Origin of the sequence: Lachnospira intestinalis (assembly GCF_040095895.1) — a bacterium.
Taxonomy (GTDB): Bacteria; Bacillota; Clostridia; order Lachnospirales; family Lachnospiraceae; genus Lachnospira; species Lachnospira intestinalis.
In genome coordinates this window covers 1-57,671 of record NZ_JBBMFS010000016.1, presented here as the reverse complement: position 1 = coordinate 57,671, position 57,671 = coordinate 1, and the positions used below count along the sequence as shown (strand labels likewise).

At 41.2% G+C, this 57,671-nt stretch carries 55 protein-coding genes; 7 read left to right on the top strand and 48 right to left on the bottom strand.

What is annotated here, in order from left to right; translation table 11 throughout:
• Window positions 1-150 precede the first annotated feature (150 nt).
• Window positions 151-1,527, top strand: coding sequence for a Na+/H+ antiporter NhaC (gene nhaC, locus WMO37_RS13805; protein ID WP_022432920.1), 1,377 nt, complete (start codon window positions 151-153; stop codon window positions 1,525-1,527).
• An 18-nt stretch (window positions 1,528-1,545) separates the two neighbouring features.
• Window positions 1,546-2,562, top strand: coding sequence for an asparaginase (locus tag WMO37_RS13800; protein WP_227089770.1), 1,017 nt, complete (start codon window positions 1,546-1,548; stop codon window positions 2,560-2,562).
• 64 nt (window positions 2,563-2,626) lie between these two features.
• On the opposite strand, the gene lexA is transcribed toward WMO37_RS13800, so the two are convergent.
• Window positions 2,627-3,247 (bottom strand): transcriptional repressor LexA, encoded by a 621-nt coding sequence (gene lexA, locus WMO37_RS13795; protein ID WP_227089769.1) that lies wholly within the window; start codon window positions 3,245-3,247, stop codon window positions 2,627-2,629.
• A 168-nt stretch (window positions 3,248-3,415) separates the two neighbouring features.
• Between lexA and WMO37_RS13790 the strand changes: the two genes are divergently transcribed.
• From WMO37_RS13790 to WMO37_RS13780, 3 genes are all read left to right on the top strand, one after another.
• Window positions 3,416-3,841, top strand: coding sequence for a LysM peptidoglycan-binding domain-containing protein (locus tag WMO37_RS13790; protein ID WP_227089768.1), 426 nt, complete (start codon window positions 3,416-3,418; stop codon window positions 3,839-3,841).
• 180 nt (window positions 3,842-4,021) lie between these two features.
• Complete coding sequence (locus tag WMO37_RS13785; protein WP_349155288.1) at window positions 4,022-5,164, top strand: DEAD/DEAH box helicase; 1,143 nt, start codon at window positions 4,022-4,024, stop codon at window positions 5,162-5,164.
• A gap of 152 nt (window positions 5,165-5,316) precedes the next feature.
• Window positions 5,317-6,369 carry a tyrosine-type recombinase/integrase gene (locus tag WMO37_RS13780; RefSeq protein ID WP_022432915.1) on the top strand — a complete coding sequence of 351 codons (1,053 nt, stop codon included), beginning with the start codon at window positions 5,317-5,319 and terminating at the stop codon, window positions 6,367-6,369.
• A gap of 144 nt (window positions 6,370-6,513) precedes the next feature.
• On the opposite strand, the gene WMO37_RS13775 is transcribed toward WMO37_RS13780, so the two are convergent.
• From WMO37_RS13775 to WMO37_RS13735, 9 genes are all read right to left on the bottom strand, one after another.
• Window positions 6,514-7,695: a L,D-transpeptidase family protein gene (locus tag WMO37_RS13775; protein ID WP_349155287.1), complete on the bottom strand. Its 1,182-nt coding sequence runs from the start codon at window positions 7,693-7,695 to the stop codon at window positions 6,514-6,516.
• Window positions 7,696-7,794: 99 nt separating this feature from the next.
• Window positions 7,795-8,427 carry a cytidylate kinase-like family protein gene (locus WMO37_RS13770; RefSeq protein ID WP_349155286.1) on the bottom strand — a complete coding sequence of 211 codons (633 nt, stop codon included), beginning with the start codon at window positions 8,425-8,427 and terminating at the stop codon, window positions 7,795-7,797.
• An 88-nt stretch (window positions 8,428-8,515) separates the two neighbouring features.
• A complete protein-coding gene (locus tag WMO37_RS13765) occupies window positions 8,516-9,061 on the bottom strand; it encodes a DUF8052 family protein (protein WP_349155285.1) in 546 nt (181 codons plus the stop codon).
• A gap of 32 nt (window positions 9,062-9,093) precedes the next feature.
• Complete coding sequence (locus tag WMO37_RS13760; RefSeq protein WP_349155290.1) at window positions 9,094-10,029, bottom strand: RluA family pseudouridine synthase; 936 nt, start codon at window positions 10,027-10,029, stop codon at window positions 9,094-9,096.
• A 200-nt stretch (window positions 10,030-10,229) separates the two neighbouring features.
• Window positions 10,230-10,748 (bottom strand): signal peptidase II, encoded by a 519-nt coding sequence (gene lspA / locus WMO37_RS13755; protein ID WP_349155284.1) that lies wholly within the window; start codon window positions 10,746-10,748, stop codon window positions 10,230-10,232.
• Window positions 10,749-10,779: 31 nt separating this feature from the next.
• Complete coding sequence (aroB, locus tag WMO37_RS13750) at window positions 10,780-11,868, bottom strand: 3-dehydroquinate synthase (protein ID WP_022432909.1); 1,089 nt, start codon at window positions 11,866-11,868, stop codon at window positions 10,780-10,782.
• Window positions 11,869-11,959: 91 nt separating this feature from the next.
• Window positions 11,960-12,502: a cell division protein SepF gene (locus WMO37_RS13745; RefSeq protein ID WP_227089761.1), complete on the bottom strand. Its 543-nt coding sequence runs from the start codon at window positions 12,500-12,502 to the stop codon at window positions 11,960-11,962.
• A 16-nt stretch (window positions 12,503-12,518) separates the two neighbouring features.
• A complete protein-coding gene (locus WMO37_RS13740) occupies window positions 12,519-13,211 on the bottom strand; it encodes a YggS family pyridoxal phosphate-dependent enzyme (RefSeq protein WP_349155283.1) in 693 nt (230 codons plus the stop codon).
• 27 nt (window positions 13,212-13,238) lie between these two features.
• Window positions 13,239-14,636, bottom strand: coding sequence for a biotin/lipoyl attachment domain-containing protein (locus WMO37_RS13735; RefSeq protein WP_349155282.1), 1,398 nt, complete (start codon window positions 14,634-14,636; stop codon window positions 13,239-13,241).
• A 95-nt stretch (window positions 14,637-14,731) separates the two neighbouring features.
• Here WMO37_RS13735 and WMO37_RS13730 point away from each other — a divergent pair, with 95 nt between their 5' ends.
• Window positions 14,732-14,950: a DUF378 domain-containing protein gene (locus WMO37_RS13730; protein WP_022432905.1), complete on the top strand. Its 219-nt coding sequence runs from the start codon at window positions 14,732-14,734 to the stop codon at window positions 14,948-14,950.
• Window positions 14,951-15,020: 70 nt separating this feature from the next.
• Here the strand turns inward: WMO37_RS13730 and WMO37_RS13725 are convergent, their stop codons facing one another.
• The 26 genes from WMO37_RS13725 to WMO37_RS13600 all read right to left on the bottom strand — a co-directional run bounded on the left by WMO37_RS13725 (window position 15,021) and on the right by WMO37_RS13600 (window position 44,016).
• Window positions 15,021-15,416, bottom strand: coding sequence for a methylglyoxal synthase (locus WMO37_RS13725; protein ID WP_022432904.1), 396 nt, complete (start codon window positions 15,414-15,416; stop codon window positions 15,021-15,023).
• Window positions 15,417-15,448: 32 nt separating this feature from the next.
• A complete protein-coding gene (locus tag WMO37_RS13720; RefSeq protein ID WP_022432903.1) occupies window positions 15,449-16,588 on the bottom strand; it encodes an FtsW/RodA/SpoVE family cell cycle protein in 1,140 nt (379 codons plus the stop codon).
• Window positions 16,589-16,602: 14 nt separating this feature from the next.
• Window positions 16,603-16,878: a cell division topological specificity factor MinE gene (minE, locus tag WMO37_RS13715; protein WP_022432902.1), complete on the bottom strand. Its 276-nt coding sequence runs from the start codon at window positions 16,876-16,878 to the stop codon at window positions 16,603-16,605.
• A 30-nt stretch (window positions 16,879-16,908) separates the two neighbouring features.
• The gene (minD, locus tag WMO37_RS13710) at window positions 16,909-17,718 is read right to left on the bottom strand and encodes a septum site-determining protein MinD (protein ID WP_022432901.1); all 810 of its coding nucleotides are present in this window, start codon (window positions 17,716-17,718) and stop codon (window positions 16,909-16,911) included.
• Between the two features lie 70 nt (window positions 17,719-17,788).
• Window positions 17,789-18,490, bottom strand: coding sequence for a septum site-determining protein MinC (gene minC / locus WMO37_RS13705; protein WP_022432900.1), 702 nt, complete (start codon window positions 18,488-18,490; stop codon window positions 17,789-17,791).
• Window positions 18,491-18,689: 199 nt separating this feature from the next.
• Window positions 18,690-21,476 (bottom strand): penicillin-binding transpeptidase domain-containing protein, encoded by a 2,787-nt coding sequence (locus WMO37_RS13700; protein ID WP_227089756.1) that lies wholly within the window; start codon window positions 21,474-21,476, stop codon window positions 18,690-18,692.
• Window positions 21,469-21,987, bottom strand: a complete 519-nt coding sequence (gene mreD, locus WMO37_RS13695; protein WP_227089755.1) for a rod shape-determining protein MreD — start codon at window positions 21,985-21,987, stop codon at window positions 21,469-21,471. The genes WMO37_RS13700 and mreD overlap by 8 nt, the downstream gene beginning before the upstream one ends.
• Before the next feature lie 16 nt (window positions 21,988-22,003).
• The gene (gene mreC / locus WMO37_RS13690; protein ID WP_022432897.1) at window positions 22,004-22,846 is read right to left on the bottom strand and encodes a rod shape-determining protein MreC; all 843 of its coding nucleotides are present in this window, start codon (window positions 22,844-22,846) and stop codon (window positions 22,004-22,006) included.
• A gap of 31 nt (window positions 22,847-22,877) precedes the next feature.
• A complete protein-coding gene (locus WMO37_RS13685) occupies window positions 22,878-23,900 on the bottom strand; it encodes a rod shape-determining protein (protein WP_227089754.1) in 1,023 nt (340 codons plus the stop codon).
• Between the two features lie 17 nt (window positions 23,901-23,917).
• Window positions 23,918-24,622, bottom strand: coding sequence for a RadC family protein (gene radC / locus WMO37_RS13680; protein WP_227089753.1), 705 nt, complete (start codon window positions 24,620-24,622; stop codon window positions 23,918-23,920).
• 44 nt (window positions 24,623-24,666) lie between these two features.
• Complete coding sequence (locus WMO37_RS13675; protein ID WP_022432894.1) at window positions 24,667-24,930, bottom strand: DUF4321 domain-containing protein; 264 nt, start codon at window positions 24,928-24,930, stop codon at window positions 24,667-24,669.
• A gap of 122 nt (window positions 24,931-25,052) precedes the next feature.
• On the bottom strand, window positions 25,053-26,306 hold the full coding sequence (locus WMO37_RS13670) for a methionine gamma-lyase family protein (RefSeq protein ID WP_436970295.1): 1,254 nt from the start codon (window positions 26,304-26,306) through the stop codon (window positions 25,053-25,055).
• A gap of 29 nt (window positions 26,307-26,335) precedes the next feature.
• A complete protein-coding gene (gene miaA, locus WMO37_RS13665; protein ID WP_349155280.1) occupies window positions 26,336-27,286 on the bottom strand; it encodes a tRNA (adenosine(37)-N6)-dimethylallyltransferase MiaA in 951 nt (316 codons plus the stop codon).
• A gap of 163 nt (window positions 27,287-27,449) precedes the next feature.
• Window positions 27,450-29,378, bottom strand: coding sequence for a DNA mismatch repair endonuclease MutL (gene mutL, locus WMO37_RS13660; protein ID WP_349155279.1), 1,929 nt, complete (start codon window positions 29,376-29,378; stop codon window positions 27,450-27,452).
• Between the two features lie 53 nt (window positions 29,379-29,431).
• Complete coding sequence (gene mutS, locus WMO37_RS13655; protein ID WP_227089750.1) at window positions 29,432-32,086, bottom strand: DNA mismatch repair protein MutS; 2,655 nt, start codon at window positions 32,084-32,086, stop codon at window positions 29,432-29,434.
• A complete protein-coding gene (gene miaB, locus WMO37_RS13650) occupies window positions 32,086-33,519 on the bottom strand; it encodes a tRNA (N6-isopentenyl adenosine(37)-C2)-methylthiotransferase MiaB (protein ID WP_227089749.1) in 1,434 nt (477 codons plus the stop codon). The genes mutS and miaB overlap by 1 nt, the downstream gene beginning before the upstream one ends.
• 124 nt (window positions 33,520-33,643) lie before the next feature.
• A complete protein-coding gene (locus tag WMO37_RS13645; protein ID WP_349155278.1) occupies window positions 33,644-35,314 on the bottom strand; it encodes an EAL domain-containing protein in 1,671 nt (556 codons plus the stop codon).
• A 57-nt stretch (window positions 35,315-35,371) separates the two neighbouring features.
• Window positions 35,372-36,619, bottom strand: coding sequence for a glutamate-5-semialdehyde dehydrogenase (locus WMO37_RS13640; RefSeq protein ID WP_349155277.1), 1,248 nt, complete (start codon window positions 36,617-36,619; stop codon window positions 35,372-35,374).
• Between the two features lie 70 nt (window positions 36,620-36,689).
• Window positions 36,690-37,232, bottom strand: coding sequence for a 5-formyltetrahydrofolate cyclo-ligase (locus WMO37_RS13635; protein WP_349155276.1), 543 nt, complete (start codon window positions 37,230-37,232; stop codon window positions 36,690-36,692).
• A gap of 17 nt (window positions 37,233-37,249) precedes the next feature.
• The gene (locus WMO37_RS13630; RefSeq protein ID WP_022432885.1) at window positions 37,250-37,516 is read right to left on the bottom strand and encodes a DUF896 domain-containing protein; all 267 of its coding nucleotides are present in this window, start codon (window positions 37,514-37,516) and stop codon (window positions 37,250-37,252) included.
• Between the two features lie 17 nt (window positions 37,517-37,533).
• The gene (locus tag WMO37_RS13625) at window positions 37,534-38,742 is read right to left on the bottom strand and encodes a hypothetical protein (protein ID WP_349155275.1); all 1,209 of its coding nucleotides are present in this window, start codon (window positions 38,740-38,742) and stop codon (window positions 37,534-37,536) included.
• A gap of 19 nt (window positions 38,743-38,761) precedes the next feature.
• A complete protein-coding gene (gene proB, locus WMO37_RS13620) occupies window positions 38,762-39,610 on the bottom strand; it encodes a glutamate 5-kinase (RefSeq protein ID WP_022432883.1) in 849 nt (282 codons plus the stop codon).
• Between the two features lie 85 nt (window positions 39,611-39,695).
• Window positions 39,696-41,315, bottom strand: coding sequence for an NAD(P)/FAD-dependent oxidoreductase (locus tag WMO37_RS13615; protein WP_349155274.1), 1,620 nt, complete (start codon window positions 41,313-41,315; stop codon window positions 39,696-39,698).
• Entirely contained in the window at window positions 41,302-42,579 is a 1,278-nt protein-coding gene (locus tag WMO37_RS13610) for a BaiN/RdsA family NAD(P)/FAD-dependent oxidoreductase (RefSeq protein WP_349155273.1), read from the bottom strand. Before WMO37_RS13610 ends, WMO37_RS13615 begins: the two co-directional genes overlap by 14 nt.
• Before the next feature lie 69 nt (window positions 42,580-42,648).
• On the bottom strand, window positions 42,649-43,047 hold the full coding sequence (locus WMO37_RS13605) for a hypothetical protein (protein WP_227089742.1): 399 nt from the start codon (window positions 43,045-43,047) through the stop codon (window positions 42,649-42,651).
• A gap of 81 nt (window positions 43,048-43,128) precedes the next feature.
• Window positions 43,129-44,016, bottom strand: coding sequence for a LysR family transcriptional regulator (locus WMO37_RS13600; RefSeq protein WP_349155272.1), 888 nt, complete (start codon window positions 44,014-44,016; stop codon window positions 43,129-43,131).
• Between the two features lie 248 nt (window positions 44,017-44,264).
• On the opposite strand from WMO37_RS13600, the gene WMO37_RS13595 reads away from it, so the two are divergent.
• A complete protein-coding gene (locus WMO37_RS13595; protein WP_349155271.1) occupies window positions 44,265-44,951 on the top strand; it encodes a DUF6198 family protein in 687 nt (228 codons plus the stop codon).
• On the opposite strand, the gene WMO37_RS13590 is transcribed toward WMO37_RS13595, so the two are convergent.
• The 12 genes from WMO37_RS13590 to WMO37_RS13535 all read right to left on the bottom strand — a co-directional run.
• Window positions 44,937-45,455: an HD domain-containing protein gene (locus WMO37_RS13590; protein WP_349155270.1), complete on the bottom strand. Its 519-nt coding sequence runs from the start codon at window positions 45,453-45,455 to the stop codon at window positions 44,937-44,939. The two genes, WMO37_RS13595 and WMO37_RS13590, sit on opposite strands and share 15 nt — an antisense overlap.
• A 110-nt stretch (window positions 45,456-45,565) precedes the next feature.
• Window positions 45,566-46,195, bottom strand: a complete 630-nt coding sequence (upp, locus tag WMO37_RS13585) for a uracil phosphoribosyltransferase (protein WP_227089798.1) — start codon at window positions 46,193-46,195, stop codon at window positions 45,566-45,568.
• A gap of 54 nt (window positions 46,196-46,249) precedes the next feature.
• Complete coding sequence (locus WMO37_RS13580) at window positions 46,250-47,662, bottom strand: uracil-xanthine permease family protein (protein ID WP_349155269.1); 1,413 nt, start codon at window positions 47,660-47,662, stop codon at window positions 46,250-46,252.
• A 112-nt stretch (window positions 47,663-47,774) separates the two neighbouring features.
• A complete protein-coding gene (locus WMO37_RS13575; protein ID WP_349155268.1) occupies window positions 47,775-49,826 on the bottom strand; it encodes an MATE family efflux transporter in 2,052 nt (683 codons plus the stop codon).
• 24 nt (window positions 49,827-49,850) lie between these two features.
• A complete protein-coding gene (locus WMO37_RS13570) occupies window positions 49,851-50,156 on the bottom strand; it encodes a hypothetical protein (RefSeq protein WP_227089738.1) in 306 nt (101 codons plus the stop codon).
• Between the two features lie 64 nt (window positions 50,157-50,220).
• The gene (locus tag WMO37_RS13565) at window positions 50,221-51,888 is read right to left on the bottom strand and encodes an endonuclease NucS domain-containing protein (RefSeq protein ID WP_349155267.1); all 1,668 of its coding nucleotides are present in this window, start codon (window positions 51,886-51,888) and stop codon (window positions 50,221-50,223) included.
• Window positions 51,889-51,949: 61 nt separating this feature from the next.
• Window positions 51,950-52,987 carry a virulence RhuM family protein gene (locus WMO37_RS13560; protein WP_349155266.1) on the bottom strand — a complete coding sequence of 346 codons (1,038 nt, stop codon included), beginning with the start codon at window positions 52,985-52,987 and terminating at the stop codon, window positions 51,950-51,952.
• Window positions 52,988-53,205: 218 nt separating this feature from the next.
• Window positions 53,206-53,904, bottom strand: a complete 699-nt coding sequence (locus tag WMO37_RS13555; protein WP_349155265.1) for a metallophosphoesterase — start codon at window positions 53,902-53,904, stop codon at window positions 53,206-53,208.
• Window positions 53,905-54,364: 460 nt separating this feature from the next.
• Entirely contained in the window at window positions 54,365-54,583 is a 219-nt protein-coding gene (locus WMO37_RS13550; RefSeq protein ID WP_349155264.1) for a hypothetical protein, read from the bottom strand.
• A gap of 92 nt (window positions 54,584-54,675) precedes the next feature.
• Window positions 54,676-54,873, bottom strand: coding sequence for a cysteine-rich KTR domain-containing protein (locus WMO37_RS13545; protein ID WP_349155263.1), 198 nt, complete (start codon window positions 54,871-54,873; stop codon window positions 54,676-54,678).
• 218 nt (window positions 54,874-55,091) lie between these two features.
• Window positions 55,092-55,853: an ABC transporter ATP-binding protein gene (locus WMO37_RS13540; RefSeq protein ID WP_349155262.1), complete on the bottom strand. Its 762-nt coding sequence runs from the start codon at window positions 55,851-55,853 to the stop codon at window positions 55,092-55,094.
• 14 nt (window positions 55,854-55,867) lie between these two features.
• Window positions 55,868-57,671: ABC transporter permease (locus WMO37_RS13535; RefSeq protein ID WP_349155261.1), on the bottom strand; the 1,804-nt coding region annotated here is incomplete at its 5' end.

Genomic DNA, 57,671 nt, shown 5'->3' with positions numbered 1-57,671 from the left:
CGAATATTGATAATATATTAAGCAAAAATTGGAAAATAAAAATAAAGTATTTTGATTGATTTTGACGGAATTCAATGATATGATACATCTACTCAAGTAAAAGCATACGTGTAAGATATATTACCCGTAGGAGAATGGAGAATCATAATCATGAAAAGACAAACCACTTTATTACAGGCAGTTATTGTATTAGGCGGCTTTCTTGCCTTGGCATTTTTATGCAATCAGTCTGGCATCGAGATACATCTTGCACTTTTTGCAGCCTGGTTTCTTGCAATGGCTGTTGGCAAAAGAAATGGATTTTCCTATCAGGAAATGGAACATGCGGTCACGAAAGGCATTTATGACGGCATGAGCGCTATTTTAATCCTGCTGGCGGTCGGCGCGCTGGTCGGAACGTGGATTTCCGGCGGAATTGTACCCAGTCTGATTTATTACGGTCTAAAAGTAATACATCCGTCTATCTTTTTACTGGCGACATTGATTCTTTGCAGTATTACATCGATTGCAACCGGTACTTCATGGGGAACAGTCGGAACATCCGGTATTGCCATGATGGGTATCGGTTCAGCACTTGGAATTCCGGCACCAATAACAGCCGGAGCCGTATTGTCCGGTGCTTATTTCGGTGACAAGCTTTCACCGCTTTCAGACAGCTGCGTATTGTCTGCGGCAATGGCGGATATTGATGTTATTGACCATGTACGCGGTATTTTGCCGGTATCATTAAGTGCATTTGGTATTACAGGCATTGCATTTACGGTTCTTGGTTTCCGCCTGGGCGGCGGCAGTGCGGATATGACACAGGTCAACAGCGTTATGGCGGCACTTCAGGAAAATTTTCATATCAGTTTATTCGCATTTGTGCCAATGCTGGTTGTTATTATTTTACTGATACTCAAAATGCCGTCCCTGCCGGTTATTTCATTTGGTGCGGGACTTGGAATTGTATGGGGCATTATATTTCAGGGACTGACTCCGGTAAAGGCGATTTCTACAGCATGGGTACAGCTTGAAATGAATACGGGAATCGAATTTATTGATTCACTGCTTTCACGTGGCGGCATGAACAGTATGCTGTGGTCGGTGGCAATTATTATTCTGGGGCTTGGATTTGGCGGATTACTCGACCGGATTGGTATTATTAAGGCAATCGCCGGAAAGGTTTATCAACATATCAACAATGGTGGAACACTGACCGTATTTACGATTATTGTTGGATTTTTAGGTTGTCTGCTTGGCAGTGCAATGTATGTTTCACTGGTCCTTACACCGAAAATCATGGCGGAAAAGTATGACGAAATGGGTTACAGCCGACGGGTTCTTTCAAGAAATGCTGAAATTGGCGGTACGCTGACAGCCGGAATGATTCCGTGGAGTGACAACGGTATTTATATGGCAACAATTCTTGGTGTTGCGACATTTGAGTATTTACCGTATATGTGGCTTTCATTTTCATGCATTGCATTGGCGATAATTTTCGGTTTTACAGGTCTGTTTATGTGGAAAAATAAAAATGCCGTTTAACGGCGGATTGGGGACTATATGAAGAAAATATTATTAATTGCGACAGGCGGAACAATCGCATCTTCTGAATCATCAGAGGGGCTGACACCGTCGATTGATGTAAAAACACTGCTTACCTATATTCCGGAAATTGAGTCTATCTGTCATCTGGAGGGCATTTCCGTGATGAGGGTGGACAGTACCAATATGAATCCGAAGCTGATGGCGCGGATTGCGGAAACGATAGCACAGAATTATGATGCATATGACGGTTTTGTTATTGCACACGGTACGGATACCATGGCATACAGTGCGGCAGGCATTACGTATATGTTAAAAAATCTTGCAAAGCCGGTGGTGTTTACCGGTTCACAGATTCCGATAGAGGCATTGTATACCGATGCCAAAAAGAATCTCTCCGATGCGATTCGTTTTGCGTGTGAGGGTATCCGCGGTGTGTATGTTGCATTTGACGGAATTGTAATCAACGGTACACATGCCATGAAGATTAAAACAAGAAGCTCCGATGCGTTTAAAAGTATTAATTTTCCGGTGATTGCTGAGATTAAACTGGGCAAAATTACGTATAATCAGCTGCTTACTTATTCCGGGCATCTGGATAAATTAAGTGAGGAAATAACCGGTGATTTTGCAATAGATACAAAGGTCTGCCGGGATATTTTTGTATTGAAAATCTTTCCGGGAATCGGAACAGAGCTATTTGATTTTATCCGCACACAGTATAAGGGTGTTATTATTGAAAGCTTTGGTATCGGCGGAATTCCGAATGTTGATGAGGATATCGTGTCAAAGATACATGAACTGATTGAGGCCGGAGTCGCAGTTGTCATTACAACGCAATGCATTTACGAGGGAATTGACCTGAGTATCTATGAGGTTGGGCAGACTCTTGGACGGCAGAAGGTTATTGTTGCTGCAGATATGACGACAGAAGCTGTTGTGATGAAGCTGATGTGGGCGCTTGCACATTATGAGCAGATTGACGATATTAAAAGATACATGGAAACACCATATTTTGCAGATAGAAGTTATTAAACATGAAGACAGGTTAACGCAAAACAGACACCTATCCACTTTATTGTAGATGGGTGTCTGTTTTTTAATCAATATTGATACGGATTAATCCGATGACTTTTCCGATAATTTCGCAGGAATCTACAATAATAGGTTCCATAAAATCATTCTCCGGCTGTAAGCGGATATGTCCGTTTTCCTTGTAGAAACGCTTTACAGTAGCAGAGTCATCTACAAGCGCAACAACAATTTCTCCATTAGATGCGGTAGACTGCTGCTTAACAATAATCTGGTCGCCGTCATAAATACCGGCATTTACCATACTTTCCCCCTTGACATTTAACATAAAGACTTCTTCTTTCGGAATAAATTCCGCCGGAATCGGAAAATAACCTGTAATATTTTCAACAGCTAAGAGCGGCTGTCCGGCAGCAACCTGTCCTATTAAAGGAACATTGACAACTTCACGTCTTGTCAGGTTAAAATTATCATCTATAATCTCAATCGCACGCGGCTTTGTAGGGTCTCTGCGGATATATCCATTCTTTTCCAGGGTTTCCAGATGTGCATGTACAGAAGAAGTCGACTTTAAATTGACTGCCGTACAGATATCACGTACTGATGGCGGATAGCCCTTATTTAAAATCTGGGACTTAATATATTCTAATATTTCAGTCTGCTTTTTTGTAATTCTGCCATATGCCATAGACCATAACCTCCATAAATTTATAAAACTATCGTAACATATCATGCGCAAAAATGCAAACAAATTTTCAGAACAATTTTTCGGAATATATGTTCGATTATGTATTGACAAACATATGTTCAAGAGATATAATACAATCAATTCAAAAGAACAAATGTTTGAGTTTCATTGGAAAGCGAGGATACGATTATGAATGGTATGATGGCAGTTACAAAAAAAGAGCAGGTAAGAATTATAGCAGGACTTTTTTCACCGGCAGGAGTTATTGCGGCAGTCAGAAGGCTGGATATACGCATCATTCACGCAATTTTAGCAGCGGTCCTTTTAATTGCAGTAACCGGTATTGGGGGAAGAATGATAATTGCAAATGCTTCTGTTAAAGAAGGACAGAATGCATTGGAACGGTATTATACAAGCATTACTATTGAAGATTGTGATACGTTATGGGATATCGAGGCACGTTACAATACAGGCGCAGAGAACAAAGAACAGTATATCCGCTCCATCATGCAGATGAATCATATGAGTTCTGATATTTTATACAGCGGACAGAATCTGATCATTTATTATTACGGTCAGCCACAGACGAATTAAAAGCACTGAAAAGAATATCTGCACAGAGGCGCCGCTGCGAAGAAGCTGTGTTTTGTGTAATGGAATTGCATCAGCTGTAATCAATTGGAAAACAAATCAAGTCATTGGATTTTCCGTAAGAATCGTGTATAATATAGAAGTATAACGATAAAGTCAGATAGAGTGAAATGGAGAATTTGTATGATGACATTTGAAGAATTAGGGGTGTCAAAGGCACTGACCGCTGTTTTAAATAAACGGAATATTACAGCACCGACCCCGATACAGCAGCGTGCTTATCAGCCGGTAACAAAAGGAACGGATGTTATCGGCTGTTCCAGCACAGGTTCGGGAAAGACACTGGCTTATTTACTGCCTGTGATTGCAACGATGCAGCCGGACAGCAAATATATACAGACGTTGATACTTGTTCCGACCCAGGAACTTGCAGTTCAGGTGTGTAATGAAGCAGAATTGCTCTTTAAAGGCGCACAGCTGCCATATAAGGCATTATTTCTGATTGGCGAGGGAAATATTAACCGCCAGATTGAATCGCTTAAAACAAAGCCTTCACTGGTTGTAGGTACACCGGCGCGTATTTTGCAGTTAATCCGTCAGAAAAAGCTGCGGGTACATGATGTCAAGACACTTGTGATTGATGAAGCGGATAAGCTGATGGACAAGACATATTGCGAACAGATATTTGCAATCCGTAAATCACTGATGAAGTATACGCAGGTGCTGATGTTTTCGGCAAGTATTGATAAAAAGACACGGCAGATTGCTAATCAGATTACATATCATGCGGTTGTTTTAGATACAAAGCAAAAGAATGAAAGTCTGATTCCAAAAACGATTAAGCATATTTTTATTGTGACAGACAGAAGGGAACGGATTGAAACTTTAAGAAAAATCGCTAAGGCGTTAAATTCAGATAAGGTCATGGTTTTTATTAATACCAGATATGACCTTGAAGAATCCTATCAGAAGCTTCAATATCATCATTATAATGTAGCTGCGTTATCCGGGAATCAGGATAAGCAGGAAAAGAAAACGGCAATTGAACATTTTAAATCAGGAAAGGTTCAGTATCTTTTGGCAACGGATGTTGCAGCCAGAGGCTTACAGATTGATAATGTTGAAACCGTGATTAATGTGAATCTTCCTGAAGAATCCAAGGAATATCTGCACAGGGTCGGCCGCTGCGGAAGAAACGGTCAGGAAGGATTATGTGTATCCATTATTACAGAAAATGAATTGAATAAGATTAAAAAGTATCAAAAAGAATTTAAAATCAATGTAGTACAGAAACGTTTATATAACGGAAAACTGGTTGCTAAGTAAGAAAATAAACGATAGACGGTGATTTATGTAAAAAGAAATACAAAACTTCGTTAAACTTGGGTTTAGCGAAGTGATATATTACAAAGATACTGTCTGCAATTATAAATTATGTTATATGAATGCTCCTCTGCTTTTTTGATTATGGAGGAAATATGGCCGAAACAAAAACATATGCCCAACAGCAAACGATAAAGTATACAAAAAAACTCAACGAATTACTGAAAATTCTTCCGTCGTTTTGTACAGAGTATTTTAACAGTCTTGAATATTCCAAGCAGCCCAGGACAAGGGTTGCTTACGCAATGGATATCAAGGGTTTTTTTGAATTTCTGATATGTGAATATCCGCAGTATGCCAATTATACGGTAAAGGATTTTACACTGGCAGACCTTGAAAAACTTAAAGGTCAGGATATTTCAGATTATCTGCGGTATGTAAAATTATATGATAAAGAAGGTAAAGAAGTCAGCAATTCAGAACGCGCAGCAAAAAGGAAGCTGTGTGCATTGCGCCGTTTTTATGCCTACTACTACCGTTATGAAATGATTGGGGAGAATCCAACGCTTAAAGTGGATATGCCAAAGATTCATGACAAGGCTATTACGCGTTTAGATGTTAATGAAGTGGCGGAATTTTTAGACAATGTGGAATCCGGCAATAAACTGTCAAAGGCACAGCTAAAGCGCCATGAAAAGTTAAAGACAAGGGATTTGGCGCTGCTTACACTGATGCTTGGGACGGGAATCCGTGTATCGGAATGTGTCGGGCTGGATATGAAGGATGTTGATTTTGACAATGACCGAATCAAAGTCGTCCGTAAAGGCGGTGCTGAAAGTTTTGTATATTTTGGCGATGAAGTTGAAGAAGCGTTATCTGCGTATATGGAGGAACGGAAAGAACTAAATCCAAAAGAGGGGCATGAAAACGCCCTGTTCTTATCTTCTGTCGGAAAAAGGCTGTGCGTGCGGTCAGTAGAACTTTTGGTGAAAAAGTATGCTTCTACTGTTACAACCGTAAAGCACATTACGCCGCACAAGCTGCGCAGTACATATGGTACGAATCTGTATCAGGAAAGCAAGGATATTTATTTAGTTGCCGATGTTTTAGGACATAAAGACGTCAATACAACCCGCCGCCATTATGCAGAAATCGTAGATGAAAATAAGAGAAATGCAAGAAATATCGTTCATTTACGCAGAGATTAAAACTACGAGCAGCTGTAAAATAAAAAATGCGAAAAACTGTAATCTGTCAATATACAGTTTTTCGCATTTTCTTTTATGCATTTTTTATTTATCTTCTGTTTTTGTCCGGTTTTTTCTTTTGAAAATTTTGACTATTTTAAATTATTATTGAACGGTACTGCCCGTCGGATTAATCTGACTTTTGTTATCAGAACCGTTATTTGTGCTGTTTGATGAAGTTGAAGCTTCTGTGACAGCTGTTACAGGCTGTGAATTGGTTGGAGCTGGTGTCGTTGTATCGGGTTGTGCCGGCTGTGTCGCAGCGGCTGTTGCCGGAGCTGTAGTTTCGGCAGGCACAGTACTCTCCGCTTCATCTGTTACCGTTACATAACGGTAGTATTTTAAATTTGTACCAAAGCTGTCATTTAAAAAGTAAATGACTTTATATACACCGGGCGTTGATGTATCAACGCTTCCTGTAGCTGTGATATATGAAGTGATATCATTGTTATTTACATCTTTTGCGTAAACACCGGTCCAGATGTCAAAGTCTGAATTTAAAGCAACGGTACAGTCACGGGTTCCTGTCATATATGCAATTTTAGTATTGACGATGTTGTTTTCTGCATTATTTACAGCACCCTGATCTGTAGGGTCATATTTGGCATCTGCAGCAAGTGTTGTCAGTTCAGATAACCGGTTATCGAAGTTTTCGGTTGAATCTTCATATACTTTTACTTTGGTATTTAAACCACAGTTTTCATAAATCCATTTAGCATCGGCTGCGGTTAATGCAACAGAACCGACCGATGACGATTTACCCAGATTATTATAGGCACTGACAATTAGTGTCATTGTATCCTGCTTGGTATACGGTACAGAATGTAAATAGGCATTGTTGCCAAATTGTACCGTATAGTGTCCATAGACATTTGAATCAAACATTTTCCAGATAAATTTGTCAGTGATGGAAGTTTCACCGGTGGCAAGGGATTGCGGCACGGAACAACGGAATATCTGGAATATATTTGTAAATTCCCCGGTGGCATCCATTTTATAAACAATCAGATAATTCTTTGATTTATTAATCGCAAGCATATAGGACTGGTTATCGGCAATATAACCGGTTGTTTCTGTAGAAACGGAAACTTCATCCGATGGATTGTCCGATGTATTTTCATTATTAAACATAGAATGTATGGTACTGAACATAAAAACAACAGCTGCAGCGAATACAATCAATATAAATGTATACAGGGGCGCATGCCCGCGAAGCAGCCATTTTCTGACATCAATTTTTTTAATTCGTGTATATTCTTTAAATTCTTTTAAATTCTTTAAATCCATTTACTATTCCCTAAATTCTGATGAATGACAGATGTTTGATAAAACTGCAATTCAGCCATATATAATAGATATATATGGCTGAATCCGGTTATGCATTAGTTACTGTTTATTATTTTTTTCTTTTAATTCAATGTATTTTAATATTAAATCAATTGAACCATCGATACCGAGCTGACCGCTGTCAAGACATAAATCATAGCTCTTTGCTTCGCCCCACTTTTTACTTGAATAGTAATTGTAATAGCTGGCTCTGCGTTTATCTGTTTTCTGGATCATGTCGGCAGCTTTGTTATCGCTTAAATCATAGAGCTTTTTAATACGCTGGATACGGACATCCAAATCGGCCTTAATCCATACGCTGACTGCAAATGGGTTATCTTCCAAAGCATAGTCAGCACAGCGTCCGACAATAACACAGGATTCTCTTTGAGCCAGTTTCTTAATGGTATCAAACTGTGCCAAAAAAACTTTGTGATTAATTGGCATATCCATGTATGAACTTGTATATCCCAAAGAATATGTGTCCATTACAAGAGAATATAAAAAGCTGTTGGTCGGCTTTTCATCCTGGGAAGCGAATAAATCTTCGCAGAGACCGCTTTCTTTTGCTGCAAGTTCTAATAATTCCTTATCATAGCATTTAATTCCGAGTCTTTCTGCAAGCTTCATGCCAATTTCATGTCCGCCACTGCCAAATTCTCTGCCTATTGTAATTACGGTTCTTTCATCCATATTTCCCGCCTCCTTCAAGTTATTTCATGGCTATATTATACAATAAATTGTCAGAAAAATCTATATTTTTACATAATTTTTATGAAATTTATTCTTCATAATGTTCGATATGAAACATGATATCCGAGAGAAAATCATGTATGTCCTGTGCGTTTTTGCTGGTGATAACACTGTATTCACGCGGGGTTACACAGGCAAGCCGCAGGCTGGCAGAGCCTTTGGCAGAAAGCATATAATTTTTGTTCCATGAAGTGTTTTCAATAGCTTTTGCAACTTCCGGTGAGGGTTTATTTCTGGTTATGATAATAAAAGAAATATATGTGTATAGGTGGTGCTTTACAGGGAATTTGCCATCACCGCGGACAAAATGCGGTTCAATGCGTTCTATCGCAAATTGTTTTAAAGCATTTAACTGTTCCATATCCAGATTATCAGAATTGATAAAAAATAAATGCTCAAAGGATTTCATCTCCCATAACCGGGATTCCTGTGTTGCACTCTCATATTTATTGTGTCTGTTATAACAATACGCATAAATGACAAATTTATGATTCTCAAACCAGTAATTGTGGTAAATATCAAAATAATCTGAAATGCTGTCCAGAATCAAATCAATAAATTCTTTCCTACGCATACTACTCTTCATTCTCCATTCCGCAGGCATTTTTAATGCCGCTTTTTTTGTAAATCGGCAAGGATTTTGGTAAAGTAATCCGGCAGTGGTGCTTCAAACTCTACGTACTGCCCTGTTCTGGGGTGAATAAACCCAAGTACGCGTGCATGCAGTGTCTGACCGGTGAGCCGGTACGGCGGTTTTGCCGCAGTGTAGGTGTCATCGCCAAGGAGCGGATGACCGATACTTGCCATATGTACGCGGATCTGATGTGTTCTCCCGGTTTCAAGCTGACATTCAATATGGGCAAAATGCTTGAAATTTTCGAGAACGCGGTAATGTGTCACTGCGCGTCTGCCATTCTTTTTGTCAATTGCCATTTTTTTACGGTCAACCGGATTTCTGCCAATCGGCGCATCAACAGTTCCGGTTTCTTCCCGGAAAGCGTTGTAGCAGATTGCTTCGTATTTACGGGTAATAGAATGAACGCTCAGCTGTTCGGCAATTTTACGGTGGGCATAGTCATTTTTGCAGGCAACTAAGACACCGGTTGTATTCATGTCAATACGGTGGACAATGCCGGGGCGCAGTTCCCCGTTAATACCGGATAAATGGTCTTTACAGTGATACATTAAGGCGTTGACAAGTGTACCGCTGGTATGTCCTGCCGCAGGATGTACAACCATTCCCTTTGGCTTGTTTACAACAATAATATCTTCGTCTTCATATAAAATGTCCAGTGGAATATCCTCAGCGGCAATCTCCTGCTCTTTCACTTCGGGAACATGAATTGCAATGATATCCCCGGCATTTAATTTATAATTGGATTTTACATTTTTGCCGTTTACGGTAACATTGCCGTCCTGAATCAATGTCTGCAGATAAGATCGTGAAAAATCCCGTAAATTCTCTGATAAAAATTTGTCAATACGTGTTCCAACGGCATCGGAAGTATCGCTGTCCGAAGATACAGACAATGTGATTTTCATACAGTTGTCTGCGGTATCAATACCGTTATGAGAGTCTGTCATATCCGTAATGAATTCGTCCGGTTCATTTTCAATATATGCAGCATCCAAAGCTGCGTTATCTACAGGAAGTTTTGTGTTTTCCATACAGTTTAAGTGCCTCCAGTTATTAAAATTCTGCATAGCCGGATTTTTATAGTTTAGTTACCGGATTCCTGATTTTAATGTTTATTTGTACCGGTTTTCTTTAAAAAGCTAAAATCATCTTCTTTATAATAAAAAAGAATTAAAACGGCAAAACAGACGACAGATACCGTTACATAGATATCTGCAACATTAAAAACAGGAAAATTAATCAGTTTAAAATAAATAAAATCACGGACATAGCCGAGTGTCAGTCTGTCGATAAAATTACCTAAAGCGCCCGATGCCAGTACGGTCAGTACGGCAAAAAACGGAAGCATATGGCGTGTACGCGGCATTTTTATAATGACATAGGTAATAACGCCGACAATCAGAACCGTCAGAACCAGAAAATAGATTCTTGCACCGCTCATCATGCCCCATGCCATACCGGTGTTTTCCAGATAATAAAATTCCAGTACATTTTTTATCAGGACGAAAGGGGATTTGCCTTTTAATGCCGAAACGGCAGCAATTTTAGTCAGCTGGTCTATAAGGCATAAAAGTACAATACCTAAAATATATCCCAAAAGTCCTTTTTTATTCAGATTTTTCATGTAATGCCTCATTTCTAAACGGGATGTTTTGTTATCGGATAATATCTGTCAGAGAACGTTTCATCTCGTCGTCTGTTACAGTTCTGTCAATGTAGGCATTTCCAATTTGTTTTAACAGAATGAATTTAATCTGATTGGCTTCCATTTTTTTATCGCTCTTTGAAACGCGGATGACATCATCAATGGAAATGCCGGTAACGTTTGTTGGAAATGCGTAGTCTTTAAACATCTGTATAGCATCATCATATTCAGCCTGTGTAATATGACCGCGGGTAACGGAAATGTTTAATGCGGCAATCATGCCAAGGACAACACATTCGCCGTGATACAGCTGGAAATTCATCAGTTTTTCGATAGCATGTCCCAGTGTATGTCCGAAATTTAAAAGTGCGCGGTCGCCCTGCTCTGTCGGGTCTAATTCAACCACTTCACGCTTGATATTACAGCTTCCTGCAATCATCTGTTCCAAGGCATCATAATCTTTTGCCTGAATCTTTGCAGCATTATTCTGCAGCCAGCGGTAATAAGCCGCATCTTTAATCAGCCCGTGTTTGATGATTTCACCGAAACCGGAATTAAACAGACGGGTATCTAAGGAAAGCAGTGTAGACATATTCATGTATACAAGCTTTGGCTGATGGAATGCGCCGACCATATTTTTATAAGCACGGAAATCCACACCGGTCTTGCCGCCGATGCTGGAGTCAACCTGAGCCAGAAGGGAAGTCGGAATCTGGATAAATGAAATGCCGCGTAAATAGGTTGCCGCTGTAAAACCGGTAAGGTCACCGACAACACCGCCGCCAAGCGCTGCAAGCATATCTTTACGGTCAAAATGATTTTCAATTAAAAATTCATAGAGATCCTGAACGGTATTTAAGTTTTTACTTTCTTCTCCGGCAGCAAATGTATAGACAAAAATCTGATTGCCGGTTGTTTCTAAAACTTCCTGAACGGCTTTGGCATATAAAGGTCCGACATTGCTGTCTGTTACAATACAGATTTTACGGCCGGTTACATTTAACCTGGAAAATGCAGTACCAAGCTGTGAAAAATCTTTTTCAATGACAATATCATAAATCGGTTTTTGATCTAAATGAACAGTAATAATCTCTGACATAACTCCTCCTGATGTGTCTGTGTTTATTGATGAGATACAAAAGAATACCGCCGATAATCAAAGACTATGGGCGGCACTTTTAATATTCACATTAAAATTTGTTGTCTGAACTGTTAAATGTTGAAAGGTCAATACCACCTGCCACCAGTTCCGGAATATCACCGGAAATATCAACATTCGGCGGTGTTACAAGGAATATGTAGTTGGTAATCTTTTGCAGATTGCCACGCATTGCATAGCATGAACCGGCTGAATAATCGATAATACGCTGTGCGATTTCAACGTGGATTCCTTCCAGATTTAAAACAACGGCCTTTCCGCTTAAAAGTGTGTCTGTAATCTCACTGGAGTCTTCCATGGATTCAGGACGGATAACAACCACCTCAAGACCTCTTGAACCACCGGTTTTTAGCGGAACAACTTTTCTGCCTAAAGGCTTTTTATCGTTTGTCCGGCTGTCTGAATCATAATCTTCATCGTCTTTATTTTTATGGCTGCCTGAAAATAATTTCTTCCGGGCAGACCCTTTGTCATCTTCGTCATCTTCGAATTCTTCATCGTAATCGTCGTATTCATCATAATCGTCTTCCCCGGTAAGTTTAAATACGTTCATTACACTGTTTAAAATACTCATTGTGCCTATCTCCAATCTACTTATTATAGTTACGTGCTCCAAATATAGCCGTACCTACACGCACCATTGTTGCACCCTCTTCTACTGCAACAACATAATCATTTGTCATACCCATGGATAAAGTGTCCATATAGATATTATCAATGTTTTTCGCGTTGATGTCAACAGATAATTGCTTTAATTGTCTAAAATATTTACGATTTTCTTCAGGATTTTCGACAAATGGCGCACTTGTCATCAGACCCCGTATTTTAACGTTCGGAAGTGCTGCCATTTTTTCCAGTTCAGGAAAAACATTTTCGGGTGTAAAACCGAATTTGTTCTCTTCTCCGGCAACGTTGACTTCAATCAGAATCTCTGTGCAGACATCCTTTTTAACGGATTCTTTACTGATTTCTTCAGCAAGGCGCAGCGAATCTACAGAGTGAATTATTGTAACATTACCTACGATGTATTTGACCTTATTGCGCTGTAAATGTCCAATCATATGCCAGTGAATGTCCTTTGGAAGCCGGTCAATTTTTTCAACAAGTTCCTGAACGTAATTTTCACCGAATTCACGCATACCGGTATCATAGACTTCGCAAAGCATGTCAACCGGTTTGGTTTTGCTGACGGCAATTAATGTCACATCGGCTGCACTGCGGTTTGCACGCGCGCAGGCTTCTTTAATATTTTTTTCAACGGTTTTAATATTTTCTGCAAGCATGAAAATGCCCTCCTTGTAATTGTTGTTTTAGTAAATCATCTGATTTGCCGTGTATTTACCGGCATCCAGTAAAATGTGGTCATATGCGGCGATACCATGGGAAAGCCCTTTTTTCACAATGTAATATTCATTGTTGGCATCCAAAATCTCAACCTGTTCAAAAATGGTATATCCTGTATTGACGCAGTATACACCTTTTAATTTTTCGATGGCGCCGATAACATAGCGTTCCGAAGAATCCGGTTTTACAATAATTGTACCTTTCTCAAAGTCATCGCAGCTTACGTAATAAACGGTATCGGTATTACGGTAAATATCAGCATCGACAAAGGATGTGGTCAGTTGTCCGGATGAATCGTACGATTCGCAGATAAATCCGGAATTGTTGCTGTTGCCGCCGGTTGTCAGATACTCTTTTGGAATGGTATAAAATTCGCTTTCTGTCACGGCGGAAACCGGAATTTTCAACCCGGATTTGGAAGCTGTGACTAATTCGATATCCAGAAAACGTTCTGAGGCATATCGTATCATGTATTTATCCAGGCTTAATCTGCCATAATAATTACCGTCGTGGTTGACAAGTGAAAAATCTGCGGTGGTTGTGACGTTATCTTTTTTAAATTTAATATTTATTGTTGACTTGGAAGTTAAATCCATTTTATCAATATCACTTTGTGTCAGTGGAATTAAAATGTACCAGGATTCGTTGTTAATCAGTTTATAGGCAGGATTTCCGGCAACAACAAGCTCCTGTGCTTTTAAATTTGTCTTGGTATATTTATTTTTATCAAAGTCTGAAGGTGTAACAGTATCAGCAGTCAGGTCTTCATAACCGTCGATAGAATAGACAATGACACCTCCCGATTCCGCAGACACGGTACGGAATAAGTTCCGGCTTCCCGTATTTTCAATAATGGACTCTAAATTCGCCATAATGCTCTGGTTCATGGATTCAAGTACCATATAATTAATATCTGTTTTTAAATCGTACAAATCTGAAAAGTTACTGCCGTCATAACCGGTTTTAAAAGAGTTTAAAGTCGATTTAATATTGGCAAGGCTTTCCTTTGAAAGAGAATTTTCTTCGGCATTCGTATACTGTGCAAGGATATCTGATACGCGCCCGGTTTCATCGACGGTATAGACTGTGTCATTTCCTTTAATACGGGTGTTTTCACGCTGATAATAGTTAATATTGCCGGAGTACTCAGAACGGTATACAGCTTCGCTGCGCACGGCAATTCCCGTATAGGAAGAATTGGTAGTCAGTGAACCGGCTTCAACTTCGTATGTCTGTACTTTGGATTTGGAAAGATACATCACGATAAAACATACGATATATATAATAACAATTGCGAAAATAAGCCCCGCTGCTTTTGGTTTTCTGCGATATTTTACAACTTTGCGGTTGGATTGTCCTGCCATGGGATTCCTCACTTTCATCATTCTAATAATTACCAATATAATTTTTACTTTTTCAGCCACACTAATATCAGCACTAAATATAAGGAGGTCAGATAATGAATTCAAAAGGCTTTGATTATACAGCTTTGACGATTGTTATTATTGGTGCAATTAATTGGGGACTGATTGGATTTTTCAATTTTAATCTTGTATCATTCCTTTTTGGACAGACGGGCTGGATCAGCCGTATCATTTACGCGATAGTAGGACTTTGCGGCATTTACCTTGTAAGTGCCTACGGACGTATTACAGATATGGGGCATCAGTCCGTTTAACAGTATTGTAAAAAGACCAGCCGCAGACAACCGGAAGTTGTTTACGGTCTGGTCTTATCTGCTGAAAGTATTATTGATATATTTCACGCCATTCCATATCACCACGTTCCAGCGATTTAATCAGCAATTCCGCAGTTGCAAGATTGGTTGCAAGCGGAATATTATACATATCACACAGTTTACAAATATTATCAGAATCCGGTTCATGTGCAAGCGGATTAACAGCTTCGCGCAGGAAAATGACAAGGTCAATCTGGTTATGTTCAATCTGTGCACACAACTGCTGGTCACCGCCTAAATGTCCGGTTAAAAATTTGTGAATAGACAGATTCGTGACTTCTTCTATTAATCTGCCGGTTGTACCGGTTGCAAACAGCTGATTTTTATTTAAAATCCCTCTATATGCGATACAGAAATTCTGCATCAGCTTCTTTTTTGAATCATGCGCAATTAACCCAATATTCATAAGTACCCTCCATATTTGTATTTGATTAAATTTTAACCTCTGAAATCATCGGCAAATATTTCATCATCCCGTTCCACATTGCGCTGCAGGGAAACATTTAATACAACGCCCATTGAAATGTATGCAGAAACCAAAGATGTAAGACCGTAACTAAAAAAAGGTAACGGCTGTCCTGTGTTTGGCAGTAATTGTGTTGCAACTGCAATATTTAATGCACTTTGAAAACCAATCTGTGCGGCAACACCGCAGCAGATTAGGCGTCCGGCAAAATCCTTCGCCCTTACAGCTGCAATTATACACTCAATTACAATCCATGACAACAAAAGAATTGCCATACAGCAGCCGATAAAACCCAGCTCCTCTCCCATGACCGCAAAAATAAAATCAGTGTGGCCTTCTGCAATATAGTGGGCATTATTTAAGGAAGAAGGATCATCATTGTTAAGTCCTTTACCGGAAAGCTGACCCGAACCGATTGCCTGTACGGAATATTTCTGCTGGTAAGCACCATCTTCATTATTTTCAGGTTCAAAGAAAGTCATAATACGGTTTCTCTGATAATCTTTAAGCAGCTTCTGATTTGGATTACTGATATAGATACCCAGAATAATGGTGACAGGCACTATACACAATAAAGCAATGCCCATAATCCGGTAACTTAAGCCTGCACAGAATATAATGGTAAACAAAATTAATGCCAGCAAAATGGTTGTTGAAAGATTTGGCTGCATTAAAATCAGTGCAATGGGAACCAGCAGTAAAACTGCCAGTACAATTAGAAAACGTGCGGTATTGAGCCGGTCTTTATACAGCGAAATCAGTTTTGCCGTAAACATAATCAAAAGTATTTTTGTCAGTTCTGAAGGCTGAAAACGGAAACCGCCAATATTAATCCATCGCTGGGCTCCCTTGCTTTCAGAGCCAAGAGCCAGTACAAGCACCAACAGGACAAAATTCAGGGCATACATAATCCAGTAAAAACGCAATAACCAGTTATAATCAATCAGTGATACAACTACCATGACAAAAAGTGAGAGGAGAAGTCCCGCACACTGTTTGATGGTATAGGATGAATCGGCACTGTTAATGACGGCAATACCGTAAACGGATGTCACGATTAACAGGATTACAAGTCTGAAATTATAGGAACGCAGCTGGTATTTTTTAAACATAATACTCCTCTTTGTTATTTGTCACTGTTACGGATGTCCTTGATTGGAATATTTGCAAAAAGTGCAGGAACAGAACCGTTGTTGGAATCGGATTCTGTTGATGTAATCTGGATATCCAGTCCCTCCGCATCAATCACCATATATTTTGATATTACTTTAATAATATCGTTTTTAATCATCTCCATAACCTCAGGCGAACAGTTTGCCCGGTCGGATACTAATAAAAGCTTAAGTCTGTCTTTTGCAACATCACCAGAGCCTTTTTTCTTGAATAAATCTAATAAGCTCATTTATTTCCTCCATATGACTGCGTCATTTTCCTACTTTTTTTCGCCTTTGAATAAAGCAGAAAGTTTTTTAAAGAAGCCGCCCTTGCCGTTTAAGTCAAGAAATGGAACTTCTTCCCCAATAATTCTGTGGCAGATGTTCATGTAAGCCTGTCCTGCCATGGTATCGTCACCAACTAAAGGCTGTCCTTTATTGGTAGCTACAACGATATTTTCATCGTCCGGAACGGCACCGATAACATTTAACTGTAAAATGTCGTTGACATCGTTGATAGACATCATTTCACCGCGGTTTACCATATCCATGCGGATTCTGTTGACAATTAAGTCTTCATGGTCTTTTAAACCATGTGCATCAAGTAAGCCAACAATTCTGTCGGCATCGCGGATAGCCGATACCTCCGGCGTTGTAATGACTAATGCCCTGTCAGCACCTGCAATAGCATTCTGGAAGCCCTGTTCAATTCCGGCAGGACAGTCTAAAATGATATAGTCAAATTCTTCAGGATCATTTTTTAATTCATCTAAAAGCTTAATCATCTGTTCCGGTGTAACAGCAGACTTATCACGGGTCTGTGCAGTTGGTAATAAGTACAGCTTCGGACATCTTTTATCTGTAATTAATGCCTGCTTGATCCGGCAGTTGCCTTCTACAACATCAACCAGATTGTATACAATACGGTTTTCAAGTCCTAATACGACATCCAGATTTCTTAATCCGGTATCGGTATCAATCATGACAACTTTTTTTCCAAGTTTGGCAAGTCCGGTACCGATGTTCGCTGTTGTTGTTGTTTTGCCGACACCGCCTTTACCGGATGTGACAACGATTACTTCACTCATTTTCTTTCCTCCAAAACTTTATCAATATTCTATTATTATGCAGATTTTTTGCGATGAAATCAATAGTATTTTAGCAATTTATCCGAATATCCTCAAAAACATCCGGACCTAAATCTTCTATGTAAATGTTACTGTCATCGACATAAGCAATCTTAGGCGCAATGCCCTTGCTTTTTTTGCGTGGTGCAGAATCTGAACTTCTGGCAATGACTTCACCGATCTTAATCTGCATCGGATTCATTTCCAGTGCGACGACAAAGCAGTCTTCATTGCCGCCGGCTCCGGCAAATACGTTGCCGCGCAGACTGCCAAGGATAATGACACTGCCGCCTGCAATAATTCTGCCGCCAGGATTCACATCACCGAGTACGATAATACTGCCTTCCGTTTCAAGTACCTGACCGGAACGCAGACAGCCTTTGTAGAACTGACCGTCATTTGTACCGGTCTGCGCCGGAGCTGCCACAGCACCGGCAGAAACCGTCTGATCAATGGCGGCCTTAAAAACGGCATCCTGTGCTTCATCATGGTCGATAATACAGATAATATTTAACTGTGATACGTTGGCAATAATGTCTAAAACTTCCCGCTGCTGTTCATCGGATAACACCCGGCCTTCAAAACCGAGTGCCATATCTGCACTGCCAAAAAACTTTGCGGATGCTTTAAATTTTTCCTCTATCTGAACTTTTAAATCTTTAAATTCAGCTTCTGCGTCGAGTACAACAATAATCCCATGTTTGTTGCCCTTAATAACAACCGGTTGACTCACTATACTAATCTCCTTTTTCATATTTTTTATTCACACTAAACTCATTCCACAGGCAATTTTAATGCCTGCGGAATCGCGGACTGAATTTATTCAGTTCTGCGATAAGAGCGGCTTTGTGCCGCAAGCGGCACAAAGCGCAACGTCAAGTTACACTTGACGTGTCAAAAATCTTAGATTTAAGGATTTTTGACACTAGACACTAGTTTCTTGGATACAGACTGTAATAAATATTATAAACGGCTTTTCCAAGTTCCGTATTTCTTGCAGAATCGTATCCATGCGGCAGAACGATTGCCATGGCAATTTCCGGATTTTCGTAAGGTGCATACGTAATCAGTGTTGCATGGTCAGGTTCTGTCAGACGTTCCTGTGCTGTACCGGTCTTTGCTGCGATAGAAAGTCCGGATACTTTTAAGGATGAATAACTGTCACCGGCCATTTTCATGCCGGTGTGAACGGCATCCCATGTAGATGAACTGATGTTCATTACATGATCTACTTCTGCGGAATTGTCACGGATCAGCTCTCCGTCGTGGTCAGTAATCTTATCAACAAGTGTCAGATTATAACACGTACCCGAGGTTGCAATCGTTGTAACATAGCGTGCCAGATTCAGACAGCTGAACTGGTGGTTACCCTGTCCGATTGCTGATGCAATAGAGTTTACGGAAGAAGCATGTGGTGTTTCTTCGTAAATTTCAATACCGGCTTTCGTTGCAAGACCTAAATCTTCTGCATAGCGCTTTAAGATATTCGTTCCGGTTGTACTGTTATAAGAACCTGTTTTACTGCATGCAAGCTTGTAGCCTACATTATAAAAGTATACGTTACATGAATCCCTGATTGCGGTTGTAACGGTTTCACCGCCGTGACCGGATAATCTCCAGCACTTTGGAGAAGGTGTTACTTCTGTAAATGCACCGGAACAGTTAAATACTGTGCCGGTTGAAATAATACCGGTATCCAGTCCAGCAATAGAGGAACACGGTTTAAACGTAGAACCCGGTGCGGACTGGGACTGGGTTGCCCAGTTGAAAAGCGGTTTGGCATTGTCGTTAGACAGCTTGTTGTAATATTCTGTATCAATCGTACCGGATAATTTGTTATTATCGTAGCTTGGGTAAGAAACCAGCGCTAAAATATCGCCGTTGTCCGGGTCTGTGATGACACAGGAGCCGGAGCAAGGCTGCAGGGCAAGCTCACCCGGTGTAATTTTCTTGGTCTGAATGGCATTGTACATAAAATCATAAGCGGATACAGCACCGGATGAAAGGGAGGCATAAGAGCCGTCATCGGTTAAATAGCCCTGCTCATATAACAGCATACAGACCTGTCTGCCGGAAAGCTGTTCATTCTGAATCATGTATTTGTACAGTTTCTTAAAGAATGCCGTGTCTGTCTGCAAATTGGACACAATATAGTCTGTCAGAAGTTCGTAGGATTCTTCCAGACTGGTATAAGACTGTGAAGTCAGTGCAGACATATCAATCCAGCCGTTTGAAATACTCTCCGTCAATAGCTGTCGGATGCTGACAGAATTGCTGTCTGTCCATGCTGTGTATACATCATTGGATGTATCAATGGAGTCTTTATTTAAAACACCTTCGTTCATCAGCATTTCATAGACATACCATACATAAACCTGATTTTCCTCTGAAAGGCTTCCATACGGTGTATTGCCGTCTAAGAGTTCGGAAGACAGCCAGCTCATGACAGAATCCTGTTTTGATAAAAATGAACTGTATACACTGCGTTCATTCTCCGTGTCACCTTCTGCAATTTTAGACATTGATACTAAATTATTGTCAATCAGCGCAAAATAAACTTCCTTAATCGGAATGTATACGTGGGATACATTTCCGGTTGTAGAACTATAGGCGTATTTCGTATCGTTACTGACAATGTTGGAAAGCAGAATTTCTACCAGCTTATCTTCAATTGCCGTATAAATCTGCTTTTGCAGATTTACATCAATGGTCAGGTAAACATCATGTCCCGCAGCTGCATCGGTCTCGTCAATGACTTCTGTAATACGTCCGACGGTATCAACATAGACTTCTTTAGAACCCTTCTCTCCCGCAAGTTCGGATTCGAGGGTCTGTTCAATGCCGGTCTTACCAACAATGTCATTGGCTTCGTAAGAATCATCTTCTGCCTTTAATGTGGCAAGTTCAGTTTCTGATACCGTACCGGTATAGCCGATAATCTGGGAGCAGTATGTACTGTCAACATAATGCCGCACATACTGTTCTTCAACGGTAACGCCTACCAGTTCATCGGAATTTTCAAGAATCGCTGCAACCGTTTCATTAGAAACTTCGTTGGCAATTGTAAAGGACATATAACGGTTGTAAGAGTTTGCCGACATGGAAAGGCGCAGGCTTAAAATCTCCAGAATATGTTCCGGGGTAAACGCTGCGGTATCCACACCATACCGGTCAAACAGGTAGTCCATCATTTCATTGGCAGTTGCCGCCTTTTGCTCATCGGATAATTTATCTACGGAAGTAACGCCGTAAACATCTCTTTTAAAACGCAGCACGGCAGAATTGGATACATTAAATTCGTACATTCCGTCACCGGCATAGCTGATTTTAAAATCTGTTGAATACTGGTCGCCCTTTTCTTCGATAATTTCAAGAGTACGGTTGATGGCATTATTGACAGTTGCATTTTTAATATCGGTTGCTTTCATACCGTCTTTATCAGAATATGTACCACTGTCACTGATTTTTACAGCATAAGCAAGTTCATTATAGGCAAGTAAAACACCGTTTCTGTCGTAAATTCTTCCGCGCGTAGCAGCAACGCTCATATTTTTCTGGATGGAGTCCGTTAAATCTGTTACATAAGAAGCGCCTTTGATTATCTGGAGTGAAAATAAACGGTTAATTAAAACCACTACAATCAGGACAAATACCATAATTAATGGAAACAGTCTTGATTTTAATAAACTAATCACATAATCAAAAATATCTTTAATCAACTTTACTGATTCTCCTTTTATCCGTAGGATTTAAGTGCTTATTTAAAAAGGTTACCGGCTTGTATAAAATGACGGCAATCAAAAGTGTGTACACAACCTCCGGCAGAATAAAGCGTGAAATGTAATACATTGCATTCAACCGGTTGTGCAGTAAAAAGTTACCGACATAAGACAGAAAACCGAAACAGAAATCTCCCGCCAGTAATAAGCCAAGAGGAATCAACATTTCTGTTTCTTCGTATTTCTGATAAAAAATGCCGGAGCAGTATCCTATGTATACAAATACAAGGGAAGTAAAACCAAACAGTCCCGAGAAAAATAAATCATAAAAAAATCCGGCAAAAAAACCTACATACATTCCTTCATTTTTTCCATGAAGGAAACCGAATAATACCGGAAGAATAATCAGCAGATTCGGTTTAATGCCGCCGATTGCAATCACTCTGCCGAGTGTGACCTGCAAAAGGTAGAAAAATATGATTAAAATCAATTCTCCGATTTTCCGTTTCATACCCATCTCCTATTTATTATGAATTCTTTTTCTGTGTAATAATCAGAACCTCCTGCAAATGTCCAAAATCTACAGCAGGAACTAAGTACCCTGCCTGTGTCAGATTGTTGGCATCTGCGGTAACATCCTTTGTATAGCCAATGAGAATACCCGGAAGATATTTATCACTGATATTGGAGGTTACGATTTTATCGCCGTTTCTTACAGTGACACTGTTTGCAAAGCCGGAAAGATGAATCAGTCCCGTATCCATTAATTCAATATCGCCTTTTACAATACAGGTATCTCCGGTGTCAATTAACATGCCGCTGACATAGCTGTTATCTTCAATCACTGTTTTAATCTGTGCATAATTCGGACCGACTTCCGTAATAATACCGACAAGACCGCCGCCAGCAATGACATTCATATCTTTTTCAATGCCGTCATTGCTGCCTTTATCAATAGTAAAAGTACTATACCAGTTGCCGGAAGTTGTACCGACAACGCGGGCTGCGACTTTGTTGTATCCAGGATATTTTTCATCCAGTTCATATAAATCGCGCAGGCGGTCTAACTCATAGCTGTCCTGCTTTAGCTGGTTGTTTTCCTCTGTCAGGTCGTCAACCTTTGCCTGTAAGTCTTTGTTTTCTTCAAGCACTGTGCTGATTTCCTGTAAGGTATCATACTTGTCGGATATCCATAATCCGATATAGTTCATACCGCGCTGTACCGGAATTACCACTGTTGAAATGGCATTCCGAAGCGGGGTTGTCAGTTTATCCGTAAAAAAGCTGGTTGCGATAAAAAGCAGACACAGTGCGGATAAACCGATCAGTATATATTTTGAATTCATGAATGAAGCAAGCTTTTTTCTCATGATTCTCCTCATTTCTGAAATGGATTTTTACTTAGTCGTAATTTTTATCCTGTGGTGTGTATGCGACACCGGCAAAATCCGGATTGCTGACAACACCCATCAGACCTCTGACAACACTTTCAGCCGGATTTTCTACAATATTTACGGCAAGGTTTGTTTCCTGATGGATAAACTTCTCCAGATTTCGGATATTGGATGTTCCGCCGGATACATAAATACCATTTTTGATAATATCAGCTGCCAGTTCCGGTGGAGTGCGCTCCAGGATGACTTTAATAGAATCCATAATGGAGTGCAGCGGGTCTACTACAGCTGAATAAATTACATCAGATGAAATATCTACGCTGACAGGCAGTCCTGAAAGCACGTTACGTCCAAAGCCCGGCGCAAAAGTTTCTTCTGCCTGTACGGCACTGCCGAGTTCTTTTTTTAAGCCTTCTGCGGTTTTACTTCCGATAATCAGGTTGTATACTTTTCTGACAGCACTGATAATACTGTCATCTAACTTGTTACCGCCGATTTTAACAGATTTGCTGATAACAATGCCACCTAATGAAAGAACGGAAATTTCTGTTGTTTCAGCACCGATGTTGACAATCATGATACCCTTTGATTTGGTAACGTCTAATCCGGCACCGATGGCATCGGCAACGGGCTTATCTACGATATAGATATTCTTTGCCTTCACCTTGGAATCAGCAACCAGTTCATAAAAAGCTCTCTTTTCTACTTCTGTTACATCCGTTGGAACGGCAATATAAAAGTCTGTGTTACCTGTAAATTTCTTATCGTCATTCATTTTGTTGAAGAAACGAAGAAGCAGTGTCTGCATATTTTCAATATCGGCGATAACACCAAATTTTACAGGAAAGGAAACTTCAATGTGTTCTGGTGCTTTCTCATACATTTCATATGCTTCGTCACCGAATGCTAAAATATCTTTCTTATTTGCAATTGCAATGATATTTTTCTCATTGATAATCTTATCCTTATCTTTACAGCACATTTTAAAGTTGCTGGTACCGATGTCTACACCATAAATATTCTGTCCCATTTTTGGACTCCTTTCGTCTACATATATTCTTTTTCTTTCAGACTGGTATACGTATTGTCACCGATAATAATGTGGTCGATGACCTGAACTCCTAAAATTTTTCCTGCCTGCACGATTCTGTCCGTTACCGCAATATCATTGTGGCTGGGTGCTGCATCACCGCTTGGATGATTGTGAAGCAGCACAACAGAAACGGCATTGTACTTTAAGGCTTCCGCAAAAACTTCTCTCGGTGTTACAAGTGAAGCATTGACGGTACCGACGGAAAGTACGGTGTCTGCAATTTTACGGCATTTACTGTCAAGCAGAACAAGAATCATATGTTCTTTTTCTAAAAGCCGCAGATCCTGCATATAATAGGCAGCGATGGCTTCCGGTTCGGTGAATTTCAGCTTTGCGGAAGCACTCTGCTTGGCTGTGCGCCGTGACAGTTCACAGATACATTTAATCTGTACGGCCTTGACTTTTCCCACACCCCTGATTTTTAGCAGTTCAGGAATCGTGATGGATGAAAGCCCCAGTAAGCCCTTTGACCTGCAGCACACAGAAAAAATGTGCTGTGCAAGTTCAATGGAATTCATGCCGGATACGCCTGTCCTTAAAATGACAGCCAGCAGTTCGGCATCGGAAAGCGTTTCTGCACCGAGTGTAAGGCATTTTTCATAAGGACGTAAAACGGTATCCGTTTTTTCTGTGCGTATACAGTTGTTTTTTGTGTTCATAGGTCTGCCCTTTCCGGACAAACGGATAATCCTTGTACAGGCTGCTATACAACCTTGTAAATAATGATTGCGAGTATCACGCCAATAATACTTGCAATGGTAATCTTAATCTGCAATGCAAATGTAATGACAAGCACTCCCAGATTAATGACTAAAGGGCTGTCCAGCCCAAAGGTATTGCCATATGACAGCCAGCTTAAAGATTCAATTCCGGCAGTGGACTCTGCAATCAGACCGCCCAGTACAATGCCAATCATAATAAACAGCAGTAAAAACCAGCCGTTCTTATACTTTGATATATTGCTCATGTTTCTCCATTTCTGTCTGTATCAGACTAAACCAACTTGAATTATAGCATAGAATATTTTTAATGTATACAAATAATTGCCATTTTTCTTTCAAAGAAGTTCGTCTTTTTTCGACAATGATATTAAAAAGACAAAATTCCGGCTTCGTATAACTTCTGCATACTCATCATAATGCCGTATTTTGCATGGTACCATGTCAGTCCACCCTGAAAGAACGCTGTATATGGCGGACGAAGCGGACCGTCAGCACTTAGTTCAATGGAAGAACCCTGCACAAATGCGCCTGCTGCCATTATGACATCGGAATCATATCCCGGCATTGCCCACGGCTCAGGAGATACAAAACTGTCAACAGGGGCAGCTGCCTGAATTCCCTGACAGAAAGCAATCAGTGCTTCCGGTGTGTTTAATTCAACCGCCTGAATAATGTCATGGCGGCTTTCGGTACTGTCAGGAATGACCTTGTAGCCTAACTTTTCGTAGGCATTTGCAGCAAAAATCGCACCCTTTAAAGCACCTGCAACAACGGTCGGCGCAAGGAATAATCCCTGATAGAAGGACTGGTTGACACCGAGTGTTGCACCGACTTCTTTTCCAAGCCCCGGTGAGGATAAACGGTAAGCCGCCTGCTCCACACATTCTTTTGTACCGGCGATGTAGCCACCGCAAGGAGCAAGCCCGCCGCCCGGATTTTTAATCAGTGAACCGACAATCATATCGGCGCCGACTTCTGACGGCTCAATGCGCTCTACGAATTCGCCGTAGCAGTTATCGACCATGCAGATGATGTCGGGACGGATATTTTTAATAAAGGCAATCAGCTCTCTGATTCTTGCAACGGAAAGTGTCGGACGGCTGGCGTAGCCTTTGGAACGCTGGATTGTGACAAGCTTTGTACGTTCATTAATTGCATTTTTAATACCCTCATAGTCAAAATCGCCGTCTGGCAGCAAATCCACCTGGCTGTAAGTAACCCCATATTCGGCAAGACTGCCCTTTGAAGGACGGATACCGATAATTTCATCCATGGTATCATATGGCTTGCCGACAGGTGAAAGCAGTTCATCTCCCGGTCTTAAATTGGCAGACAGTGCAATATTTAATGCGTGTGTACCGCACATAATCTGAGGACGGACAAGCGCCGCTTCCGTGTGGAAGACATCGGCATAAACCTGCTCTAAGGTATCTCTGCCGTCATCGTTGTAGCCGTAGCCGGTGGTGCCGTTTAAGTGCATTTCAGCCACGTGGTTTTTCTGCATGGCGGCAACGACTTTCATCTGATTATATTCTGCGGTTTCATCAATTTTTGCGAAACGCTCTTTTAAATTTTCAAGCAGTGTCTGACTGTAGTCATATACTTTTTCATCAATTCCCATCTGCCGGATATACATTTCTTTTGTTGTATTCATCTCTTTATGATTCCTCTTTCCTTTATCATTTTTAACATCGCGTCAAGCATTTCTGCCTGTGATTTATTATAGTCCGGGTAATTCATCCAGGTAACATCCTTTTCCCGTTTAAACCATGTAATCTGCCGCTTGGCAAAATGTCTGGTATCCCGTTTGATAATGTAGCGGGCACGGTCTAAATCGTACTCTCCGTCTAAGCTGGCATAAATTTCTTTATAACCGATGCCCTGCATGGATACAAGATTCCTTGAGTATCCTTTATCACGCAGGGCGGTCACTTCTTCTACCAGCCCCGCATCAAACATGGCATCAACCCGCTTGTCAATGCGGTCATATAAGACGGCACGGTCATTATTTAACACAAAATAAATGTAGTTGTAAGGAGAAGTTTTTGCGGCTTCTTCTTCATTGTGTTCGGAAATGCGCTCTCCCGTCTGGTGAAAATACTCTAGTGCCCTTATAACACGTTTGACGTTATTGGGGTGGATTGCCTGCGCGGCGGCAGAATCTACCTGCATAAGCCGTGCGTGCAGATATTCTGCACCATTTTCTGCGGCGAGCTGGTACAGGCTTTCACGGTACGCATCGGTCTGTCCGCTTTCCGTAAATGAAATATCATATAAAACAGACTGGATATAAAATCCGGTGCCGCCGACTAAAATCGGGATTTTCCCGCGGCTGTAAATATCTGCCATGGCTTCTTTGGCTTTTTTCTGAAAGACCGTGACATTAAATTCTTCATCGGGATTTAATTCGTCTACAAGAAAATGCGGGACACCCTGCATTTCTTCCGGCAGAATCTTTGCCGTGCCGATATTCATTTCTTTATAAATCTGCATAGAGTCCGCACTGATGATTTCACCGTTCACAGCCTTTGCAAGGTTAATGGACAGCGCAGTTTTACCAACAGCGGTCGGACCGGTAAGAATTATTAAAGGATTTTTCATATCAATCTCCATTCCGCAGGCATTTAATGCCGGAGGAATCGCGAACTGAATTTATTCAGTTCTGCGATAAGGGCAGTTTTGTGACGCCTGCGGCACAATACTGTTGGGTAAAAAATCTTAGATTTAAGGATTTTTTACCCTTATCTCCATTCCGCAGGATTTTTTATAGAATCCGCTTGAATTTCCGTTCTATTTCGTATTTGGTCATTTTAATCAGTGTCGGTCTTCCGTGTGGGCAGTTGTATGGATTTTCGGCTTCCATTAATTCGCGCATGAGTTCCTCGGCTTCTTTAAATGAAAGACGGTTATTGCCTTTGACTGCCGCCTTGCAGGACATGGATGCCACCTTTTCCGTAATACGCTCCGGGTCGTGGGTGGCAGATTCGTCCGCAATCGTGTCAATTAGTTCAATCAGAAGCTGTTTGCAGTCAATCACGGTCGGCAGTTCTGCCGGAAGTCCGGTCACTTTATATTCTTTTCCGCCAAACTCCTCGATTTCATAGCCGAGTGCTGTAAAAGTCTTCCAGTTTTCTTTTAAAATCTGTTCTTCACGAAGACTAAGCGTTAAAATGACCGGCGGCATAATCATCTGCGAGTGATAGGTTTTTTCATGGAACTGCTTCATCAGCCGTTCATATAAAATCTTTTCATGGGCAGCGTGCTGATCCATCATGTAAAATGAATCTTCAAATTCAATGAGCCAGTAAGTGTCAAACAACTGTCCAATAATGCGGTAATCCTGTTTGTGATTCACATCTAAAAGCTTGTCTTCAAACAGATTCATCTGTTCTGCCGGTTTTGCTGTTTGTTGTGTATTCTGTGAGTCCTGCACATTTTGTGTATTGTGTGTATTTTGTATGTTTTGTCTGCTTTGTGTGTTGTGTGTGCCGTATGGAGTAACGCTTTCTGACACGGTGTCGGAAAGTGATTTTTCTGCCGGATCGGGCAGACGTTCTGCTTCAAACGGTTCAGGCAAACGTGAAGGTTTTTGCACAGACATGGACGGTATAGGCGGTTCCGGCTGTGCGGAAGCGTTCTGTTGTGTGGTTGTGTTCTGCATAGCACTTTCCGTAACCGTATCGGACGGCTTAACCTCCGGGATTAACTCCCGCCGATTTAAGGCATCGGTAATCGCATCCAGCACAAACTGATAGACAAACTCATTTTTGGAAAAACGAAGCTCCATTTTGGTCGGATGTACATTGACATCTAAAATGGACGGGTTAATCTGAAAATGCAGTGCCGTAAACGGATAGTTATGCGGCATAATAAAACCGCGGTACGCTTCTTCTATAGCCCTTGTAATAATGTGGCTTTTAATATATCTGCCGTTAATGTAATAATTTTCAAATCCACGGTTGCCGCGGCAGATTGCGGGCTTTCCGATAAATCCCGTGATGTGCATATCCTGCGTGGATACATCCAGTTCAATCAGATTTTTGGTAATGTCCCGTCCGTACACGGAATAAATAATATCCTTTAAATTCATGTTGCCGGACGTATGCAGACGGTTCTGGTTGTTGCTGATAAAACGGAAAGAAATGTCAGGGTGTGACAGGGACAGATGTTCTAACAGCGCGTTGATATATCCGGCTTCGGTTGCCGCCGTCTTTAAAAATTTACGGCGCACGGGGGTATTAAAAAACAGGTTACGGATCATAAATGTCGTTCCGTCCGGTGCGCCGACTTCTTCAAAGCTGACTTCCTTTCCGCCTTCAATCACGTATCGGATACCGGTAAAGCTGTCCGCCGTTTTTGTCACCAGTTCAATCTGTGAAACAGCGGCAATGCTTGAGAGAGCCTCTCCGCGGAAACCTAAGGAGGAAACATTCATTAAATCTTCAATGGATTTGATTTTACTTGTGGAATGGCGCAAAAATGCCAGTTTGATTTCTTCGGGCGCAATACCGCTTCCGTTATCGGTAATGCGGATAAAAGAAATACCGCCCTCTTTAATCTCTATGGTAATGGCGGTTGCCCCGGCATCAATCGCATTTTCTACAAGTTCCTTTACAACCGAAGAAGGACGTTCAATCACTTCTCCGGCGGCAATTTTATTAATTGTACTTTGATCGAGTACCTGTATCGGCATTTTTACACCTTCTTTCTAATCTGCTTTATAAGCTGTTTCCCGGTAGTTAACGTTTACCAGCGGTTTTTTACCCTGCCTTGTAATTTATATAACGTATTTAAGGCATCAATCGGTGTCATATTACTGATGTCGAGTGCCTTAATATCTTCGATAATATCATCATTATTGACTGTATCAAAAAGTGACATCTGCTTTACCTCTAAATCATCCACTTTTTTATATGAATCTACCAGTTTTTCCTGTTTCTTGGAATACTGCGCAATATCACGGGCTTTCAGTGAAATATCCGCATCGGATAAATCGGCAACCAGTTCCTTTGCACGTTCGATAACCGTATCCGGTACGCCTGCAAGCTTGGCAACCTGGATACCGTAACTTTTATCCGCGCCGCCTTTAATGATTTTACGCAGGAAAACGATGTCATCGCCGTTTTCTTTGACGGCAATGCAGTAGTTGTTGACACCGTCTAATGTACCTTCCAGTTCGGTCAGTTCGTGGTAGTGTGTGGCAAACAGCGTCTTGGCGCCAAGCAACTTAGTATTTGCGATATACTCAACAACGGCCCATGCAATGCTTAATCCGTCAAATGTACTCGTTCCGCGTCCGATTTCATCCAAAATCAGAAGGCTCTTTGGTGTAGCGTTGCGCAGGATATTGGCAACCTCCGTCATTTCCACCATAAATGTAGACTGACCGGAAGCTAAGTCATCGGAAGCTCCGACACGCGTAAAAATGCGGTCTACAATACCAATATTGGCTTCCTGTGCCGGAACAAACGAACCGATTTGTGCCATCAGAACGATTAAAGCCGTCTGGCGCATATAAGTGGACTTACCAGCCATGTTCGGCCCTGTAATAATGGAAATGCGGTTCTTTGCATTGTCAAGGTATGTATTGTTGGCGACAAACATATCGTTGCGGATCATTTTTTCGACAACCGGGTGTCTGCCGTTTTTAATGTCAATAATGCCTTTTTCGTTAATCGCCGGTTTTACATAGTTGTACTGCTGTGCGACAACGGAAAGTGCCGTATAGACATCGATTTCCGCAATCGCGCGGGCAGTGGATTTGATACGGCGTACTTCGGCGGCAATGCTGTCACGGACTTCGTTAAATAAGTCATATTCCAGACTGCAAAGCTTATCTTCCGCCCCTAAAATAACGTCTTCAAGCTTCTTTAATTCATCGGTGGTGTACCGTTCCGCATTGGTTAAAGTCTGCTTGCGCACCCAGTCTGCCGGAACTAAATTCTTAAAGGAGTTTGTTACTTCTAAGTAATAACCAAAGACCTTATTGTATTTGACTTTTAAATTTTTAATGCCGGTTGCTTCTTTTTCTCTTGCTTCTAGCTGCGCAAGCCACTCTTTGCCTTCGGTTTTGGCGCGGCGCAGTTCATCGGCTTCTTTGGAAAAGCCTTCTTTGATAATACCGGCTTCACGGATGGTAATCGGCGGTTCTTCTACGATTGCAGAGGAAATCAGCGAATATATATCTGCAAGGTCGTCTAAATTTGCAAAACATTCGGCGAAAAGATCACTTTCCATTGTGCCGATAAGCTTCTTTATATACGGAAGCATTTCAAGTGAATTACGGAATGCAATCAAATCACGTGGGTTTGCGGATTTACAGCTGATTTTTGTCATAATACGCTCTAAATCGTACACCGGATTTAAGTATTCGCGGATTTCTTCGCGGTCTATTGCACGGTTGTTACACTCCTCGATACCTGCCTGCCGCTTTAAAATGTCTTCTTTATTAATCAGCGGCTGTTCAATCATGGAGCGTAACGCACGCGCACCCATGGCGGTTTTAGTTTTGTCAAGCACCCATAAAAGCGAGCCTTTTTTCTGTTTTTCGCGCATGGTTTCAACCAGTTCCAGATTTCGTCTTGAGGAACTGTCAATCAGCATATATTTTCCGGTAGTATACGGAACTATTGAGGTAATGTGGTCTACACTGCCCTTCTGCATTTCATATAGATATAACAGCAATGCGCCTGCAGCAATTGTGCCGGCGGTATAATCCTTTAAGCCAAGACCGTCCAGTACGCCGACCTTAAAATGAGTCAGCAGCTTTTTAATACAGGTATCTTCATCAAAATACCAGCTATCCAGCGTGGACATGGTAATGCCCAATTTGTCATTGACAGCAGTTAAATCAATACCGCTCATTGAAAAGTATTCATTGGTAATGATTTCTGACGGAACAAATTTATTGATTTCGTCAATCAGTTCACTGCCGGAAGACAGTTCGGTTACAAAGTAATCTCCGGTTGAAAAATCTGCAATCGATACACCGATTTTCTCACCGAGATAGACAATGCTCATCAGATAGTTGTTTTTGGTCTCGTCTAAAGCCTGTGTATTTAAATTCGTGCCGGGTGTAACGATGCGGATGACTTCCCGTTTTACAATGCCTTTAGCCTGCTTCGGGTCTTCGACCTGTTCACAGATGGCAACCTTGTGTCCGTTGGCAACCAGTCTGTTTAAGTAGGTTTCTGCGGCATGAAACGGGATTCCGCACATCGGCGCGCGTTCTGCCTGTCCGCAGTCTTTTCCGGTCAGTGTCAGTTCCAGTTCTTTTGATACGACAAGTGCATCATCAAAAAACATTTCATAGAAGTCACCCAGTCTGTAAAATAAGATACAGTCTTTATATTCTTCCTTTGTTTTTAAATAATGCTGCATCATCGGTGAGTATTCAGCCATTATGCGTTCTCCTGTTCACCCATATAGTAAAAGCCACGGCATTCTGTCAGCCGTACATTGACAAGTGTTCCGATTAAATCCTTTGAACCCGGAAAATGAACTAAAATGTTGTTGGTCATGCGGCCTGTGACATAGCTTGCATCATGGTCGTCCACGTCTTCAACAAGTACCTGCTGTACCGTGCCTTCATAGCGGTTACTGATAGAGCGGGATACTTCATTTACGGTTTCCAATAACCGGTTGAAGCGGTTTTTAACAACATCTTCCGGTACCTGATTTTCCATTGCGGCAGCAGGTGTTCCGGTACGCTTTGAATAGATAAAGGTATACGCACTGTCGTATTTTGCTTTTCTTACAACATCTAAGGTTTCTTCAAAATCTTCTTCTGTTTCACCCGGAAAGCCGACAATAATATCGGTTGTCAGGGATACGTCAGGCATTTTACTGCGGATTTTGTCAACCAGTTCCAGATAATGCTCCTTTGTGTAGTTACGGTTCATCAGCTTTAATAAACGGCTGCTGCCCGACTGCACCGGAAGGTGTACGTGGTTGCAGATTTTTTTGGACTTGCTCATAACGTCAATTAAGTCATCGGATAAATCCTTCGGATGCGGTGTCATAAAACGGATACGCTCTAAGCCGTCAATCTTTTCCACTTCCTGTAATAATTCTGCAAATGTAACCGGAACAGAAAGATTTTTACCGTAAGAATTAACATTTTGTCCTAAAAGCATGACTTCCTTGACACCGTCTTTTACAAGACGTTCAATTTCCATGATAATTTCTTTCGGCTCACGGCTCTTTTCGCGGCCGCGCACATATGGCACGATACAGTAACTGCAGAAGTTGTTACAGCCGTACATAATATTAACACCGGATTTAAACGGATATTTACGCATAGTCGGCAGTTCTTCCACCACTTCTTTTGTACTGTCCCAGATGTCGATAATCTGGTCTTCCTGTGTCCATCTGCTGTAGAGCAGTTCTGCCAGCTTGAAAATGTTGAATGTACCGAACATAATGTCGACAAAGCGGTAAGACTGCTTGATTTTTTCAACAACCTGTGTTTCCTGCATCATACAGCCGCACAGTGCGATAATCATATGCGGATTTTTCTTTTTTAAGCCGTTTAAGTGGCCAAGACGTCCGTATACACGCAGGTTGGCATTTTCACGGACGGTACAGGTATTGTAAAGCACGAGGTCGGCTTCTTCTGTTTCAACCGGAACATAGCCGATTTCCGTTAAAATACCAAGAAGCTTTTCAGAGTCCCTCGCATTCATCTGACACCCAAACGTCTGGGTACAGCAGGTTAAGGGACGTCCTAACTTTTCCTGTAAGTCTGCTACATAAGCTTTGCATTTTTCTATAAAATATAACTGTCGTTCCAGGGAATCCTGTGGAATAACATCGGTAAGTGCAATATTGCCCATTTAAAATACTCCTTATTTCTATAATCTGTCATTGTATCAGTTTAAAACCGTCAACTCATAATTTTACTGAATTCCATAAAAAAAGTCAAATCTACAATGAAATTTTGTAGATTTGACTCTGCTGTTAAATATAGCTGGCGGCAAAATTTCCGGCATTCATCGGTTTGCCGTAGAAAAAGCCTTGAATACAGTCTGGTTTTAATGTCATGACCTTGTCGTATTCTTCCTGCGTTTCGACACCTTCCACGCAGACCTTGATGTTAAAGTTGTGCGCCATTTCCGTTACATACTTGACAAGTGTGTAGTTTTGGCTGCTTTCATTAATATCTTTGATAAACAGACGGTCGATTTTGATAATGCCAAACATCATATCGCGGATATAGCGCAGGTTAGAATAGCCCGTTCCGAAATCGTCAATGGCAAGATTTAAGCTTTTGTTATTAAAAGAATTTAACACATGCTTTACGGCAGTATTATTTTCCAGCTCGCCGCTTTCCGTGACCTCAAAAACAACATGTTTGGCAGAGAGTTCATACTGTTCCAGTAATTCTACCGCGTCTTTTAAAATATCACTTTTAATAATCTGTACAAAGGACAGGTTAATATTCATTATAAAATCCGGATAAACCGAAACCCATGCTTTACACTGCCGCACCGCATTTTCAATAATCCATTTGCCGAGCGGGATGATTAAGGCGCTTTCTTCAAGCAGTGGAACGAAATCAACCGGTGACATAAAACCGTATTTCTCACTGTGCCAGCGGATTAAGGCTTCCGAGCCGTAGAGGGTGTTCGTCTGCGGTTTCATAATTGGCTGGTAATAGACTTCAAAGCCCTTAAAATCATTTTCCACACATTTTCTTAATTCTTCCTGAATATCAATTCTGCGGATATAGGAAAGATATTCATCTTCTGAATATGGTGTAAAGGTGTTTTTACCATTTAATTTTGAAACATGCAGTGCAAATTTGGCATTTTTTAAAACATCTTCGTAAGAATTCTCCTGTGTATTAAAGGAAGCCGCACCACCGGAAATCGTGAAAAACATATGATACCCGTTTTTTTCAATTGAAGAATCGATCTTTCTACGGATAGTTTTATACAATTTTTTCGCATCGGCGGTGGTACATGACGGCTGTTCTTTTAAAATCACGGCAAATTCATCCCCGTGGAAACGGAATACATTTTCACGGTTTTTGCAGCAGACGGCAATTGCCTCTGCAACACCTGCAAGCAGAATGTTGCCCATTTTGGTACCGTATTTTTCATTGATTTCGCGGAAATTGTCAATGCCGATTAACAATATTGTGCCGGTAACAGGCTGCGGCTCTGCGATTTTTGCAAGGGCATAACGCTCTTTTAACACATCTTCACAGTAAAGGCTTGTGATATTGTCGTATTTGTTATGCTTTCCGATTTCGGAAATGCAGCCTATCAGCATGAAAGGCTCACCATTTTCATTAAAAAAGGTACGGCTTTTTCCGCTTACCCATATAATTTCATCATCTTTGGTAATCAGGCGGTACTCCAGATTGTGCTGTGCTTTTTCCTGATTGCGCACGGCACGGATATCAGCAGCCAGCCTGTCCCAGTCTTTTGGATAAACCAGAGGTTTCAAAGCGCTGGAAGCTAATTTGATATGTTCCTCTTCCAAAGTAAAAGTATCCAGTGCGGATTTACTTATATGAAACAAATCATTTTCTAAATCATAAACGAACACATAGTTATCAGTACATTCATCAATCAGCGTAAAGACATCTTCATACGCTTTTAAATCTTTAACACTTTTTATCATTACAATTCCCCATTCTGCCGTCAGACGGCATTAAAATTACCTGTAAATTTTTCAAGGCTACTTCCGGACTTGTCCGTTTCCGTAAATGACATATTTGGAAGTGGTCAACGCATCCAGTCCCATCGGACCGCGTGCGTGAATCTTTTGTGTGCTGATACCGATTTCCGCACCGAAGCCAAACTCAAATCCATCCGTAAAACGGGTCGAAGCATTGACATAGACGGCGGCGGCATCAATTTCATTTAAAAACTGCTGTGCGTGGTCATAATCTTTTGTGATAATGGCCTCGGAATGACCGGTATTATAGCGGTTAATGTGTGCAATTGCTTCATCAATGGAATCCACAACCTTTAATGAAATGATGTAATCTAAGTATTCCGTTCCCCAGTCGTCTTCCGTTGCCGGAACAATCCGTGAGTCGGCAGCCATGGCACGTTCATCACCACGGATTTCAACGTTTTTTAATTTTAAGCGGTCAACCAGCTGCGGGATAAATTCACCGGCAATCTTACTGTGGACAACTAAAGATTCACAGGCATTGCAGACACCGATACGCTGTGTTTTTGCATTGAAAATAATATCTTCTGCCATCTTGAAGTCTGCATATTCATCCACATAAATATGGCAGTTTCCGGTTCCTGTTTCAATGACCGGAACGGTGCTGTTTTGGACGACATTCTGAATCAGTCCGGCACCGCCTCTCGGAATAATGACATCAATATATTTATTCATATGCATTAATTCGGTAACAAGCGCCCTGTCGGTATCGGTAACCAGCTGGATGGCATCCGGATTGATACCACATTCTTTCAGGCTTTCGGTAATTACGGAAACGATTGCCGTATTGGAATGAATCGCGTCACTGCCACCTCTTAAAATAACGGCATTGCCGGATTTTAAAGTCAGTCCGAAAGCATCGGCAGTAACATTTGGACGGGATTCATAAATAATGGCGATAACACCCAACGGCACCTTTTTTTTACCAATCATTAGACCGTTTGGACGCTGCTTCATGGAAGTGATTTCACCAATCGGGTCGTCTAACTGCACAATCTGATACAAGCCTTCTGCCATGCCTTCAATTCTGGCATCGGTCAGTGTCAGACGGTCAATCATTGCCGGTTTCATCTGATTTTTCTTTGCGGCTTCAATGTCTTTTGCATTGGCAGCCTGAATGGTATCACGTTTTGCAAGCAGTGCATCTGCAGCTGCTTTTAAAGCATTATTGCGTTCGGTGATTCCGGTTTTTGCAAGCTGGGCGGCGGCTGTTTTTGCACGCTGTCCCATTACGGTAAGTGTTTCCATATTTTTTCTGCCCTCCATAAAATTTTTATATTTTTACGATTCTTTATTTTGCAGGCATTTTCGTCTGTTGTTACAGAACCGCCTGTTCAGTAATAATACAATCCGGTTTTAAGTCGTAGCTTTCGGTTTCGATATGGTCTACAATCTGAAAAGAAAAAGCTACAGCGGCTTTGTAAAACGCCGGGTGCTGTTCTAAATAGCGGTCGTAAAATCCGCCGCCATATCCGGCACGGTGGTGTTCTTTATCAAAAGCAAGTCCGGGCATAATCATCAGCCCCTGCTCCGGTTCACAGATATCAGTATTATCGGGTTCTAAAATACCGTATTTGCCGGGCTTTAATTCTGACAGCGCCGTAATCCGGTGGAACTTCATATCCCTGCCGTAGACCTTTGGCACAAGCACGGTTTTGCCCAGGAAAAGACAATTGTCAATAAAGGAATGGGTTTCCACTTCCTGATTGTAACTGACATAAGTAAGTACGGTATCTGCGCTGTAAAAAAAATCCTGTGAAATAAGCCGATCTATGATTTGACGGCTGTTTTCATGAATCTGTGCCGGTGTCATTTTATTTTTTTCTGCTTTTACAAATACTCTTGCCTGTTCTTTAGTCATAACTGCCTCGTTTTGTCTTAATTGCCGTATTTTCTGGCATTTTCCAATGCTTCCTGTTCCAGCCGCTTCATTTTTTCTTCATGCCGCTTCTTGACATCAATCATAGAACCGTCCGGGTTCTGGATTTTAATGGAATCGAGCGTCCCTCTTAAATTGTTGCGGAATGCTGCAACGTACTCTGCACGAAGCTGCTTCTGTTCCTCGGCTTCGGCGCTTGTTAAGCCTTCTGCCTTGGACTTGCGGTATAATTCATTAATCCGGTTAATAGTGTCCTGTGTTACCATACAAATGTTCTCCTGTTCTAATTGGTAAAAATCAGTAAATCGTCAAAAAATGCGATACAGTCTTTATATTTTGCACGCGTCTTAAAAATGGAATGGTGCATATCCGGGTATCGGAAAACCTCAATGTAATAGTTTTCCTTACGCATAAAAAACATTTTTTTAACATGGTGCTGCGTAACAATTAAATCCCTGCGGATAAATTTAATACGTACATCACCGCTTAATTTAATGTCGGTTTTCTGTGTATTCAGATTAATTAAACGCGTATTTTTGTCCGTATTTTTAATAATATACGGGGTATCATTTAAAATATACGTATGATTCAAATCGGAAATCCTGGTAATATTGCTGTTTAAGCGTACTTTCTTCACTTTTGTTTCATAATCGTATATAATAACTTCTTCTATTTTTTTTGAAACATCGACTTTAGAATAGACAATATCATTGTCATACTGGCGGATGTATGGAAATGTAATTTCCTCAGAGCCTTCATCTAAAATTTCCAGAAATGCATTGTTCTGATTTAACAGCAGTTCGGAAATAAACTGCTTGATATTGACAATGCCGATGATTTCTTTCTGCTTAAAAGGCTGTATGGCAGTATCAGAAAAAACCAGTTCTTCTAACATCGGACTCCCCAGTTTGATAATACATAAATTACCTGAAAGAGGAATCAGTTTTTCAATGCCGGATGTGGCAATCACAGAATCTTTTAGTAAACGCTCTTTATTTTCCTGTATTTCTTTTAAAAGCATTTTATGTGTACCCATGCCGTTGCTAAACAGTCCGGTACTGCTTAAATTTTCTCTGGAATATGTAATTTCATCAAAAATACAGTAGTTTTCATCCAGTACAAAAGCTTTTAATAAAAGCACATTGCCGAGTTTCGTCAGGTCTGCCACGGTGGTATGGATAATATGATACGCACCGGTACTGACATCGTAACGGTAGTAAGAAATCTCTACCTGTGTTTCATTAATACTGCTTGCGGATGTAAACAGTATATGGTTATGGGAAACTGCTGCATAACTGATGTTTGCCAAATTGTATTTATGAATTTCCGGTAAGATTTCAAGCCGTTCGTTTGTCAGCGGATTCAGCATAAAAATTTTTTTGCCGGGAAAACGTCCAAGACGGTAATTGGCATCTACGACCTGAAGCAGAAGCTGGTCATTAACCGGGATGTAATTACCCTCTTCAAAATTTTTGACAAGTTTGATGTCCATTCATTCCTCCCACAGCGTTTTAAATCAGCTCTTTTAAATCAAAATCCTTATTGCGGTGATTTAAAAAGAGTGTGCCAATATCCTCTCCATTTAAAATTCCAACAATATTTTCTACGTTATTGGCATTGGTAATGACCATATCGGCTCCTGAATTGGCAGCAATCATGGCAGCGGCAATTTTTGATGCCATACCGCCGGTTCCGACACTGCTGCCGGAAGTTGCCTTGCCCATCTGAATCAGTGAGTCATCGATGGTTTCAACATAATGAATAAAGCGTGCATCCGGATTCGTTCGCGGATCATCTGTATACATGCCGTCAATATCCGATAACAGAATCAGTAAATCCGCATCGGTAATAGAAGCAACGACAGCTGAAAGGCGGTCATTATCGCCAAAGGTCTGTACCTGCTCAATTTCCGAAGTCGAAATGGTATCATTTTCATTGACAACCGGAATTGCCCCAAGCTTTGACAATTCGCGGAATGTATTTTCGGCATTCTGGCGGCTGACCGGATTTAACACAATTGTCTTTGTCAGCAGAACCTGTGCCGCAAGGGAATTGTATTCGGAAAAAATCTTCTGATAAACCATCATCAGCTTAGCCTGTCCGATGGCGGCACACGCCTGCTTTACGGATAAATCATCGGGACGGTCATGCAGACCGATGGCATTTCTTCCGACGGCGATTGCACCGGAAGATACCAATATAACGTCTTTTCCGGAATTTTTAATATCGACCAGAATACGAACCAGTTTTTCGATTTTTAATAAATTTAATTTACCCGTATTATCATGCATGAGGGAAGAAGAACCGATTTTTACAACAATCCGTTTCTTCTCTTTCATTCGCTCTCTTATGCTGCTCATTTTTATGTTCTCCAAATTTCATCTACTATATATTTTGCATACTTTTGTTATTTTACACCATTTAAGGCAAAATGTCACGTTTTTTCTAGTTTGTGGCAATCTGCTCGGCAATTTTTAAACCATCAACGGCGGCAGAGGTAATACCGCCTGCATATCCTGCACCCTCTCCGCACGGGTACAGACCGTGAAGTGTCACAGACTGTAAGGAGTCGCCGCGCAGAATACGAACCGGGCTGGAGGTCCGGCTTTCAACACCCGAAAGCACGGCTTCTTCCATGTCAAATCCCTTAATGCGCGTTGAAAATCCGGTGATGCCCTCTTTTAACGGTGCTGTGAGAAACTCCGGTAAAACGCGGTTTAAGTTGCCAAAGGTGTAAGCGCCTTTTATGGACGGCGTTACGGCACCGAAACCGGTCGATATGCGGTTGTTCTTGAAATCACCGTATAACTGTACGGGAATTTGGCCGTTTCCCTCCCGCCATGCGAGGTTTTCAAGTCTGCGCTGGAAGTGCATGCCGTCTAAAATGTTACTGCCGAAATCCTCCGGCGTTATGGTGACGATAATGGCACTGTTGGCATTGTCACCGTTTCTGCCCGAATAACTCATGCCATTTACGGCAATGCGTTCTTTTTCGGAGGAAGCGTTGACCACGTAACCGCCCGGACACATACAGAAAGAATACACGCCTTTGCCGGTGGATGTCTGAAACGTTACTTTATAATCGGCAGCAGGCAGTTTATAGTGGCAGTCGCCATACGCATTCTGATTGATAAAGGACTGCGGGTGTTCCATGCGCACACCGACCGCGAAAGCCTTCGGCTGCATGGAGATTCCCTGTGCCAGAAGCATTTCAAAGGTATCTCTGGCACTGTGACCGATTGCAAGACAGACGGTATTACAGGCGTGGGTGAAGGATCTGTTTTCTGCACGGTCAAAGACGGTAATGCCGTTTACTGCACCGTCTTTTTCATGAATTGCCGTGAGTTTTGTCTGGAAATGCACCTCGCCGCCGCAGGCAGTGATTTTTTTACGGATATTCTGCACAACCTTGGCAAGAACATCAGTTCCGATATGCGGCTTATTCACATATAAAATCCGCGAATCCGCACCAAATTCTGCAAATATGCGTAAAACTTCGTGGATTCTTCCGGTTGGGTCTTTAATCGCCGTATTTAATTTACCGTCCGAAAATGTACCGGCGCCGCCCTCTCCGAACTGGACGTTCGATTCGGTATTGAGTGCGCCGCCCTGCCAGAACGCCTCGACTTCTTTTTTACGCTGTTCAATACTGTCACCGCGCTCAAACACAATCGGGCGCAGTCCTGCTTCGGCAAGCTTTAATGCGGAAAACATACCCGCAGGGCCGAAACCGATAATGATCGGACGGTCTTCTTCTTTTAAAATCTGCCTTGATACGGCAGGGAATGTGTATCCTTTTTGGGTAACCGGTGTAATGTCACGGTTCTTTAACTTTTTAATCCATGCAGCTTCGTCCACCGGCTTTTTGCCGTTAAGCAGAATGTCGGAAACATGCACGCTGTATATGTATAAGATATCCGGTTTATGTCTGGAATCAATGGACTGCTTTGCAATCTCAATGCGGCAGGTATCCTTCGATGAAAGGCGCAGTGCCTTGTAAACTGCCTGATGTAATGCCGTTTCCGGGCTGTCCGGTTTTAAACGAATCTGACTAATTTGAATCATAGTGAGTTCCTTTCTGTGAAATACAATACTGTGCGGCAGAAGTTCCCGCCAGATGTCCACTGCTCCATGCCCATTGCAGGTTGTAGCCGCCGCATTTTCCGTCTACGTCTAAAAGTTCTCCCGCAAAGAAAAGTCCGGGACATAAAAGAGACTGCATGAACTGGGAATCCACTTCTTCAAGAGATACACCACCCTGACAGATTTGTGCGGCATCAAAGGAGCGGCTTCCGGTAATGCCAAAGGAAAAATCTTTAAAAGCTGTTATCATTTTTGCAATACCTTTTTTCCCAAGTGCGTCCATAGTCGTACCGGCTGGATAACCGCAGCTTTTTGCCACTGCCTGTACAAGCTTTTTGTTAAGCAGTCCCGAAAAGAACGTGACAATATCCTGCGTATTATGCTGATACATGCGTTTTATCGACTGTGTAATAAGGGTTTCCGCTTCAAAGTCCGGAAGCATATCCACAACTGCCGTCACGATTCTTTTACTGTCTGCGGCTTTGACGGCATAGCGGCTGACCTGAAATACGGGAATCCCCGAAATGCCGTAGTCCGTATACTGGATTTCTCCGGTATCCGAAGCAACAGGATGTCCGTCTGCAAAAACAGTAACCGTTCCTGTACTGCGCACGCCGGACATCGCTTTGCACAGCGGATTGTCGGAAGTAAGCTGTACGAGTGCCGGAAGCGGTTTTATAATGTGGTGTCCGAATTTTCTGGCAAGTGTATAGCCGGAGCCGTCCGAGCCTGTCTTTGGTGCGGCTTTTGAGCCGGTGGCAAGAATACAGGCGTGGCCGCAGAAGCTATCGGTATTGGTCGTCACATAAAATGAACCGTCTTTTTTTTCAACGGACACAACAGACTGTTCGGTAAACACGGTCACACCGCTCTGTTCGACTTCATACCGCAGTGCGGACTGCAAAGAAGCCGCCGTTTCCGAATGGGGATAGACATATCCGTTTCTGTCCTTGTGGTAAATGCCTGCATTTTCAAAAAATTCAAGGGTATCCTGTACCGGAAAGGTATTTAAAACCTGCATGACAAAGTCAGGATTGCCGTTCTGATAACAGTCTGCCTGCATATGCAGGTTGGTAAAGTTACATTTTCCGTTGCCGGTCTGGAGTATTTTTGAACCCAGCCGTGCCGTATGTTCTATTAAAATGACAGATGCACCGCCCTGTGAAGCGCAGACAGCGGACATCATGCCCGCGGCGCCGCCGCCGATAACAATGCAGTCACAGGTGTGCCGGTTTAATTTTGTCATAAAAGTCCTCGTTTCTTTATTGTGTTTTCAGTTTTATATTTTAACAGACCGCAGGTACAGGCGCAATATTTAACTGCTGTAGGTCTGTAAAAATTCGTAAAGCTCCTGCTCTCCGGTGATGTACAGACCGTATTTTAACTGCTCCCGTATTTCAACCGGCATGAGGTTTACCGCCACATCGGCATAATCATAGAAAATCTTGTCATCTCCCCGGTAAATGCACAGGCGGTCTTCACTGTAAATCAGGTAAAAGGTTTCTTTTTTGGTCTGTACTTTTCCGTTGGCATAAATGCCGGCAGAGGTGTCTGCCAGACTGGTGCTGTCAGTTTCTGCCCGGTAGACAAAGGTTTCCTCTTTGGTAATATTTTTTGTATTTTCCTTTGAAGCAAAGAAAAAGATACAGCCAAAGCCGGAGATAAATAACAGTAATATTCCGGCAGCGGCGCTTATCCATTCCAATCGTTTCATAAATCTGAACCCTTTCTGTTTGAAGTTTGATATTCTTATTTTTTACAGAAATGTCAGATTTATACTTTTTTGCAAAATGTTTTAAAAAGTGCGATTTAATATAAAATTGCGGAAATTTTCCACGGCAGGAGGCATATACACGGAACCGTCATGCACCAGATAAAAATTGCGTTCGTAATCCGGTGAAAGAATCGGCAGAATCCGAACCGGCAGTTTTGACAGCAAATCCATATACGGAACAACGGCAATACCGAAGTCTTGTGCCACCAGTCCGGCAATGACTTCATCTTCTTCTGTTTCGTAAACGATATTGGGAATCACATTTTCCCTGTGGAACATATCGTCAATGACACTGCGGATACCCGAAGTCTTTGTAAAATAAATGTGCGGGTACGAAGCGGTGTCGGAAAGACATATACCGTCCTTAGCGGAACGTGCGGCAAGCGGGTGATTCTGCGGCACGATGACAACCAGCTCCTGTTTCTGAACCGGAACGGCGGTAAATTTTAAGTCGTCCTGCGGCTTGGAACAAAACAGCAAATCTACCTTCCGCTGTGCCAAATCATCTAACAGGTGCTGGGTAATGCCGGTATGAAAGGTAAAACGGATATCATTTTCAGGATATGCCCGTAAGAAATCTGCCGCAAGGTGCGGGACAAATTCAATCCCCAGCGGACGGACAAAGCCCAGACGAATCAGTCCTGAACCGCGCGCACTGCGCTGTAAGGAAGCAATGCCGTCATCAAGCGTGGAAAGCGTATGCTCCGCGCACGATAGAAATTCCCTGCCAAACGGCGTGAGCATGGTATTTCTGCCATTTTTCTCAAATAACGGCACACCCAGTTCTTTTTCCATCTGTGCAATGGCGTGGCTGAGGCTTGGCTGTGTAATGCAGAGCTGTTCTGCTGCTTTGGTATAGTGTTTGACGTGTGCAAGGGTCACAAAGTATCTTAAATAAAATAAATTCAAATAAATTCCTCCAGTGTGTCCGGTAATCTCCGGCAGGTAGTAAATCTAAATATCTGATGTGCAGTTACATTTATATATGATACCAGGGACAAAAGTCCCCAATCATGATAAATATATAATATTCAATAGATACAGTCTATAGTTTGATGAAATTTATTTATTTGTTATTTATAAAAAGCGTTTGTATACTGAAAAGCTGTAAACAAATATGTAGGGCAAAATGCCTTAGAACAGGAATGGTGAAAAGTATGAATAATAATAATGCTGACACAATGATTCAGGAAACGGACAGGCGGACACTGCGCGGGGAGCTGGCTTTGATAGCGGCGGTTCTGATTAACAGTTTTGGTGTGGTATTAATGCTGTATTCCGGTGCGGGGATTTCAGCAATCTCAAGCGTGCCGTTTGCATTTTCAGAAGTCTTTACTAAAATTTCCCTCGGAACATGGACGTATCTTTTTCAGGGGTTACTGGTTCTGACATTAATGATTCTGCGTAAAAAATTCGTACCGCAGTATTTATTCAGTTTCGTTGTCGGATTTGCTTTCGGGGAATTTTTGGATATCCATGAATTATGGATAGGGATTCTGCCACAGACGATACCGTGCCGGATAGTATACTTTGTGTTAAGTTATATTCTGATTTGTATTGGAATTGCATTATCCAACCGATGCGGATTGCCAATTATTCCGACAGATTTATTTCCAAGGGAACTTTCCGATATTATCCGTGTCGGATATCCTAAAATCAAAATTGCATTCGATGTGATCTGTCTGACAGTAACTGCCTGCATGACCGGATTTCTTTTAGGACATCTTGACGGATTAGGCATCGGAACAATCCTCGCAGCATTTACAATGGGAAAATGTATCGGTCTCATTGGCAGCTGGATGGATAAACGTTATACATTTGTAACAGTTTTAACTAAGGAATAACGCCTTAATCATACGTGCACGAAGCACCTTCCACATCAGCAGAGGGAAAAGTGTTTCAATGGTTGCACAGTATTTATCAGCCAGACACAGAATCCATGCTTCCTTATACCGCGGCGGTATCGGGGTCAGCGGAAACATGTGTCTGGCTATCATATTTTCTTCAATTGGATTCAAATCAAAATCTTCTTTGGCATTTCTTAAAGCTGTTGATGGGTGATAAAAGCCATGAAGTCGATGACTTTTATCCTTTTCATGCCAGTCATAAAGAAAGTAATCATGAAGCAATGCACCGCGGATCAGTGACTTTTCATCAATATTCAGACGGAAACGTCTTGCAAAATACAAACTTGTATAAGCTACTTTTACACTATGTTCATAAACAGATGTCGAGCCGTGCTGTATATAGCTTTTCTCCATTGTCAGCCGTCCTTCCTTTTCCAGTGTACGGATGGCAGTTGACATTACTGTAAAAATACTTCTAATGGGTCTATTTTCAGGGTTCATGTACTTCTCCATTTCATTTTTGTGAACCATTACTTTGCTACCTATGCAGATTATACGCAAAAATGTATTTAATTACAATACCTGAAGCCAATTTATTTCTTAAGAATTTCTTATTTTGTTCCGAAGATTCTGTCGCCTGCATCGCCAAGTCCCGGACAGATGTATGCATTTTCGTTTAACTGTCTGTCTAATGCACCGACATAAATCTGGATATCCGGATGTTCCCTGTGCAGTCTTTCGAGTCCTTCAGGAGCTGCAATAATGCACATGAACTTAATGTTTTTGCCGCCGTGTTTTTTAATCTGGTTAATCGCATCAATCGCAGAACCGCCTGTTGCTAACATCGGATCACACACAACAATCGTTCTTTCGGCAATCGGGTCCGGCAGTTTGCAGTAATATTCCTGCGGTTCGTGAGTTTCTTCGTCACGGTACATACCGATGTGTCCGACCTTTGCGGACGGAACTAACGCTAAAATACCGGAAACCATACCAAGTCCGGCACGAAGAATCGGCACAACGGCAAGTTTTCTTCCGGCAATCATCGGTGTCATGCAGGTTTCAATCGGCGTTTCGACTTCTACGTCTTCTACCGGCAAATCTGAAAGCGCTACAAAGCCTTCCAGCATGGCAATTTCATCAACTAACTGACGAAATTCGTTTGTACCGGTTCTCTTGTCACGTAAGATTGAAATCTTGTGCTGGATTAAAGGGTGTTCAAAAATAGTTACATTTTCCATTTTATTCATAAAAATCTCCATTCCGCCGTCAATGCGGCATTTTTATCTTTTTTATTACTCTGCTTCATCTTCGCTGTCGCTGTTTGCAACATAGACCCCTCGGCTTCTGTCACCCTCCGGATTTTTACCGAACTGGTAATCATTTCCCGGTAAAACGGCATTGAGGAAAATACCTGCAATCGCAGCTACGGCAAGGGCTGTCAGTGTAATTGAAGTGCCAAAGACAGTAAAGGTCAAGCCGTCTGAAAATCCAAGTCCGCAGACAAAGATGACACCGGCAATAATTAAGTTTCTGGACTTTGTTAGGTCTACCTTATTTTCAACGACATTTCTCACACCGATAGCGGAAATCATACCGTAGAGCATGAATGACACACCGCCGATAATTGCCGCAGGCATTGTTGAAATAATTGCCGAAAACTTCGGAATAAAGGACAATACAATTGAAAAACATGCCGCAATACGGATAACACGCGGGTCATAAACTTTGGAAAGTTCAAGAACGCCGGTATTTTCACCGTATGTCGTGTTGGCAGGTCCGCCGAGGAATCCGGCAAATGCGGTTGCAAGTCCGTCACCCATTAAGGTACGGTGCAGACCTGGTTCTTCAATAAAATTTTCTCCGACTGTAGCGGAAATGGCGGACATATCTCCTACATGTTCCATCATCGTTGCAATGGCAATCGGTGCCATAACAAGAATGGCTGTGATGTCAAATTTGCAAATCTGGAACTGAGGCAGTCCAATCCAGCCGGCGCCCGATACAGATGCAAAATCTAAAATCGCTGTGCCATCAGGATTTGTGATACCGCAGGCATTTAAAATCACCGCAAGCCCATAGGAAATCAAAACACCCATGAGAATCGGGATAATCTTAAACATGCCTTTTCCCCAGATATTGAAAATGATAATCACCGCTAATGCCGTAAATGCAATCCACCAGTTGGTTGAAGCATTTGAAATAGCTGACGGTGCAAGGGATAAACCGATGCAGATGATAATCGGACCGGTTACAACCGGCGGTAAAAATTTCATGACACGGTTGACACCGACCAGTTTGAATATCAGTGCCACTGCTAGATATAAAAGTCCGGCAACAACAATACCGCCGCAGGCATAAGCCGCTTTATCATTGACATTCATGGTCGCATAAATACCGTTTTTTAAGTTGGCAACGGTATAAAATCCGCCTAAAAATGCAAAGGACGAGCCTAAAAACGCAGGCACTTTCAATTTGGAACAATGATGGAAAATCAGTGTGCCAAAGCCTGCACAAAATAAAGTAACAGAAACGGTAAGACCTCTTGTCAAAGGTTCACCGCAGGCATCTTTAAAATAGCCTGCCACAAGAATCGGTACCAGAATTGTAGCGCCGAACATCGCAAACATATGCTGGATTCCGAGAATCAGCATTTTCGGAATGCCGAGCTTACGTGCGTCATAAATGGGTTCATTTGAGTTGTTCATAGAATTCTCCTGCTGTTAAAATAGTATTGATAAATAATCCACAAAGTATGATATCATTTTAACAGGAAATTGGCAACCGGTAATGTTTAATCCGTGTGGCTGATTTTACACTTTATACGGCGGAATCTGTCTGTGTGTGTCCTGTGATATACCGGACAATGAATTGTGCCGTTTTTTCAACACCGTCAGAGGAATCGACCGTTAATTCATAATTTCTTGCATCCCCCCAGTGTGTGCCGGAAATATGCTCATAATATGAAGCCCTTGCCTTATCGGAACGCTCAATATTCACCCTTGCTTCTTTTGGCGTGTCGCCGTATACATCCATAACTCTTTGAATTCTGTAATCCTGCGGCGCATGGATAAATATGCGGACAACATTGTCGTAATCTTTTAAAATATAATCTGCTGCCCTGCCGACAATGACACAGGAGCCGTTTTCCGCAATTTCACGGATAATGGCATCCTGTGCTTTAATCGCGTATTGCACTGCATTGGAACTCAGATATAAATCACGCATGATATCCGGCGAATTTTTGTGAATATCGGAAATGAATTCGCGATTTAGTCCACTCTCTTTTGCCGCCAGCGTAATCATTTCTTTATAATAGAAAGGAATGCCTAAGGCATTGGCGACACATTTTCCAATCTGCTTGCCCGATGAGCCATGCTCTCTTGCAATCGTGATAATGACGCCGGGTTTGGAAGGCTTTAAGGCAATATCAGGATTGTCAAGATTATCGATATTGTCATGACTGCCTGTACTGTCTGCGCCAGCTGTGGCGGCTGAGATATGTGTGGCGGCGGTGACATCTGTGATGTTTTTACCGCCAGAAGCTTCAGTTTTCCGTACATAATCCTTGTTTAAGAATTGACGGTAAAAATAAGCCCCGGTAAGGCTGGTGATAACTTCCGTCACCGGATAAGTCAGCCAGAACCAGTTTAATCCGAATCTGGAAAATAAATATGCCAGCGGAACAAATAATACCACGGTGCGGATAACCGTAAGCAGTGAACTTTTAAGGCTTGAACCCACCGCCTGAAAAAATACCGGGAATATCAGCGAAGTGACCATTGGCAGAAAGCTGATGCCGACAAAGCGGAAGCCGACCCGTCCGATAGCAATAACCAGTTCATCGGAAGTAAATACCCGCAGCATTTGTGAAGGAATACAGACAAAGCATAGTGTTCCCAGTGCCATAAGGGACATTCCGAACACAATGGAAGCCGACAGGGTCTTTTTACAGCGCTCAATATTTCTTGCCGCATAATTGTAGCTGATAACAGGAACAATGCAGGTCTGCATTGCGCCGAGCGGGATAAAGAAAAAGGTCTGCCACTTATAGTAAAGTCCCAGTGCGGTTACTGCCTGGTCTGAAAAGGTTGCAAGAATCAGATTCAATCCCAGTATGTAAAAGGTATACGCCGACTGCATAAGAATATTCGGAATACCCAGCTGGAAGATTTTGGCAATGTGGTGTGGGTAAACCTGTCTGTGCGGGGATTTGCGAAAGCCTTTTTTCATGACAATCAGTGCCGCCATAATCTGTCCGGATACTGTCGCCACCGCCGCGCCCGCAATGCCCATTTTCGGAAATCCGAACATACCGAAAATCAGCAGAGGGTCTAACACGATATTCGTAATCGCGCCGATAATCTGCGCTGTCATCGGCGTTTTCATATCGCCGCAGGATTGCAGAACCTTTGTCCAGATACTTTCCAGAAACAGTCCGAAACTGAATACACACACAATACGTCCGTATACGATGACATCGTGAATGATGACTTCGGAATTGGTTGACATTTTTGCGTAAAACGGCATGGCAAACCAGCAGATGACCGCAAATAAAAGCCACATAAAGCCTGCTAACGGCGTGCCGACACCGGCATACTCATCGGCTTCTTTTTCATTGCCGACACCTAGCTTTGCCGCCATAACCGTGTTAATGCCCACCCCTGTTCCCACGGCAAGGGCAATCATTAAAAGCTGGAGCGGGTAGATAATTGACAGTGCCGTCAGCCCCGAATCGGAGTATCTGCCGACAAACAGGCTGTCAATGATGTTGTAGAGCGCCTGTATCAGCTGGGCGAGCATGACCGGTGGCGCCAGTTTTAAAAGTATTTTGCTGATTTTTTCTGTTCCAAATAAATCTGTCTGTCCCATGATTTTGTTTTACCTCGGGTTTGTTTAGTCTTCAAAAAGTTCTATGGATTTTTCCTGTAAATCCATTCCGATATCTTCAAGCTCGCGCAGTTCATTTTCACTAAAACCGCTGTTAAAGTAAAAAGCACCGTAAATATCAACCAGTGCCGCCGCCAGTTTTTTAGGAATCAACGGCTCTCCCTTGTAATACTCTATTGCAAAATCCAGTGCTTCCTGCACCTGTGCAAGCAGTTCCCGGTCGAGTTCATGGTATGCCCGTAATTTAACCGGAACCGATTCTTCACTTACCAGACCTGTGTAAATAAGCTCTACTGCCTGTTCGATGTTCATAGTGACCTCCTTAAAAATGTTGTGATTAAGGAAAGTATAGCATATAATGATTTTCAATGAAACATCAGATGAAAGTATATCCTTTGGCAGGCATGTCCTTTTCAAACAGGTCAACGATTCGGTTTATTACACTGATGTTTTGGGTAAAATATTCTGTAAGAGCTTTCATTGAGGAAATTTCATCACATTCTGTAAATTCATAATCTAAATATTCATAATGCGTTGATTTGCCATAGATATTGCTTGTTTTATATACACCGTAACCCAGTCCTAAATCCTTTGCAATTTGTACATCATTTGGCAGGTAACCACCCCATGTCAATGAAAACGCTAAATCCCATAATGTTTTTCCAAAATATTTTTCTATAACAATATCAAAATCCTGAATATTTCCGGTATGTTTCATTTCGCCAAAATATACGTCCGTCTGATCCGGATATTCCACGACAATGAAAAAACAAGGTGCCCAATTCATAATATTATTATGTGCAGCTATCAGATAAAGCGTGTATAAGGTATGCATAGGATTATAAATATATATCTTCCCTTTAAATGATTTTTTATCACATTCGTCTATCAGCGTATCAAGAATGGTTGTAACAGGTACTTTCCATTGCTTGTTATCCTGTAAACAATAACTGACTTCTCTTTTCATTTTTTTCAGTGCAGTAATATTTTCCGAATCAAATTCCAATAAATATTTTTGGCGCGTACCGCCTCGTGCACCACACAATTCGTCCAAAATGGTTTCGTCCGATAAAAATTCATTGTTAAAGATTTTTCCTCTGATAATTTTTTCAACCGTCCAGTTCTGGTTATAAATATAATTCTGTAATTTTGCGGCATAACCGATATCTTCAGTATCACAGGACGGAACAGGGGCAACAGAATTTATTGCATAATCATGAAGGTCTGACAGATAATCTTCTTCGTCAGAATCTTCTGTAAAAAATTCTGATACGTTTGAATAGATGTCAGCATCTTTTTTTAATATATCCCAGTAAATATCTTCAGATTGTAACTGGCTTGCAGAATAAATAATAAATTTATAGTCGGGATAGTGTTCATGGTTGTGGGTTGACATATAGGCTCTATCTTCCTGAGAGTAGCCGACGTAGGGCATTTCCATGGCAGCAAGCTCTTTTTCTCTATGATTTTTTGGTGCTTTTAATATAACAAGAACGTAATCATAAATTCCTTTTGTTTCAAAAGATGTAATATGTTCCTGGATTGCCTGTTGTAATTTCTGTTCTGTAGTATATGCACGCAGCATATGATGTTCACAAAACAGACGTTCATGATTGTGCATAATAGGCTGTACTCTTTTTACAGATGACAGTGTACGATTTTCAGATACCTGAATACGATACCCCTCGATATTAACGGTACTGTTCTGACAAAGAGAAGAAAAAGGAATGAGCAGCTCATCCCACTCGGTAGACAAAATCAGTAAACGGATTTCATCGTCCCGCAGTCCTTTGTTTATTTTTACACCTTCTAGATATTTAAAAACTTCATGGATTGCTTCCCGCGCAGTAGAATTACTTTTCTTTACTTCTATAACCGTCAGATGATCTTTGCAGTCTTTTGCCAGAATATCAGCAAAGCCTTTTGTTCCTTTATAATTCGGCAGATAATGTTCTGTATCTATTAATACCATGCCGGGTTCAATACATTGTAAATTGTCAGCAATGATATCTCTGATTTCGGATTCTGTATATTTTCTGGTCATATTTGTCCTCTTATTTTAAAAATGTATTGACTAATTACACGCATACGCACAGAAACAGACATCATTTCTTTGCGTTTTCTTCTAATTCCAGTATGTACTTATCAAAATCGGACATAAATAATCTGTCCTGAATCACACGGTATTTTTCAAATTCCGTTTCAGCTTTTGCCTTGGCAATCTCCGCTGTGATTTTCCCTGCATCTTGAAGAACTTCTCTGTCATCTGCCATCAGGAATAAATCCAGACGCTTTGACCAGTCCTCCATTGTCATCGGAATGTGGCGTTCTGCACGGTCTTCTGCCAAATCTAGGTAAGCAGATACAATACGCTCTAATGAACGCATTTCTTTATCAGTAAGATAATTCTTTGCAATGCTTACATCACTTTTTACAATTTTACCCTCCGGTGCTGTTGCCCATGTGGTAAGTCCCATATGAGGTTTTTCCGCATCAGCGCGTTCATAAATCAGTTCTGCTGCCGTATGTCCGTGTACCGCATAATGCATTTTATTCTGTACCTTAGCAAAGAACTGTTTGGTTGTTCTGGCTGTGCGGTCATAGTCAAGTGCCGTAGCATAAATGTCAGTTATTTTCTGATAAAATCTGCGCTCTGACAGGCGGATTTCACGAATCTGTTCAAGTAAACGGTCAAAGTATTCAGTTGTAAGTACAGAACCGCCGTTTTTCAGACGTTCGTCATCTATAACCCAGCCCTTGATAGTATAATCCTTCGCAATTTGATTCACCCATTTACGGAACTGTACCGCACGCTCAGAATTGACCTTGAAACCTACGGCAATAATCATCTCCAAGGAATAGTGATTTGTATTGTAGCTTTTCCCGTCAGGAGCAGTTATTCGAAATTTTCGAATAACTGAATCTTCCTGTAGCTCACTATCCTCGAATATCTTTTTAATATGATAATTAATTGTATTTGTTCCTACATCGTACAATGTGGCCATCATCTTCTGTGTCAGCCATATATTTTCATTCTCGTAGCGCATCTCAATGCTGTCCTGCTGGTCACCAATAGAAGCAACATAGGTCAGATATTCTGCTGCGCTGGAACGGATTGTTACTTCATCTTTTTTCTTTTTCAAATTGAATTTCCTCCTTCAGCTCAAACTAATACAACATTTCAAACATTCTCTCAATAAAAAATTGAATTTCTCTATTTACACAATTTTTCATATGCTTTCATTACGATTTGGACAATCAAAATTCTACGCTGATTCAAAAAATCAGGATAAGATAACTGTTCGCATTTCTCTGGAAGGGCATTCTGTGCGCACGCCAACTTATCTTCTTGAATTCGTAATTACCTCTGTATTAATGAAAGTATATCATATAAACAGAAAAAAGAATCTGCTATTTTACAATCTTTATGAAAATGTCCAAAGTACCATGCCTTAAAATCAGTATGGTCGGCTACCTGTTGTAAAAATTCTCTTAAAGGGGCTTCTTCGTTGCGATCGGATAAAGCTTTATAGCCCATTTTGTAAATAATGTTTTTGGGTGCGGTATGGGTAAGAATATAGTCGACCTTAAAACCCGATTTTTTTAAATTTTCCCAGCCTTCTAAATATTCCTGCTGGGATGGAAGTTCTTCCGGAAACCATGAAATGCCCTCCTCCCGATATGCTCTGTCAGGGCTGTATGCCCCGCCAAAAGTAAAAAATGTAATGCCGCCTAAATTAAAAATCTGTCCGCGCATCAGATGAATAATATCTTTTTCAATAAAATGGACATTGCCGCCATGCCATTTTTCAACCGGAAAGGCATTTAATTTTTTAAAATCTTCATGGTTTCCGTCTATAAAAAGCGTTGTAACCGGAAGATTTCTTAAAATGTGCCTGACTTTGGTTTCTTCTGTTTCAGAGTACCCGCAAATGCCGGTATCTCCGCAGATTATGAGATAATCTTCTTTTGTGTAAGTTGTATTCTGTTTTTGAAAAAATGTTATAATTTTATCAAGGTCAAATGTTCCGTGTGTGTCGCCGGATAGGATAAATTTCATTTTTTGGGGGGTGTCCTTTTTTGCTATTTCTATTTAATAATTTACTATTTCCATTATTTTTAAAATATTTACAGAACAAAAGCTTTCAAGTCATTAAACTCAAAGGCTTCTGTTCTCATATAATTTTATACAAGCGCAGGTTCTTTCCCTGCAATAATCGCTTTCACTTCTTCGATATCCTTATCTGTAGCCATAGCAATCCCCTTTTCTTCAATTCCCTGACTCAAGTTACACATAACACTCACATCCTTTCTGAAGTTCTCCTCGATAGGAATATCGTATTCATTTCTAATTTTATTTTAATGTCATCAAAACTACATTTTCGATATGCGTGGTCACCGCAGTTGAAACACATATCCTCTGCCTCGTGTCCTGAAAAAGAACACATATCATTATCATTCAACAAGTCGTGATTATCGCTCATTTTAAAGCTCCTCCTTGTTGTTTTACTCTACTTTATTTACACTGCCTTATTATGAAGATTCATATATCTGTCTCTCGCATCCGGTATGCTTCTTTCATCCATACCTTTTAACACAAAGGTCAGCTTATATGGATCAACTGTGCCATCCTCTTCCTGCTCTCCAACTATAACCTTCTCGACCAGGCTTTCAAATACCACTCTGTCAAATTGGTCAAGAACATCTGCATCCTTCAGCTTTGCTCTGATAGTCTTCATCTTACCTGCAATGTTTTTCTGTGATAATGCACAGTCAGCAAATATTGCTTTCTCTTCCTCACATTTGTCCAGCTTCTTGCTGAGCTCACTGATTACTGATTCATCGGCTCTGCGTCTAATGCGTCTGGCTCTTTGATTACGGTTATTTTTAAATTTTTTACTTCAATTAAACTTTCTCGACTGCATTTTGGACAGTAGAGCGGAAAGTTTTTCAATTCTGTGTCTTTTCTGATTCGGACACGAGTTTTGTTGCCACATATGGGGCATAATATCCATTCTTCCGATAACATATCTATATTCCTCCCTATATAGTCAAGTATTTTTCCTTATTTTTCAAGGAATTGTGGAAAATAGACTTACGCTACCTTATAGGTTCTGAAGATTTCAAAGCATTTAAATCCAATTTAACCGAATTAATCACTAAAGTTCTTAGACAGTGTTCACAGCTTACCCGTGAACAACTGATGATTATTTGACGATTAAATGAAAATGACATGTCATTATATTCTTACCAGCCCAGTTCCAATAGCCAGTTATTTAACATTCTCTCCCTATCCTTCTCTTTTATCTCTAAGTCTCTCGGACTTATATACTCTCCCTTAATGTTACCATCTACAATGTATAACACTCTCGAACACTTTGCAGCTCCCTTTGCATCATGGGTTACCATCATAATTGTTGTTCCTTCTTCGTTTAACTTTACCAGTTCCTCCATTACCTCATTTGATGCAGTTCTGTTCAAAGCTCCCGTCGGTTCATCCGCCAATATAATCGCAGGTCTATTAATCATACTTCTACAGATGCAAGCTCTCTGAAGCTGCCCTCCCGAGACTTCATTGATGTCGTTATCGGCAATGTCTATAATACCCAGTTTGCGCATTAAGTCCTGTCCACGTAAAACCGTTTCTTTACGTGTTTCGGTATTCTTTTTAGATTGTACCGCTGGAAGAATAATATTGTCGAGAACGGTCAGATTTTTGAGCATATACATCTGCTGAAAAATAAAACCCATTTCATCAAGACGTAAGTCTGCAAGCTCCTTTTCACCCATTTTTACAATACTCTTTCCACAAAATTCCACTTCCCCTGCAGTAATGGAGTCCATACCTGAAACAGCATACAAAAGAGTGGATTTACCCGAGCCTGATGGCCCCATAATTGCTACCATTTCACCTTCCGAAACGGTAAAGTTTACATTTTTCAGAACATTATTCTGGCGTTTATTTACAATATAAGTTTTACAGAGGTCTTTTACTTCTAAAATATTCATAATCATTTCCTTTCTTATTCAATGTTAGCAGTGTCAGAGGACTTAATTTTTCTTGTGTAAATCGAAGTCAGAAATGCACTTACGGTTGTTGTAGCAAGAATTACAATAGGGAATATAAGATACATTTCAACAGGATTAATCACATAGTCAACCGCAAGCTCCATACCCATCATTTTAAATATTGGGTCAATGCAAAGGTGCGTAAGGGGCATTGCGAACATCTCTCCGATAAAAATTGCAATTATTCCTACAAATAAGAATCTCAAAGCATGGTATGCATAGATTTTTCCGTTTCTTGTGCCGACGGCTTTCATAAGTGCAATTTCTCCCTGCTCCTTTGCAATAAAAGAACGCTCCATAAGCACGGTTATGAGTGCAGCTAAGATGATTGTAAGGATAACGATAAGGGACTTTACTGAAGCAAGAGTATCCGCAACACCTACCATATCCTTTACGGTTTCAGCACAAGTTTCTATGTTTTCATACTCCGGAAAAATTCTCTGAATTTCTTCCATTCTCCAGTTAATCTCTTCGCTGTCAGGGTTATCTGTAAACATGATCTGCGTATTGATATACCCCGTTGCCTGGGCATAATTTATGTACTCATCACTGTGGAGTCTGATACCACTTCCCTGCATATTCATACTTTGGAAGAATGCCGTAATCATATATTCCTTATCTCCGTCAATGGTTTTAATCGTAACGGTATCACCGATGTTTGCGTTCAGTTTATCCGCTGCAATTCGTGTTATTGCAATTTCATCCGTATTCTGTGGTACTGTTCCTGCTGTGTATTCGTACATATCCATTGTCGTACCTGTGCCTTGATATATACAGATATTGCTTTCGTTTTCTCCGAAAGCTACCGGCAAATTGAACATTGTCTCCTGATAGCATTTTGCAGGAATATCGTTTTGGGCAAGAGTATGCTCCATATTGTTAAGGTGCTTTTCAAGCTTTTCATGTCCGTCTTCTAACATACATTCCGCACCGATTTTACTGTCTATATATATATCACAATCTGCCCATCCAAATGTTGTAGCAAGACTGTCGCTGCTCATAGTAGAAACAGTTGCCGAAAGTATAAGCAACAGGGACAGACAAAGGAAAAATGTAAGGCTTATAATACCATAACGCTTAGGACTGCTTACAATATCATTAAGTGCAAGGAAAGGCGTTACAGGAAGCTTCGATTTTCCTAAACTCATAAGACTCTTTTTTCGGAAGCGTTCCCCTGTCTGTCCGTTTCGGATAGCATCAATAGGAGTCATTTTCTTAACTTTACCTGTACATCCATAACAGAACAGTAAGATTACTGCAATAACAAGAACCGTACAGAAAACGTTTATCAAAATCGGACTCTGATTTCCCACAATAATTGACTGTGAGGAAACGCTCATAAGCATTTCACCAAAGGGGAAGCTAAGGGCAAAACCGATAATCGCACCGATTACGGAAAGACCCATATACTTTACAAGGTATAAGCCCCGGATTTTGAAATTGCCAATACCAATCGCCTTCATTACGCCGATTTCACGGAATTCCTCAGAAAGAGTAAAGGAAATGGTAAACCTTAAAACTACAAATGCTATTGCAATAAGAATAATACTTACCACAAGCAGAAGCCCTACTACGATCATATCAAAAATATAGCAGAATTCCATAAAGGCTCTGTCCATTGTGAGAACACTGTTATCTACAAGCGGCTTTATCTGCGTCAACACCTTTTCCATATCGGAAGAATTGGTGCTAGAATATAAATAGTACAAGCCAAAATGAGAAATTCCAAATACACATAAGCATGGTACAATAGAGATA

Coding starts and splice junctions, on each gene's coding strand:
- nhaC (WP_022432920.1), top strand. CDS start 151: ATGAAAAGACAAACCACTTTATTACAGGCAGTTATTGTATTAGGCGGC.
- WMO37_RS13800 (WP_227089770.1), top strand. CDS start 1,546: ATGAAGAAAATATTATTAATTGCGACAGGCGGAACAATCGCATCTTCT.
- lexA (WP_227089769.1), bottom strand. CDS start 3,247: ATGGCATATGGCAGAATTACAAAAAAGCAGACTGAAATATTAGAATAT.
- WMO37_RS13785 (WP_349155288.1), top strand. CDS start 4,022: ATGATGACATTTGAAGAATTAGGGGTGTCAAAGGCACTGACCGCTGTT.
- WMO37_RS13780 (WP_022432915.1), top strand. CDS start 5,317: ATGGCCGAAACAAAAACATATGCCCAACAGCAAACGATAAAGTATACA.
- WMO37_RS13775 (WP_349155287.1), bottom strand. CDS start 7,695: ATGGATTTAAAGAATTTAAAAGAATTTAAAGAATATACACGAATTAAA.
- WMO37_RS13770 (WP_349155286.1), bottom strand. CDS start 8,427: ATGGATGAAAGAACCGTAATTACAATAGGCAGAGAATTTGGCAGTGGC.
- WMO37_RS13765 (WP_349155285.1), bottom strand. CDS start 9,061: ATGCGTAGGAAAGAATTTATTGATTTGATTCTGGACAGCATTTCAGAT.
- WMO37_RS13760 (WP_349155290.1), bottom strand. CDS start 10,029: ATGAAAATCACATTGTCTGTATCTTCGGACAGCGATACTTCCGATGCC.
- lspA (WP_349155284.1), bottom strand. CDS start 10,748: ATGAAAAATCTGAATAAAAAAGGACTTTTGGGATATATTTTAGGTATT.
- aroB (WP_022432909.1), bottom strand. CDS start 11,868: ATGTCAGAGATTATTACTGTTCATTTAGATCAAAAACCGATTTATGAT.
- WMO37_RS13745 (WP_227089761.1), bottom strand. CDS start 12,502: ATGAGTATTTTAAACAGTGTAATGAACGTATTTAAACTTACCGGGGAA.
- WMO37_RS13740 (WP_349155283.1), bottom strand. CDS start 13,211: ATGCTTGCAGAAAATATTAAAACCGTTGAAAAAAATATTAAAGAAGCC.
- WMO37_RS13735 (WP_349155282.1), bottom strand. CDS start 14,636: ATGGCAGGACAATCCAACCGCAAAGTTGTAAAATATCGCAGAAAACCA.
- WMO37_RS13730 (WP_022432905.1), top strand. CDS start 14,732: ATGAATTCAAAAGGCTTTGATTATACAGCTTTGACGATTGTTATTATT.
- WMO37_RS13725 (WP_022432904.1), bottom strand. CDS start 15,416: ATGAATATTGGGTTAATTGCGCATGATTCAAAAAAGAAGCTGATGCAG.
- WMO37_RS13720 (WP_022432903.1), bottom strand. CDS start 16,588: ATGTTTAAAAAATACCAGCTGCGTTCCTATAATTTCAGACTTGTAATC.
- minE (WP_022432902.1), bottom strand. CDS start 16,878: ATGAGCTTATTAGATTTATTCAAGAAAAAAGGCTCTGGTGATGTTGCA.
- minD (WP_022432901.1), bottom strand. CDS start 17,718: ATGAGTGAAGTAATCGTTGTCACATCCGGTAAAGGCGGTGTCGGCAAA.
- mreD (WP_227089755.1), bottom strand. CDS start 21,987: ATGAAACGGAAAATCGGAGAATTGATTTTAATCATATTTTTCTACCTT.
- mreC (WP_022432897.1), bottom strand. CDS start 22,846: ATGAGAAAAAAGCTTGCTTCATTCATGAATTCAAAATATATACTGATC.
- WMO37_RS13685 (WP_227089754.1), bottom strand. CDS start 23,900: ATGGGACAGAATATTTATGGTGTAGACATCGGTACCAGCAACTTTAAA.
- radC (WP_227089753.1), bottom strand. CDS start 24,622: ATGAACACAAAAAACAACTGTATACGCACAGAAAAAACGGATACCGTT.
- WMO37_RS13675 (WP_022432894.1), bottom strand. CDS start 24,930: ATGAGCAATATATCAAAGTATAAGAACGGCTGGTTTTTACTGCTGTTT.
- WMO37_RS13670 (WP_436970295.1), bottom strand. CDS start 26,306: ATGGGAATTGATGAAAAAGTATATGACTACAGTCAGACACTGCTTGAA.
- miaA (WP_349155280.1), bottom strand. CDS start 27,286: ATGAAAAATCCTTTAATAATTCTTACCGGTCCGACCGCTGTTGGTAAA.
- mutL (WP_349155279.1), bottom strand. CDS start 29,378: ATGCCGATACAGGTACTCGATCAAAGTACAATTAATAAAATTGCCGCC.
- mutS (WP_227089750.1), bottom strand. CDS start 32,086: ATGGCTGAATACTCACCGATGATGCAGCATTATTTAAAAACAAAGGAA.
- miaB (WP_227089749.1), bottom strand. CDS start 33,519: ATGGGCAATATTGCACTTACCGATGTTATTCCACAGGATTCCCTGGAA.
- WMO37_RS13645 (WP_349155278.1), bottom strand. CDS start 35,314: ATGATAAAAAGTGTTAAAGATTTAAAAGCGTATGAAGATGTCTTTACG.
- WMO37_RS13640 (WP_349155277.1), bottom strand. CDS start 36,619: ATGGAAACACTTACCGTAATGGGACAGCGTGCAAAAACAGCCGCCGCC.
- WMO37_RS13635 (WP_349155276.1), bottom strand. CDS start 37,232: ATGACTAAAGAACAGGCAAGAGTATTTGTAAAAGCAGAAAAAAATAAA.
- WMO37_RS13630 (WP_022432885.1), bottom strand. CDS start 37,516: ATGGTAACACAGGACACTATTAACCGGATTAATGAATTATACCGCAAG.
- WMO37_RS13625 (WP_349155275.1), bottom strand. CDS start 38,742: ATGGACATCAAACTTGTCAAAAATTTTGAAGAGGGTAATTACATCCCG.
- proB (WP_022432883.1), bottom strand. CDS start 39,610: ATGAGCAGCATAAGAGAGCGAATGAAAGAGAAGAAACGGATTGTTGTA.
- WMO37_RS13615 (WP_349155274.1), bottom strand. CDS start 41,315: ATGATTCAAATTAGTCAGATTCGTTTAAAACCGGACAGCCCGGAAACG.
- WMO37_RS13610 (WP_349155273.1), bottom strand. CDS start 42,579: ATGACAAAATTAAACCGGCACACCTGTGACTGCATTGTTATCGGCGGC.
- WMO37_RS13605 (WP_227089742.1), bottom strand. CDS start 43,047: ATGAAACGATTGGAATGGATAAGCGCCGCTGCCGGAATATTACTGTTA.
- WMO37_RS13595 (WP_349155271.1), top strand. CDS start 44,265: ATGAATAATAATAATGCTGACACAATGATTCAGGAAACGGACAGGCGG.
- WMO37_RS13590 (WP_349155270.1), bottom strand. CDS start 45,455: ATGAACCCTGAAAATAGACCCATTAGAAGTATTTTTACAGTAATGTCA.
- upp (WP_227089798.1), bottom strand. CDS start 46,195: ATGGAAAATGTAACTATTTTTGAACACCCTTTAATCCAGCACAAGATT.
- WMO37_RS13580 (WP_349155269.1), bottom strand. CDS start 47,662: ATGAACAACTCAAATGAACCCATTTATGACGCACGTAAGCTCGGCATT.
- WMO37_RS13575 (WP_349155268.1), bottom strand. CDS start 49,826: ATGGGACAGACAGATTTATTTGGAACAGAAAAAATCAGCAAAATACTT.
- WMO37_RS13570 (WP_227089738.1), bottom strand. CDS start 50,156: ATGAACATCGAACAGGCAGTAGAGCTTATTTACACAGGTCTGGTAAGT.
- WMO37_RS13565 (WP_349155267.1), bottom strand. CDS start 51,888: ATGACCAGAAAATATACAGAATCCGAAATCAGAGATATCATTGCTGAC.
- WMO37_RS13555 (WP_349155265.1), bottom strand. CDS start 53,904: ATGAAATTTATCCTATCCGGCGACACACACGGAACATTTGACCTTGAT.
- WMO37_RS13550 (WP_349155264.1), bottom strand. CDS start 54,583: ATGAAGACTATCAGAGCAAAGCTGAAGGATGCAGATGTTCTTGACCAA.
- WMO37_RS13545 (WP_349155263.1), bottom strand. CDS start 54,873: ATGTTATCGGAAGAATGGATATTATGCCCCATATGTGGCAACAAAACT.
- WMO37_RS13540 (WP_349155262.1), bottom strand. CDS start 55,853: ATGAATATTTTAGAAGTAAAAGACCTCTGTAAAACTTATATTGTAAAT.